This window comes from Acinetobacter sp. S54 (assembly GCF_016624945.1).
In the GTDB taxonomy this organism is placed as follows: domain Bacteria; phylum Pseudomonadota; class Gammaproteobacteria; order Pseudomonadales; family Moraxellaceae; genus Acinetobacter.
Window position 1 is genome coordinate 1 of record NZ_JACVUI010000008.1, and the last position, 56,233, is coordinate 56,233.

63 protein-coding genes and 2 pseudogenes (1 of these 65 cut by a window edge) are annotated in these 56,233 nt (G+C 40.7%); 50 read left to right on the forward strand and 15 right to left on the reverse strand.

Annotated features, from left to right (window positions below):
- From IAE20_RS11730 to IAE20_RS16895, 5 genes and pseudogenes are all read left to right on the forward strand, one after another.
- Positions 1-408, forward strand: a pseudogene (locus tag IAE20_RS11730) (type VI secretion system tip protein VgrG); the annotation flags it as partial.
- Positions 408-2,063 carry a glycoside hydrolase family 19 protein gene (locus IAE20_RS11735; RefSeq protein ID WP_200482391.1) on the forward strand — a complete coding sequence of 552 codons (1,656 nt, stop codon included), beginning with the start codon at positions 408-410 and terminating at the stop codon, positions 2,061-2,063. The pseudogene IAE20_RS11730 and the gene IAE20_RS11735, both read left to right, overlap by 1 nt.
- Complete coding sequence (locus IAE20_RS11740) at positions 2,060-2,764, forward strand: hypothetical protein (protein WP_200482390.1); 705 nt, start codon at positions 2,060-2,062, stop codon at positions 2,762-2,764. The genes IAE20_RS11735 and IAE20_RS11740 overlap by 4 nt, the downstream gene beginning before the upstream one ends.
- Positions 2,765-2,894: 130 nt before the next feature.
- Positions 2,895-3,407: a hypothetical protein gene (locus IAE20_RS11745; protein ID WP_200482389.1), complete on the forward strand. Its 513-nt coding sequence runs from the start codon at positions 2,895-2,897 to the stop codon at positions 3,405-3,407.
- Between the two features lie 571 nt (positions 3,408-3,978).
- Entirely contained in the window at positions 3,979-4,158 is a 180-nt protein-coding gene (locus IAE20_RS16895; protein ID WP_320159397.1) for a hypothetical protein, read from the forward strand.
- Positions 4,159-4,726: 568 nt separating this feature from the next.
- On the opposite strand, the gene IAE20_RS11755 is transcribed toward IAE20_RS16895, so the two are convergent.
- Positions 4,727-6,550 (reverse strand): acyl-CoA dehydrogenase C-terminal domain-containing protein, encoded by a 1,824-nt coding sequence (locus IAE20_RS11755; RefSeq protein ID WP_200482388.1) that lies wholly within the window; start codon positions 6,548-6,550, stop codon positions 4,727-4,729.
- A gap of 239 nt (positions 6,551-6,789) precedes the next feature.
- Here IAE20_RS11755 and IAE20_RS11760 point away from each other — a divergent pair, with 239 nt between their 5' ends.
- Entirely contained in the window at positions 6,790-9,099 is a 2,310-nt protein-coding gene (locus tag IAE20_RS11760) for a hypothetical protein (protein ID WP_200482387.1), read from the forward strand.
- A gap of 49 nt (positions 9,100-9,148) precedes the next feature.
- On the opposite strand, the gene aroE is transcribed toward IAE20_RS11760, so the two are convergent.
- Positions 9,149-9,937 carry a shikimate dehydrogenase gene (aroE, locus tag IAE20_RS11765; protein WP_200482386.1) on the reverse strand — a complete coding sequence of 263 codons (789 nt, stop codon included), beginning with the start codon at positions 9,935-9,937 and terminating at the stop codon, positions 9,149-9,151.
- 247 nt (positions 9,938-10,184) lie between these two features.
- Here aroE and IAE20_RS11770 point away from each other — a divergent pair, with 247 nt between their 5' ends.
- Positions 10,185-11,624, forward strand: coding sequence for an OmpA family protein (locus tag IAE20_RS11770; RefSeq protein WP_200482385.1), 1,440 nt, complete (start codon positions 10,185-10,187; stop codon positions 11,622-11,624).
- A gap of 141 nt (positions 11,625-11,765) precedes the next feature.
- On the opposite strand, the gene IAE20_RS11775 is transcribed toward IAE20_RS11770, so the two are convergent.
- The 3 genes from IAE20_RS11775 to ribA form a co-directional block, all read right to left on the reverse strand.
- Complete coding sequence (locus IAE20_RS11775; RefSeq protein WP_200461243.1) at positions 11,766-11,972, reverse strand: hypothetical protein; 207 nt, start codon at positions 11,970-11,972, stop codon at positions 11,766-11,768.
- 196 nt (positions 11,973-12,168) lie between these two features.
- Positions 12,169-13,107 carry an oxygen-dependent coproporphyrinogen oxidase gene (gene hemF / locus IAE20_RS11780; protein ID WP_200482397.1) on the reverse strand — a complete coding sequence of 313 codons (939 nt, stop codon included), beginning with the start codon at positions 13,105-13,107 and terminating at the stop codon, positions 12,169-12,171.
- Positions 13,108-13,236: 129 nt separating this feature from the next.
- A complete protein-coding gene (gene ribA / locus IAE20_RS11785; RefSeq protein ID WP_200482384.1) occupies positions 13,237-13,839 on the reverse strand; it encodes a GTP cyclohydrolase II in 603 nt (200 codons plus the stop codon).
- 310 nt (positions 13,840-14,149) lie between these two features.
- Between ribA and dxs the strand changes: the two genes are divergently transcribed.
- From dxs to IAE20_RS11830, 9 genes are all read left to right on the forward strand, one after another.
- Positions 14,150-16,063 (forward strand): 1-deoxy-D-xylulose-5-phosphate synthase, encoded by a 1,914-nt coding sequence (gene dxs, locus IAE20_RS11790; RefSeq protein ID WP_200482396.1) that lies wholly within the window; start codon positions 14,150-14,152, stop codon positions 16,061-16,063.
- Positions 16,064-16,181: 118 nt separating this feature from the next.
- Entirely contained in the window at positions 16,182-17,012 is an 831-nt protein-coding gene (locus tag IAE20_RS11795) for an inositol monophosphatase family protein (protein WP_200482383.1), read from the forward strand.
- 69 nt (positions 17,013-17,081) lie between these two features.
- Positions 17,082-17,501, forward strand: coding sequence for a hypothetical protein (locus IAE20_RS11800; RefSeq protein ID WP_227611008.1), 420 nt, complete (start codon positions 17,082-17,084; stop codon positions 17,499-17,501).
- 380 nt (positions 17,502-17,881) lie between these two features.
- On the forward strand, positions 17,882-19,696 hold the full coding sequence (locus IAE20_RS11805) for a DEAD/DEAH box helicase (protein ID WP_200482382.1): 1,815 nt from the start codon (positions 17,882-17,884) through the stop codon (positions 19,694-19,696).
- 401 nt (positions 19,697-20,097) lie between these two features.
- Entirely contained in the window at positions 20,098-20,916 is an 819-nt protein-coding gene (locus IAE20_RS11810) for an ABC transporter ATP-binding protein (RefSeq protein WP_200461239.1), read from the forward strand.
- Complete coding sequence (gene mlaE / locus IAE20_RS11815) at positions 20,913-21,692, forward strand: lipid asymmetry maintenance ABC transporter permease subunit MlaE (protein ID WP_200461238.1); 780 nt, start codon at positions 20,913-20,915, stop codon at positions 21,690-21,692. Before IAE20_RS11810 ends, mlaE begins: the two co-directional genes overlap by 4 nt.
- Complete coding sequence (locus IAE20_RS11820; protein WP_200461237.1) at positions 21,692-22,375, forward strand: outer membrane lipid asymmetry maintenance protein MlaD; 684 nt, start codon at positions 21,692-21,694, stop codon at positions 22,373-22,375. The genes mlaE and IAE20_RS11820 overlap by 1 nt, the downstream gene beginning before the upstream one ends.
- Before the next feature lie 19 nt (positions 22,376-22,394).
- Complete coding sequence (locus IAE20_RS11825; protein ID WP_200461236.1) at positions 22,395-23,027, forward strand: phospholipid-binding protein MlaC; 633 nt, start codon at positions 22,395-22,397, stop codon at positions 23,025-23,027.
- A 13-nt stretch (positions 23,028-23,040) separates the two neighbouring features.
- Complete coding sequence (locus IAE20_RS11830; RefSeq protein WP_200461235.1) at positions 23,041-23,334, forward strand: lipid asymmetry maintenance protein MlaB; 294 nt, start codon at positions 23,041-23,043, stop codon at positions 23,332-23,334.
- A gap of 51 nt (positions 23,335-23,385) precedes the next feature.
- Here the strand turns inward: IAE20_RS11830 and IAE20_RS11835 are convergent, their stop codons facing one another.
- On the reverse strand, positions 23,386-24,399 hold the full coding sequence (locus IAE20_RS11835; RefSeq protein WP_200461234.1) for a CorA family divalent cation transporter: 1,014 nt from the start codon (positions 24,397-24,399) through the stop codon (positions 23,386-23,388).
- Positions 24,400-24,556: 157 nt separating this feature from the next.
- On the opposite strand from IAE20_RS11835, the gene IAE20_RS11840 reads away from it, so the two are divergent.
- Entirely contained in the window at positions 24,557-25,141 is a 585-nt protein-coding gene (locus IAE20_RS11840) for a TIGR00730 family Rossman fold protein (RefSeq protein ID WP_200482381.1), read from the forward strand.
- Positions 25,142-25,156: 15 nt separating this feature from the next.
- Positions 25,157-25,552, forward strand: coding sequence for an NUDIX hydrolase (locus IAE20_RS11845; RefSeq protein WP_200461232.1), 396 nt, complete (start codon positions 25,157-25,159; stop codon positions 25,550-25,552).
- On the opposite strand, the gene IAE20_RS11850 is transcribed toward IAE20_RS11845, so the two are convergent.
- The gene (locus IAE20_RS11850; protein ID WP_200482380.1) at positions 25,518-26,198 is read right to left on the reverse strand and encodes a ComF family protein; all 681 of its coding nucleotides are present in this window, start codon (positions 26,196-26,198) and stop codon (positions 25,518-25,520) included. The genes IAE20_RS11845 and IAE20_RS11850 overlap by 35 nt on opposite strands.
- Positions 26,185-28,230 carry an ATP-dependent DNA helicase RecG gene (recG, locus tag IAE20_RS11855; protein WP_200482379.1) on the reverse strand — a complete coding sequence of 682 codons (2,046 nt, stop codon included), beginning with the start codon at positions 28,228-28,230 and terminating at the stop codon, positions 26,185-26,187. The genes IAE20_RS11850 and recG overlap by 14 nt, the downstream gene beginning before the upstream one ends.
- 37 nt (positions 28,231-28,267) lie before the next feature.
- On the opposite strand from recG, the gene IAE20_RS11860 reads away from it, so the two are divergent.
- Complete coding sequence (locus IAE20_RS11860; RefSeq protein ID WP_200482378.1) at positions 28,268-29,101, forward strand: NAD-dependent epimerase/dehydratase family protein; 834 nt, start codon at positions 28,268-28,270, stop codon at positions 29,099-29,101.
- A gap of 75 nt (positions 29,102-29,176) precedes the next feature.
- On the forward strand, positions 29,177-30,163 hold the full coding sequence (locus IAE20_RS11865) for a putative solute-binding protein (protein WP_200461228.1): 987 nt from the start codon (positions 29,177-29,179) through the stop codon (positions 30,161-30,163).
- A gap of 45 nt (positions 30,164-30,208) precedes the next feature.
- On the opposite strand, the gene plsB is transcribed toward IAE20_RS11865, so the two are convergent.
- Positions 30,209-32,776 carry a glycerol-3-phosphate 1-O-acyltransferase PlsB gene (gene plsB / locus IAE20_RS11870; protein ID WP_200482377.1) on the reverse strand — a complete coding sequence of 856 codons (2,568 nt, stop codon included), beginning with the start codon at positions 32,774-32,776 and terminating at the stop codon, positions 30,209-30,211.
- A gap of 283 nt (positions 32,777-33,059) precedes the next feature.
- Here plsB and IAE20_RS11875 point away from each other — a divergent pair, with 283 nt between their 5' ends.
- Both IAE20_RS11875 and IAE20_RS11880 read left to right on the forward strand, forming a co-directional pair.
- On the forward strand, positions 33,060-33,932 hold the full coding sequence (locus IAE20_RS11875; protein ID WP_200461226.1) for an acyl-CoA thioesterase: 873 nt from the start codon (positions 33,060-33,062) through the stop codon (positions 33,930-33,932).
- A gap of 114 nt (positions 33,933-34,046) precedes the next feature.
- Positions 34,047-35,309 (forward strand): dicarboxylate/amino acid:cation symporter, encoded by a 1,263-nt coding sequence (locus IAE20_RS11880; protein WP_200461225.1) that lies wholly within the window; start codon positions 34,047-34,049, stop codon positions 35,307-35,309.
- Between the two features lie 71 nt (positions 35,310-35,380).
- Here the strand turns inward: IAE20_RS11880 and IAE20_RS11885 are convergent, their stop codons facing one another.
- The 6 genes from IAE20_RS11885 to IAE20_RS11910 form a co-directional block, all read right to left on the reverse strand.
- Positions 35,381-36,325 (reverse strand): metal-dependent hydrolase, encoded by a 945-nt coding sequence (locus tag IAE20_RS11885; protein ID WP_200461224.1) that lies wholly within the window; start codon positions 36,323-36,325, stop codon positions 35,381-35,383.
- Between the two features lie 133 nt (positions 36,326-36,458).
- Positions 36,459-37,259, reverse strand: a complete 801-nt coding sequence (gene yihA, locus IAE20_RS11890) for a ribosome biogenesis GTP-binding protein YihA/YsxC (protein ID WP_200482376.1) — start codon at positions 37,257-37,259, stop codon at positions 36,459-36,461.
- 90 nt (positions 37,260-37,349) lie between these two features.
- Positions 37,350-37,793: an RrF2 family transcriptional regulator gene (locus IAE20_RS11895; protein WP_200461222.1), complete on the reverse strand. Its 444-nt coding sequence runs from the start codon at positions 37,791-37,793 to the stop codon at positions 37,350-37,352.
- A gap of 77 nt (positions 37,794-37,870) precedes the next feature.
- Positions 37,871-39,082: an NO-inducible flavohemoprotein gene (gene hmpA / locus IAE20_RS11900; RefSeq protein WP_200482375.1), complete on the reverse strand. Its 1,212-nt coding sequence runs from the start codon at positions 39,080-39,082 to the stop codon at positions 37,871-37,873.
- A 211-nt stretch (positions 39,083-39,293) separates the two neighbouring features.
- Entirely contained in the window at positions 39,294-40,844 is a 1,551-nt protein-coding gene (locus tag IAE20_RS11905) for a helicase HerA-like domain-containing protein (RefSeq protein WP_200482374.1), read from the reverse strand.
- A gap of 21 nt (positions 40,845-40,865) precedes the next feature.
- Positions 40,866-42,059, reverse strand: a complete 1,194-nt coding sequence (locus tag IAE20_RS11910) for a PLP-dependent transferase (RefSeq protein ID WP_200482373.1) — start codon at positions 42,057-42,059, stop codon at positions 40,866-40,868.
- Positions 42,060-42,228: 169 nt separating this feature from the next.
- Between IAE20_RS11910 and IAE20_RS11915 the strand changes: the two genes are divergently transcribed.
- The 28 genes and pseudogenes from IAE20_RS11915 to IAE20_RS12050 form a co-directional block, all read left to right on the forward strand.
- Positions 42,229-42,960, forward strand: a complete 732-nt coding sequence (locus tag IAE20_RS11915; protein WP_200461218.1) for a type 1 glutamine amidotransferase — start codon at positions 42,229-42,231, stop codon at positions 42,958-42,960.
- Positions 42,961-43,221: 261 nt separating this feature from the next.
- Positions 43,222-43,533 carry a 30S ribosomal protein S10 gene (gene rpsJ, locus IAE20_RS11920; protein ID WP_004725677.1) on the forward strand — a complete coding sequence of 104 codons (312 nt, stop codon included), beginning with the start codon at positions 43,222-43,224 and terminating at the stop codon, positions 43,531-43,533.
- 59 nt (positions 43,534-43,592) lie between these two features.
- Complete coding sequence (rplC, locus tag IAE20_RS11925) at positions 43,593-44,231, forward strand: 50S ribosomal protein L3 (protein ID WP_200461217.1); 639 nt, start codon at positions 43,593-43,595, stop codon at positions 44,229-44,231.
- An 11-nt stretch (positions 44,232-44,242) separates the two neighbouring features.
- Complete coding sequence (gene rplD, locus IAE20_RS11930) at positions 44,243-44,845, forward strand: 50S ribosomal protein L4 (protein WP_004985328.1); 603 nt, start codon at positions 44,243-44,245, stop codon at positions 44,843-44,845.
- The gene (rplW, locus tag IAE20_RS11935) at positions 44,842-45,162 is read left to right on the forward strand and encodes a 50S ribosomal protein L23 (RefSeq protein ID WP_200461216.1); all 321 of its coding nucleotides are present in this window, start codon (positions 44,842-44,844) and stop codon (positions 45,160-45,162) included. The genes rplD and rplW overlap by 4 nt, the downstream gene beginning before the upstream one ends.
- A gap of 11 nt (positions 45,163-45,173) precedes the next feature.
- Entirely contained in the window at positions 45,174-45,998 is an 825-nt protein-coding gene (rplB, locus tag IAE20_RS11940; protein WP_200461215.1) for a 50S ribosomal protein L2, read from the forward strand.
- Positions 45,999-46,011: 13 nt separating this feature from the next.
- The gene (gene rpsS / locus IAE20_RS11945) at positions 46,012-46,287 is read left to right on the forward strand and encodes a 30S ribosomal protein S19 (protein WP_004985338.1); all 276 of its coding nucleotides are present in this window, start codon (positions 46,012-46,014) and stop codon (positions 46,285-46,287) included.
- 11 nt (positions 46,288-46,298) lie between these two features.
- A complete protein-coding gene (rplV, locus tag IAE20_RS11950; RefSeq protein ID WP_004754247.1) occupies positions 46,299-46,628 on the forward strand; it encodes a 50S ribosomal protein L22 in 330 nt (109 codons plus the stop codon).
- Position 46,629: 1 nt separating this feature from the next.
- Positions 46,630-47,449, forward strand: a pseudogene (rpsC, locus tag IAE20_RS11955) (30S ribosomal protein S3).
- Positions 47,389-47,802, forward strand: a complete 414-nt coding sequence (gene rplP / locus IAE20_RS11960) for a 50S ribosomal protein L16 (RefSeq protein ID WP_004985344.1) — start codon at positions 47,389-47,391, stop codon at positions 47,800-47,802. Before rpsC ends, rplP begins: the two are co-directional and overlap by 61 nt.
- Positions 47,802-47,999 carry a 50S ribosomal protein L29 gene (rpmC, locus tag IAE20_RS11965; RefSeq protein WP_000849927.1) on the forward strand — a complete coding sequence of 66 codons (198 nt, stop codon included), beginning with the start codon at positions 47,802-47,804 and terminating at the stop codon, positions 47,997-47,999. Before rplP ends, rpmC begins: the two co-directional genes overlap by 1 nt.
- Entirely contained in the window at positions 47,996-48,253 is a 258-nt protein-coding gene (rpsQ, locus tag IAE20_RS11970; protein WP_004924117.1) for a 30S ribosomal protein S17, read from the forward strand. The genes rpmC and rpsQ overlap by 4 nt, the downstream gene beginning before the upstream one ends.
- Positions 48,254-48,343: 90 nt before the next feature.
- Entirely contained in the window at positions 48,344-48,712 is a 369-nt protein-coding gene (gene rplN / locus IAE20_RS11975; protein ID WP_004924120.1) for a 50S ribosomal protein L14, read from the forward strand.
- A 9-nt stretch (positions 48,713-48,721) separates the two neighbouring features.
- Complete coding sequence (gene rplX / locus IAE20_RS11980) at positions 48,722-49,042, forward strand: 50S ribosomal protein L24 (RefSeq protein WP_200482372.1); 321 nt, start codon at positions 48,722-48,724, stop codon at positions 49,040-49,042.
- Positions 49,043-49,057: 15 nt separating this feature from the next.
- On the forward strand, positions 49,058-49,594 hold the full coding sequence (gene rplE / locus IAE20_RS11985) for a 50S ribosomal protein L5 (protein WP_200461213.1): 537 nt from the start codon (positions 49,058-49,060) through the stop codon (positions 49,592-49,594).
- Positions 49,595-49,603: 9 nt separating this feature from the next.
- Entirely contained in the window at positions 49,604-49,909 is a 306-nt protein-coding gene (gene rpsN / locus IAE20_RS11990) for a 30S ribosomal protein S14 (RefSeq protein WP_004985353.1), read from the forward strand.
- 11 nt (positions 49,910-49,920) lie between these two features.
- On the forward strand, positions 49,921-50,316 hold the full coding sequence (rpsH, locus tag IAE20_RS11995; protein ID WP_120370459.1) for a 30S ribosomal protein S8: 396 nt from the start codon (positions 49,921-49,923) through the stop codon (positions 50,314-50,316).
- A 13-nt stretch (positions 50,317-50,329) separates the two neighbouring features.
- A complete protein-coding gene (gene rplF / locus IAE20_RS12000) occupies positions 50,330-50,863 on the forward strand; it encodes a 50S ribosomal protein L6 (protein ID WP_200461212.1) in 534 nt (177 codons plus the stop codon).
- Between the two features lie 14 nt (positions 50,864-50,877).
- Positions 50,878-51,228 carry a 50S ribosomal protein L18 gene (rplR, locus tag IAE20_RS12005; RefSeq protein WP_002049741.1) on the forward strand — a complete coding sequence of 117 codons (351 nt, stop codon included), beginning with the start codon at positions 50,878-50,880 and terminating at the stop codon, positions 51,226-51,228.
- 2 nt (positions 51,229-51,230) lie between these two features.
- On the forward strand, positions 51,231-51,728 hold the full coding sequence (gene rpsE / locus IAE20_RS12010; protein ID WP_004657688.1) for a 30S ribosomal protein S5: 498 nt from the start codon (positions 51,231-51,233) through the stop codon (positions 51,726-51,728).
- Between the two features lie 6 nt (positions 51,729-51,734).
- Positions 51,735-51,911: a 50S ribosomal protein L30 gene (rpmD, locus tag IAE20_RS12015; RefSeq protein WP_200461211.1), complete on the forward strand. Its 177-nt coding sequence runs from the start codon at positions 51,735-51,737 to the stop codon at positions 51,909-51,911.
- 3 nt (positions 51,912-51,914) lie between these two features.
- Positions 51,915-52,355, forward strand: a complete 441-nt coding sequence (gene rplO, locus IAE20_RS12020) for a 50S ribosomal protein L15 (RefSeq protein WP_200461210.1) — start codon at positions 51,915-51,917, stop codon at positions 52,353-52,355.
- A gap of 45 nt (positions 52,356-52,400) precedes the next feature.
- On the forward strand, positions 52,401-53,720 hold the full coding sequence (gene secY, locus IAE20_RS12025) for a preprotein translocase subunit SecY (protein ID WP_171406783.1): 1,320 nt from the start codon (positions 52,401-52,403) through the stop codon (positions 53,718-53,720).
- A 20-nt stretch (positions 53,721-53,740) separates the two neighbouring features.
- A complete protein-coding gene (gene rpmJ, locus IAE20_RS12030) occupies positions 53,741-53,857 on the forward strand; it encodes a 50S ribosomal protein L36 (RefSeq protein ID WP_000867907.1) in 117 nt (38 codons plus the stop codon).
- A 108-nt stretch (positions 53,858-53,965) separates the two neighbouring features.
- The gene (gene rpsM / locus IAE20_RS12035) at positions 53,966-54,322 is read left to right on the forward strand and encodes a 30S ribosomal protein S13 (RefSeq protein WP_200461209.1); all 357 of its coding nucleotides are present in this window, start codon (positions 53,966-53,968) and stop codon (positions 54,320-54,322) included.
- Positions 54,323-54,341: 19 nt separating this feature from the next.
- Positions 54,342-54,728, forward strand: a complete 387-nt coding sequence (rpsK, locus tag IAE20_RS12040) for a 30S ribosomal protein S11 (protein WP_001040166.1) — start codon at positions 54,342-54,344, stop codon at positions 54,726-54,728.
- Positions 54,729-54,740: 12 nt separating this feature from the next.
- Positions 54,741-55,364, forward strand: a complete 624-nt coding sequence (gene rpsD, locus IAE20_RS12045) for a 30S ribosomal protein S4 (protein ID WP_200461208.1) — start codon at positions 54,741-54,743, stop codon at positions 55,362-55,364.
- Positions 55,365-55,382: 18 nt separating this feature from the next.
- Positions 55,383-56,233, forward strand: partial view of a DNA-directed RNA polymerase subunit alpha gene (locus IAE20_RS12050; protein WP_004924164.1) — the 5' portion only. Its footprint extends 157 nt past the window's final position; only the first 851 of its 1,008 coding nucleotides appear in the window; it begins with the start codon at positions 55,383-55,385; its stop codon lies off the right edge, out of view.

Consider the following 56,233-nt stretch of genomic DNA (forward strand, 5'->3'; position numbering starts at 1 on the left):
ACAGGTGGCTACTTCAAGGTAAAGAGTGGGCAGAGTGTGTTTGAGAGTGGGGAAAATGTTGTTATGCCGAAATATAGTTTGCCTACTGCAAAGACACTTTATAGCCATAAAGTTAACTATAATTGGAATATAAGATCAGAAGGAACAAAAGAAATTTTTATTTTAGATAAGAAAAATAACAATCTTATAAAAACAAAAGCAGACCAGCTTGATATCGATAATAATTTAAGTTCTATGCGATTTTATACTTCACAGGAAACAGACTTTACAGCATTAGCATTTAACTCGGATTATATTCATTTAAAGCAGGAAATATCTGATCCAGAAAATACGGATGAACTACTGGAAGAAGTCCTTAACGATGAAGATGAAAGTGATGATGTTTATACCGAAGGGGATTTTCATTGATGAGTAATCTGGTGACTATTACAACTAAATTTTATGATAAATCTGAACGTTATATCATTAATCTTGAAGTCCAGTCCAGATATAAAAATTCATCAAAAGCCAATATGCAGAAAACCAATGATCAGGGAGTATTTGTATTTCAAGCCTCTGCAAATCGCACTATTGAGATTTTAGCTAGACCTCCTAAACAAAAAGATTTTACTGTATTTAAGACCATCAATTCTTCCGCTTTTTCATCACTAACTCATCCAGTTAGCGTTCAATTACCTAAAACAATTGATGAATATAGACAGGTCAGCCAATCTACGCCCGCCAAAGGAATCGTAAGTACAGTTTTTAAGATTGTAGACAGTAATGGAAAGGTTATGAAGAACTTTCCTGTTCAGTCGCGACCTAAGGGCAAACGAAATTCACCTGATAAATATACGAATAACGATGGCATTGTTGAAGTTTTATCATCTCCCAATCGTGATATAGAAGTTCTTGTGTTGACTTCTAATGATGAATTTCAACTTAAATTTTCGGATAATTCAGGTAATGGAACAGAACAACCGATCACAATCAAGTTAGATGAATCTTATGAGAGATTTAAAAGTATCACTACAATTAAAATTTTAGATCGAGATGGACGTGACTACATTGTCGAAAAGACAAATGTGGAGGTTCTTAATCTGAATACAAAGGAGAAAAACATCCATAGTACATCAGATGGAAAAATCCGTATAACTGGTATCGTTGGACAGAGTTATCAGCTTACTGTATATAAACCTGATGGCAAGCCGTTGAAGCCCCAATCGTATATGGCAACAAGAATAAAAAACAAACCTGTTGAGTTACATTTAGATGTCGATATAACGAAGGGTAGTACGAAGCAGGATGATCCAGAAATTAGTAAAGTAATTCAGGAAAATATTACGTGTAAAACTTGCGGAAAATCATTACAAATAGATATTAATTTCATAAAAAGTATAACATCGAAAGCAAAATTTGATTTTCAAAATGCATTGTTAAAATTACCTAATTTTATGAAAAAATATGATGTAAATACTTGTAGAGATTTAATAAATATATTGGCACAAGCGGAAGCAGAGACACAGGATTTTACAAAATTAAAAGAAGTACTTAATTATACTAAAAAGACTTTTAAAAAACCTGAAAATATTTATTCAATATCACCTACAACAATTAATCTTGGTTTTGTAAGACGTGGAATGAGTAAATACTCTCATCAGCAAAAACTTGAATATATTTGGAATAATCTTACAGATAATGATGCTGCATACGGTTTTCATTTATATGGCAATGAAAAATATCCTAATAGAGATTATAGAGGACGTGGGTTATTGCATTTGACACATTTTTCAGAATATGAAGAATGTTCAAAGGCAACAGGACTAGATATTGTAAATAGCCCAGATCTTTTGGAAAAAAATTACTATGCAGCTATTGAAACGGGTGTCTGGTTCTGGCGCAATAAGAAAAATGGTAGTATTCCTATTCTGACTGCCAAGGAAACTGTAAAGGTTGATTCGGATGCGATAACTACATCGATAACACGTTTGGTTAATGGTGGTATAATGAAATTAGATCAAAGAAAATTGTCTAAAAAGTTAATAGCTAAAAAATTTATTTCACAATATGGTGAGTGTAAATGAAATTATATATAAAAAGAATTTTAATTTTAATATCTCTTTTCTTTTTATTTTATAATGTATATGCAGAAGATAGTTTTAGATTAAATAATTTACAGTGTGTTGACGCAAAAAAAAATAATGGGAAATTGGATGTATATCTTGGTGATTGTAAAAATAAATTTAAGAAAATAGATTCCATTGAAGTGCCTAATGATTATGCTAAAGTAGAATATGTTTTTTACGCTAAGAATATTTTGTACATAGCATTTTCATATAATGAAAGCTATAGAGATGTAAATGATAATTTTAATTATGCAGACAAGTATTTCTTGATTAATGCTTACAATTGTGTTAAGGGTGATATGTGTAGGTATAATAGTCGACTGTCAAGTTACTTTGGTAATGGGGGGGACATTTTAGATTTGAATACCAATGAAATAGTATATAAATATCCATACACTAAACAAAGTGATTTAGAGAGAGAATTAACTTCAAAAATATTTAATGATTGGTTTAGTGGGAATTTGAATTATGGCATGGTAATAAGAAAAACTTTTATAAATGAGAGTAATAACTTCTCTCCAATTCATAAAATTTATCTGGTGAAGGGGGATAAATTCCAAGTTACAGAAGTTAGTGCACGATGGCTAAATGTTAAATATAAAAATAATAAAACAGTTAAGGGATGGATTTCTTGTGATGATACAGACATTTGTCAATAATTTATTTAATCAATAGTGATTGTATATTTAAAATATTCTGGTTGGTTGAAAAATATATTATTCCTATTTTTAGTAAATATATAATTTAAAGGCGAAATTTTGATTTTTAAATAATAAGGTTATTACTAGAATGAAAAAATTATTAATTATTTTTTTATTAATGTACTCTGGTATTTTAATTGCAGATGATAAGTGTGAGAAAAAAGAAACAATAATTTTGAGTGTTTTTAAGAAGAATGACTATAAGTTTTATAATTATACATGTGAGTCTGGCAATGGTAAATATTTAAAAAGTTATATAGAGAATTCAAAAAAGATAAAATTTTTGAGTGAATATTCTGATTTTGCGGCTAAGGAAGAGCCTCAGCTTTTGGCAGTTAGTGTCTATAAATCAAAGAAAAACAGACATCCTTTATTGATAACTCTTAATTCTGTATATTATTGCTGTAGTCCACAAATGGAAGGGGCTATTTACAAAATTAATTTTTATCAAATTAATTCAAAAAATCAGGTTTCATTGAAAAATATAACTAATATATTTGGTGAAAATTCAGAAGGTTTTGAAGGGATGGCCGAGGGAAAATTTTATTATAATTACAAAAATATTGCTTCAATAAAAAAATGGCTGGATAAAAACTATTAAAATAGATAGTTAAATCATAATTTTAGTAATTAACCCGAATCCTGCTGAGGATAATACTTCCATAATCTATGTATGAAATATTTCGATTCAAAAAGCTTTCTGATTCATAATTTAAGCATTTACATATCAAAAATCTGAATTTATGGGAATTACTGCTGCAGATTTAAAATCTAAGGTTAAAGACTTAAGTTTAGTAAAAGTGCATATGATGACAATACATACTACTTGCAACACCAATTTGATAATAATAATGGTGTTAAATTTTATATTGTTGAGAATAAGGTTGCCGAGGTTACATATGGGACACTTGATAAATTGAAATATCAAGAGGGATGTTCATGAAGGAACCTTTTCTTAAATATTATTTTTTTTAAATGAGCATTATTAATAAAACTTTTTCATTATCATTATGCTTGATATTGCTGGTATGTAGTCCCTTTCCAAAACCAAATCAGCAGGAGAAAAACAAAATTATTGTTGTTCAGTAAACCGATACTTTGCCATTAATTGCAAAATTTACAGGGAATAAAGTTGATGAAATTAAAAAGTTAACAGTATTACTAGTGATAGATTGAGCCATAATCAAAAGTTTAGAGTTTATGATCGTCAAGTCGCACCAACAGCAGCAAAGAAAAAAGAAGAGAAAAAGCCTGCAACACCATTGAAAGTCACCTCAGATGCTTCTAAAAACAAAGAAAAAACACCTGTAGTTAAGGTGGAATCTCCTACACCTGTCAGTGCAAATAGTTAATTGTCACAAGCATGTGGTGGAGAAAACATTATAAAAGGACTCTAGCTCGGATAACTGAATTACATGCTGTGTATCAACCATATGTTATTAAGTTAATAAGTAATGAAGAAGCAAAGGATATATTACAGAATGATTTTAAAATATATCTAAAAGAAATGAGCAAAAAAACTCTAAATAATTGTTAATAAATTATTTATTGGTTCTTAGAGTAAAAATGTTCTGGAAAAATTCGATAAGTATAAAAATGCCTCAAAGTGTTTTAAATAACCTGAATCGCGGATAAGAAATTGACTTGAAAAAAGAGGACTAGAGCCGTCAGTTGAGTTACTACACAAAACTCACAGCATCAGTAATTTCGTCTAACAAAAAATTTTAAATTTTTTCATATGCATAACTGTAGAAATTTTTGATTTTTGCAAAAAGTCTATTGTTTGATTGACTATGTTTCTTATGTTCTTAATTCAAACTCCGCCTCACACCCGCCATTGTCTAGGACCTATTAAACCGCAGTTTCAATAAAAAACGCAGTCTAAACTGCGTTTTTTAATCTCGAATTTCAAAAGATTAATTAATAATCAAAACTAAAATGTTCAGAATCAAGCGAAGTTAAAGTACGAGATGGCGTCACCATTGACTCAGCATGGCCTTGCGTGCGTGGTAATAAACGATCGAAGTAGAAATCAGCAACTTTGATTTTAGCTTTGTAGAACTCTGGTGTTTCTTTGCCGTCACCTGCTTCTAATCTCTCAGATGCAATTACTGCTTGTTGTGCCCAGAAATACGCCATCATTACGTAACCTGAGAACATCAAGTAATCAACCGATGCAGAAGAAACAATATCACGGTCTTTACGTGCAGCAAGCATAATACGCACAGTCAATGTATTCCATTGAGCGCAAAGCTTAGTCAAATCCCACGCAAAACGGCGCAAGTATTTGTTACGGGCATGACGGCCACAGAACTTAAGAATTTCAGCCGTATAATCACGAACCACTTTGCCTTTAGATGATAACAATACTTTACGACCAATCAGATCCAATGCCTGTACACCCGTGGTCCCTTCATAAAGGGTAGAAATACGTGCATCACGTGCGATTTGTTCCATACCCCATTCGCGAATATAACCATGGCCACCGTACACTTGCATACCGTGATTGGCTGCTTCTAGACCTAGTTCGGTCAGGAAACCTTTTAAAATTGGGGTAAAGAAACCAAGTTTATCATCATAATCTTCAAATTTAGCCTGATCCCCAGTGATTAAGGCATCCGTCATTTTATCTGCAAGCTGTGCAGCATGATAAATCATCGAACGGCCACCTTCTGCAATCGCTTTTTGGGTAAGCAACATACGACGCACATCTGCATGATGAATAATCGCATCAGCAACTTTATCTGGATCTTTTTTACCAGAAAGTGCGCGCATAGACATACGATCTTTGGCATAAGGTAAAGCACCTTGAAATGACAATTCAGCATGAGCAATACCCTGAACCGCTGTCCCAATACGTGCTGTATTCATAAAGGTAAACATGGCATGCAAACCTTTATTAATCTCTCCAATGAGATAACCTGTTGCGCCATCAAAATTAAGAACTGCTGTGGCAGAAGCTTTAATTCCCATTTTGTGTTCGATTGAACCACAGACCACACCATTACGTTCTCCAACTCCACCATTTTCAGTTGGAATGAACTTAGGCACAATAAACAATGAAATACCACGAGTACCTGCAGGGGCATCAGGAAGACGAGCCAACACAATATGGATGATATTGTCAGTTAAGTCGTGTTCACCCGCAGAGATAAAGATTTTGGTGCCTGAAATTTTATAAGTACCATCGGCTTGTGGTTCTGCCTTGGTTTTAACTTGGCCTAAATCTGTACCACACTGTGGTTCAGTCAGGCACATGGTACCAGACCACGTTCCTTCAACCAGTTTAGGCATATAGGTGGCTTTTTGCTCATCTGTACCAAACTGCATGATGGTATTCATGCAACCCATACTTAAACCTGGATACATGGTGAACGACCAGTTCGCAGTTCCCATCATTTCAGATTTAATCAGGTTCAGTGACATTGGCAAGCCTTGACCACCAAATTCCTCTGGATAAGACAAACCTTGCCAACCGCCTTGTACAAACTGATCGTAGGCTTCTTTAAAACCTTTTGGTGTTTTAACTTCACCATTGTCAAAATGGCAACCTTCTTCATCGCCAGACTGGTTTAATGGAGAAAGTACGTTTTCACAATAATCGGCTGCACCTTCTAAAATCATATCTACTGTATCTGCATCGGCATTTTCACCGTTCGATAAAGTTTTATAGTGTGAAGCATAATCAAATACTTCATTCATTAAGAACCGAATGTCACGGAGCGGGGCTTTATACGCTGGCATAGTTTTTAATCCTAAATTTAAAAATAGTTCTGGATTATCTGTATCGATGATAGGGATTATTCCTACTCATCTTTAAAAATACATTGATACTCGGTTATGAAAAAAATGTCAGAAAAGCGAATTTTGTAGATTTAGCCTAGAGCAAAGTAATCATTTTCTGCTACAGTTCAGGCACATTGTTTTGAACTGAAAACAATCATATTAAACTCTCAACTATAACTATATTAAAGGTGTAAAGCGTGAAGGTACGTTTAAAATATTTAACTTATTGTTTATTTGGTTTAAGTGTTTCAGGGTGTACACAGCATGTCATTAAAACCAATTCGGCGACTCAGGACAGTAGTAATCGTGTCATTTCTGGTTTAAATGCGCTTTATGAAACTCCCAGCTATGATTATCATGGCCAATTCAAAGTGGCGATTCAGCCTGATGAGTCAACAAAGGACAAGTCACTTGATCAAAAACTAGATGCACAAGTGCAACAAAAAGTTGAACGTTCTTTGAGTGAACAAGGAATTCGTCTTTCTCAAAAAGAAAAACAACAATTGTATCGTGCGATTGCCCAGCAGACAGATCATGTAAATGATGATGAACGTTTGGGAAGAGTCGAAAAAATGATGGATATGGGTATTAATATCCTGAATGATGTTCAGTTTAGTTATGATGGATCGGTACATTATCGTGAGCGAATGGGCTCTTTGAATTTAACAGCGCGTTATGAAAAACCTACGCTGCTGGTTCAGGCCAAATTGCCGATGATTGTGGATTTTAAAGACTATAAATTTTATACCAATTATTTTGCATTTATGCCGTATCTGGTCAATCGAGAGAATCAGAATAATCTTGCCTACATTGACTTTTCCAAGTATCAGAACTTTTTTAAACAGGTTGATATGAAAAAGTTCGTGGAATATTTCAAAGCCTCGGGTGCGGTGCCTTATATGTTGGCTCGACCTGAACAATTCCAGAAATTGCCGTTAAATTCGAAAGATCAAGCTGCTGGTGTTGTCGAGAAAATACGCGTAAATAGCACTCTAGAAGAATTTATGTTACAAGCTGATCTTTATAATAAGGTCAATGCACAATATCTAACGCGATTGGTGTTAGGACTTAACGAAGACTCTTTAGAACAATGGGCAGAGAAAAAAGGAGAGCAACTGGCACAAAAAACTCCAGTAACAACAGCTAAGTTATCGCCTGAGCTAGAAGCTTATGATGCTAGTCAGAAATTATATGCATCAGTTACCGAAAAATGGGGTGTTACTGAGTCCGTATCCACTGTTGAAGAAGATCAGTCTGATGAAGGAATTGATCAGAATAATGACGAAATAACATCAGTACATGAAGACCAGAAGATAGTACAGAATGAGGAATCCGCATTATTAACTGAACAGCAATGTAGCGACTTGCAAAGCTCACATCAATCTGTGGTATATGGAGATATCAACTATTGTCAGGACTATTATGGTGTTGATGTTTTCTCTGAACCCAAAGCGAGTGAAAAGAATCAGCAGGCTCGACAGAAAAAATTAGAAACGATATTCGCTACTTACGATCAAAATAAATGGATTGATGAGTATGCATTTAAAACCCTTTGGCTTAAACATCAGTCCGAAATTGATCAAACATTGCCGCCACTCACAGCGCGGACACCTTTTATTATGGATATGGGGCTGGATGCACAAGGTCGTCTGGTTAGCGCGGATTACGATCTGAATCTTTTACTGCCGCAAACAAATCGTCGTGTTCATTTTAATATGGATATGCAGATCACGAATTATGGCAAAGGCACACCCATTAGTCGCCAGCAGTTAAAACAGGCAAAACCATTGAGTGAAGTAAGTAAAGGATCTTTTCTGGAAAAAGTGGTTGGAGGTCTCACTCAGTCATTGGGCAATGACCCATCCTCTGCACTTAATGCGCCTTCCTCACTCTCATTTAACCAGCAACTTGAACAATTGGCGGCACAGGTTTATGACCAGACTCATTCTTATGAGAAAACATTTAGTGCAGTATTCACGACTCGATTTAGTGCAGATTATCCGGAATATGTCAGACATTATTCAGCTCAGGATCTAAAAGAAATTGCGAATGTTTATGCTTATTGGTATTCCGATGAAGATGTTTATGATCCACAAGGTCAAGCCCTGCGCGAAATTCAGGCGTTACAGAAAAAACATCATTTAGAGTTAGATGAGCAATTTGATAATGAGTTGGGCTCTGCTGTAGATGAAATCGTGATTCAGTCAATGAAAAAGTCTGGGGAACGCCAGAATTGGCAGCAACTCAAGAAAAGATATAAACAGCCCCAACAGTTGTTTGCAGTGCAATACCAGTCTCTTTTTGAAAAACAGGAAGATGTAGATTCATCACGTCGCCCGCTGCTTGCTCAGACCTCTAAAATTTTAGGACAATTTTTTGTAGATGCGCATCAGCAAAAATTGACCGAAAAATCTTTACAGGGATTGGCAAAAAACCATTTGGAATTTATCGATTATAAGTTGTTCGAGCAAGTCTATCGTCAAATGTTGTCTGAATTAGGGCAGTAATTTTCAATTAAGAAGCTACAGTAAAAACAGACGGTAGCTTCTTTTTTATTTATAGAAATTCTTTGAGTTCGGGTTTAACGCCATGCCAGATGGCAAAAGATTCTACAGCCTGCCCGACCAGCATACCAAAACCTTCAGCAGTCGGTACACCACGTGCTTGAGCTTGCTTAATAAATGTAGATGGTTTGCCATACGCCATTTCATAAGCATGATGAAATTTTAATTCTGGTGGTAAAATTAGAGCCTCACCACTTAAGCTGGCAGACGTTGCATTAATCACCAAATCAAACTCACCTGACAACGTTGCTAACTCTATCATACTGAGTTCAGCTTCTGGTACAGCGCCTTTTAAATCATCGATCAGTTGTTCTGCACGTGCTAAGGTACGGTTTGCAATAGTGATCTGTCTGGCACCCGCTTTGACCAGTGGATAAATCACGCCTCGTGTTGCACCCCCAGCGCCAAGTATCAAAATACGGGTGTCTTTTAGTGACCAATTGAGTGCAAGAATAGCATCGACTAGACCTTGCCCATCTGTATTGTCGCCATATAGCTGACCATTTTTTTGCCATAATGTGTTGACTGCTTTAGCAATTTTTGCCCGTTCCGTTAGAACGTCACACATCGCATACGCTTGTTCTTTGAAGGGGACGGTGACATTCATACCTGAGCCGCCTTGTGCAAAAAACTCTGTCACACTTCCTTCAAAGCCATCCAGTGGCGCAAGACGTTTTTGATAATTCAGGGTAATTCCTAATTTTTCAGCAAAAGCATAATGTAATTCTGGAGAACGGGATTGCTCAATTGGATTGCCAATTACCGCAAATTTTCCTGTCATTGCGAAGATCCATTACTATCAAAAATGGCATCACTATACGCTAAAAACTGCTGCAAAATAAATCACGTATTCAAGGCTTTTTTGAGATTGGACTTCTAGATGAGTTTGTATCTTTATGATGTTTTTGTGTTTCACCTAATTGCCTAATCTTTATCATATGATCAAAATGTAAACGCAAATTAGTAATTCTTCTTATAAATAACTGATTTAAGTTTAAGTCGTGGCACAACAAAAATGGAGAACAATAATGACATCAAATTTCAACCCGCTAGAATTACTGGCGGAGAGAGTGACACCACTTGTCGTCGATCAGACCCAACTCGAGATCGATATAGATAAAAAATCCTCATTACTCAAACAGTTCTATCCTATTATTTTATCCTTATTTCATAAGTTTCCTGATCGATTAAATGGCATATTACACGGTAGTCAGGCACCCTTGCAGGAGTTGTTAGGAAACCATCAAGGTGTATTGAATGAGATCTTGGACGCATTTTCAAAACATCATAGTTTACAGCCTGCGACGATCGAATCTCTTTTTAATCATGCGATTCCACTCAGTGCTAGAGCATTAAAAGAAGAAGTTGGCGAGGGAAATATTGTCTCTTATATCGGCTCTTATTTACCTCAAATTGCGAGTCAGCTTCCTGCTTGGGCAGCCCCAATTTTATCGGGTTTAGGATTGGGTAGTTTATTCCACACGGCGGCGCCTACAGCTCAGCCATTAAAAACACCTCCAGCAGATACGGGCGGCGGTTTTAAAAAGTTTTTGCCTTGGTTGGCTTTAATTATTTTGGCATTGCTCCTATTGTTTTTTTGGCGTTCTTGTCAGAAACAGACGCCTGAGACCCATACAGTTGCAGAATCTGCGGCGACTTCGGAAGCTGTAAGTCCAGCTGCCACAGCTCCTGCATCTTTAAGCCTTACCTCTGGTACAGGCAATCAGGTGTTGGGTTGTCAGTCAAATGTTGGAGATAGTGGACTTGCTTCTTTATTACAGGCTGGTATCGCTAAAGTCTTTGGTGCAAGTGCGAACTGTAATATTGCAACGGATTCTACTTATGCAACACAGTTGCCTGCTCAGGAAAAACTGGACACGATTTTAAATCTGGTGAAAGGAGTGCCAAATGCCAGTATTGAGTGGGTAGGTGATCAACTTACTGTGAATGCACCAGATGCAACCGCCTTAAAAGATTTGATTGATAAAATTAAAGCGGCTGCGCCTGAGTTAAATGTGGTTTCTGCAGCACCTTTAAATGTTGAGCAATCTGTCAATAATAGTATTAATGCGAGTACGCAGGCTTTGTCAGGATTGAATGAATCATCAAACCCTGAACAAATTTTACGTGCCTTAAATATGCAGATTATAAATTTTGCCAGTGGTTCTGCTGCTATTCCCGATGCCAATAAAGCGGTGTTGGATCATGCTGCGGGATTATTACAAAAAGTACCGAATCTTTCATTAAATGTTGAAGGTTACACTGACTCAACTGGCAATGCTGAAGCCAATAAAGTACTTTCACAAAAACGAGCACAAGCTGTGGTCGATTATTTGACTGGAAAAGGTGTAAATGGCTCTAGCTTAAAAGCAGTAGGCTATGGTTCTGAAAACCCAGTTGCAGATAATGAAACTGAACAGGGCAAATTTCGTAATCGCCGGATTGAGTTTAAATTGGCTGGCTCTTAATTTAAAACGTAGTTGAAGTTTGATAAAGTCGTTTGAATAAGGCGGCTTTTTTTAATAGAGAATTGTAATAAAGAAAGAATAATATCTGGAAAAATGAAAGGTAGAGCTGACTTAAGGAGCAACAATTTCATTTACATACAATTAAGGATTACAAATCGATTCAATTTCTTCAATAAAGAAAATAACAGCAGCTAAAAATAGACCAATCGCAGCAAGCACAGTCACGGAGATAGAGATACTATCTGTATAAATGTTCTCATATTCAATAGTAATGCCTGAAGAAACTACGAGTGTAGCAATCAAGCTATATAAAACCAACATACGGTGGTTTTCTATAATATTAAGCATAATCTGACCTTTACATCTTTTGTAGATTAGATCAAAACAATATTAAATCAATATGACAACAGTTGCTGCTTCACTGTGTGAGTATCTTTTTTCAATTTTGTAATGACATGAGCTTTCATGTAGAAGCAGCATAACGCATAATGCAGAACATACAAGAGACGATTTAATAATAAATAGTCTCATTTGCAAGTGAATATTACAGTTCTTTTAACCAATCATGCGGTTTTAGATAATAATCAGTAAGTTGCTTCTCTATCGAGTCTTCATCCCACTCTGGACGATAAGACCACGCCGCAAGATTAGGCAGACTGACCAGAATTGATTCAATCCGGCCACCCGTTTGTAGGCCAAATAAAGTGCCACGATCATATACGAGGTTGTATTCGACATAGCGGCCACGTCGATATAACTGAAACTCACGTTGTGCCTCTGTATAAGGCTGTTCGCGATGTTTTTCAAAAATTGGGATGATGGCTTCGAGATAACCATTTGCGACTGCTTTTATATAATTAAAACAGGTTTCAAACTCCCATTGGTTGAGATCATCAAAAAATAAACCGCCCACACCACGCTGTTCATCGCGATGCTTCAAATAAAAATAATCATCACACCATTTTTTATGTTCTGCATAGACGTGTTCCCCAAAAGGTTGACATAAATCAAAAGCTGTTTGATGCCAATGTTTAATGTCTTCGTCATCTGGATAAAATGGGGTCAAATCAAAACCACCTCCAAACCACCAGATCGGTTCCTGACCTTCGGGTTCTGCGACAAATAAACGAACATTTGCATGTGAAGTAGGAATATTAGGGTTTTTGGGGTGGATGACCAGTGACACACCTAATGCCTGCGCTTTCGCTCCCGCAATATTTGGATGACGTTGCGTAGCAGAGGCGGGGAGTTGGCGGATATCAATGTGTGAAAACATGACTCCACCTTTCTCAATGATTTCCCCATTTTGCAGAACACGAGAACGTCCTCCTCCACCTTCTGGTCGTTTCCAGTCATCAATCATAAATTGTGCAGCACCACCGCCTTTGTGCTCTTGTTGCTCTAAAGCGGCACAAATGCGTACTTGTAGATCGAGTAAAAATTCACGTACTCGTTGGATATCAGTCGAAGTTGGATGCTGCATCATGAGCCTCAAAATAATCTTATTTTCTTTAAATTAAGCATAAAGAAATAACCAGGATAAGTAAAAAAAGGATTTTATTAAGCGTTTTAATAAAATCCTTTTTGATTCAAATGTAATTATGGCGTGAGATTAGAAATCATCTTTTTTATAGAGGTGATCCATCCGTTCACGTTTAGTTTTTAAATAATGTTCATTAAACGGGTTACGACCAACGGTCAGTGGAACGCGCTCAACCACATTAATTCCTAAATCAGTTAAGGCTTTTAATTTGAGTGGATTATTCGTGACCAGTTTAACTTCTCTGACTTGTAAATGGTCCAGCATAATCGTGCACATATCATAATGACGTGCATCGGCTGGAAGATTTAATAAAAGATTTGCATCTACGGTGTCGTGCCCCTGATCCTGCAAGGCATAGGCACGAATTTTATTGGTCAACCCAATGCCGCGACCTTCCTGACGCAAATATAAAATGACGCCTTTACCTGTATCATTGATCAACTGCTGGGTGGCCTGCAACTGCGGGCCGCAATCGCACTTCAATGAACCAAACGCATCACCTGTCAGACATTCTGAATGAATACGAACCAATACGGGTTCGTTGGGCGTAGTTTCTAAACCTTTAGATAATGCGACATGTTCTTCACCCGTTTCAGGATCTTGAAACACAGAAATATTGAAGTCACCAAACTTGGTCGGGAGTTTTGAAGTTGCGACAAATTCGATAGCCACTAATTACATATCTCATCAGGAAAACGGCTAAAGTATAGCGTACTGGTTATATATTGGTAGAATTGAACTGCTGAATTTATGCATAATAATTTCTTTTTTGTATAATGCACACGATAATAGTTGATAAACAGTAAGATTATTCTGGATAATCTAGCCAACCACGCCGCAGGGAAAATCCTCCATGCGACCTTGTTAGACATGTGGCTGATTGAAGGTGACTTTAATTCGATACGATTATGATGTCATTCATCAGATCGAATCCCATTTACCCAGCTTAGGATTTGCCAGGCTTAAGAAGGCTTTGCCACATATGTTGTATACCGAAATACCAACTCAACGCCCTGTTACGCCATTGTTAGATGAGATTGATCATCCACAGCAATTACGTCAGCTCGAGCAAGGCCAGTTGTCTCAAGTGGCTGATGAGTTGCGTCAGTTTATTTTATATGCAGCAGGACAAAGTGGTGGACACTTTGGCGCAAATTTAGGTGTGATTGAGCTTACTGTTGCGCTTCATTATAGTTTTAATACCCCACACGATCGTTTAATCTGGGATGTTGGTCATCAGGCCTATCCACATAAAGCATTGACTGGTCGACGTGAGCAATTGACTACCATTCGCGCGCAACATGGTTTGGCTGCATTTCCAGCGCGTGAAGAATCTGTATTTGATACGTTTGGTGTTGGGCATTCTTCGACTGCAATTTCGGCAGGTCTGGGCATGTCGCTTGCGCGACGTTATCAGCAAAATCCATGCGAAGTAGTCTGTATTGTAGGTGACGGTGCCATGACTGCAGGCATGGCATTTGAAGCCATGAATGATGCTGTGGCGCATGATGCAGATTTGATTGTCGTGTTAAATGATAATGATATGTCGATTTCCTGTAGTACGGGTGGATTTGCCAAGCATTTAGCAGCTATTTGGGAACATGGTCATTCAGTCAATATTAATGATGATGGCGATGCTTATGTGCAGCCTCATCCGCAATGGACTTATAACTCACGTTTGCACCAATCTGCTACTGATGCCGCAGATAATTTATTCAAAGCAATCGGTTTTGATTATTTTGGTCCTTTTGATGGCCACGATGTTGAGCAACTTGTCAGTGTTTTTAATGCGCTGAAAAAACGTAAAGGCCCCCGTCTGGTTCACGTTTATACAAAAAAAGGTAAAGGATTTGAGCCCGCTGAAGCTGATCCGATTACCTACCACGCGATTACTAAAATTTCGCCTGTTGCTACGACTCCAGTGGTAAAAACACCGCCCAAATATTCTGATGTATTTGGTCAATGGCTATGTGACGAAGCGGCACAGGATCCTCGCTTATTGGCCATTACCCCGGCGATGTGTGAAGGGTCAGGCATGGTGAAATTTGCCAAACAATACCCTGAACGTTTTTTTGACGTTGCTATTGCTGAACAACACGCAGTAACACTTGCTGCGGGGATGGCGTGTGAAGGCTTAAAACCAGTCGTGGCGATTTACTCGACTTTTTTGCAACGTGGTTATGATCAATTGATTCATGATGTCGCATTACAAAATCTGGATGTGACTTTTGGAATTGATCGTGCAGGTTTAGTCGGTGAAGATGGTCCCACCCATGCAGGTGCTTATGATTATGCTTATATGCGCACCGTGCCAAATATAGTGATCATGGCTCCAAAAGACGAAAACGAATGCCGTCAAATGCTGCATACCGCTTATTTATATGCAGGTCCTGCTGCAGTCCGTTATCCTCGTGGGAATGGTGTAGGGATCGAAATTCAGCAGACATTTACACCGCTAGAAATAGGTAAAGCTGAAATTGTGGTTGAATATCATGCTGAATATGAAGAACAAATCAGTATTTTAGCTTTCGGTAGTCGAGTAACTGTAGCCATGGAAGCAGCTGAACAACTAAGCAAAACGCATGATATTGCGGTGCGTGTGGTTAATATGCGCTTTGTAAAACCTCTCGATGAGCAAGTAATTCGTGATTTGGCTGTGAATACTAGTTTATTCGTGACAGTTGAAGAACATGCTGTTATGGCCGGTGCGGGTAGTGCGGTAAATGAGTTTTTAGCCAAAGCACAAATTCTTAAACCAACCCTTAATTTAGGCTTACCAGATAGTTTCATGGCTCAAGCGACTCATGCACAAATGTTGCATAGCTGTGGGCTAGATGCTGAAGGAATCCAAAAATCAATAGAAAAGGTGTGGTTAAACCTTATACAAACAGCTTAAAGCGATCAGCTAAAAAAATCCTAACATTTTTTACCCAAAAGCGCGCTAATTTGATAGAATCTGCGCGCTTTTATGCATTATTCTTTGTCAAAGTTTTCAAATTTGTAGTGGGTGTTCAATGGAACCTATGGTGGTCATGGCTGCGCGCGCAGCTCAAACAGTTGGTCAAGAGCTTTTAAAAGCACATCAGAATCGTCATAAGCTCGATCTACAAGTTGAAGAAAAAGGCATTGACGGTCCAGTGACGCGTGTTGATCGTTATTTAGAACAACTCACTATTGATACTTTGCGTAAAAGTTATAAAAATCACAGCTTTCTGGGCGAAGAATTTGGCCTGCAAGAAGGTAAAGGTCATGATGCAGACTGGTGCTGGGTGATTGATCCGTTAGATGGTACACAAAACTTTATCAATGGTTTTCCGCATTTCTGTATTTCGATTGCTGTACAGCATAAGGGTATAACCCAGCATGGTGTGATCTATGATCCAGTCCGTGACGAATTGTTCTCGGCTAGTCGTGGTCGCGGTGCGGTCATGAATCAGCGCCGTATCCGTGTTAACGTCCGTGACAGTTTAGATAATGCTTTTTTAGCGGTGGGTCATCCATATCGTGCCAAGCGCAATGGTGAAATTATCTCTTATGCGGAGCAACATTTCTCTTCGTTATTAGCGGTGACTCAGGCAGGCGCACATATTCGTCGTGCAGGTTCTGCTGCATTAGATTTAGCTTATGTTGCGGCAGGTCGTTTTGATGGCTTCTTTGAAGTAGGCCTAAAGCCGTGGGATATCGCAGCGGGCGAGCTAATTGTGAAAGAAGCAGGCGGTATTGTTGTAGATGCACGTGGTGGCAGTGATTCGATGGAGAATGGTCAGGTTTTGGCTTCTTCATTGAAAATGTTAAAACCTTTAATGCAAACCGTAGTACCTGCATGGGGCGACATGGCGAAGTAAGTCTTATCTCCCATAAAAAGCTCTCTAATATCGAGAGCTTTTTTTTGACTATAGAAAATAGAATAAAAAATGATTATTGACCGATTTGGTTATGACTCTTATGCCCAAGAAAATATAGAGTGTTATTCTAGAATAATCGATAGCGCATCACGAGATTTCACAACAATTATTGTTTGTTCTTCAGGCTTTATGACTTATCGTGAAGATATTCATTCAGATTATGTAAAAATCAAAAAACAGATATTTGAGCATCCTCTTACTTTTGTATTGTTGCCTTCTCTTTGTCTTGAACGTTGTGTACAAGAAATACTGAAAAGGCAAATGGGCAGATCTTATTTAAAAATACAGTTAGAGAAAGAACAATATAAAATCACTAAGAGATTTTATATTTATTCACAATTACCTTGTAAAATGATTCTGACGAATGTAGAACCGTTGTGTGTTTTAAATAATATTAAAAATGAAATATATCAATATATTAAATTTTAATTATTAAGATTTCTAGTCTAGAAATACAATGAAATGTTTTGGTTTTATGTAAAAAAAATCAAAAACCTATTAAAAAGGGTGACTTTTAAAAACTTTCTGTTATACTCTCGCCACGCACTTAAATTTCCGTTCATTACCTGAACATTCTGTTCTATTCATTGTATGCGCACGCTGTCCATAGAGAGGACCATTTCTTGCGCCCAAATCGCTCAGCGATTCTTCAGGTTCCGGCCGTAATCATGCGTGCGTATAGTCTACATCGTCGTTATTCGGATTGCTGCTGAATACCAAATAATTCAGCCTAAGATGCCGTGCCGCCTTTTGTCGATGTCCATATTTGTATTTATTAAAATGGAGCACCCATTAGGGTGAAACTCTCTATGAGCAAAACTTTTGCCGATTTCTCTCTACATGAATCTTTACAACAAGCATTACAGGATCTTGGTTTTACTAGCCCAACACCTGTTCAAGAACAAGCGATTCCTGCAGCTTTAGAAGGTAAAGACCTTTTAGTTTCAAGCCAGACTGGTTCTGGTAAAACAGCAGCATTCTTATTGCCAACATTGCATTCACTTGCAGGCCAAGACACGTTCCTTCCATTTAAAGAACGTATGCGTGCAGTGACTCAACCGAATATTTTAGTCATTTCACCAACGCGTGAATTGGCTCAGCAAGTCAGCCAAGACGCAATTGCATTTGTACGCCATATGAAGGGTGTGCGTATTGCCGCAATTATGGGTGGTATGCCATTTGCAAAACAGATCCAACAATTAAAAGGTGCGCAAGTTGTTGTTGCAACACCGGGTCGTTTGCTGGATTTGGTCAATCGTCGTCAAATCAAATTAGATAAAGTTGATGCTTTAATCGTTGATGAAGCGGATCGTATGCTTGATCTTGGTTTCTCTGAAGATCTTGAAGCAATCAGTGAGTTGGCTGCAAATCGTAAACAAACCTTGATGTTCTCTGCAACATTTGCAGACCGTATTATTCGTCTTGCAGAATGCATGATGCAGGATCCACAGCGTATTGCTATCGAAACTGGTCACTCAACCAATACTGATATCACCCAGACTTTACACTGGACGGATGGCTTTGAGCACAAGAAAAAATTGCTGACTCATTGGTTAAGTGATGAAAGCATGGATCAAGCGGTTGTTTTCGCAAGCACACAAGAAGACACAGATATGCTAGCTGAAGAGCTTGCAGAAGCGGGTCATTCAGTTGTTGCGTTACATGGCGCGATGCCACAAACCGTGCGTAACCGCCGTTTACGTAGTATTCGTGAAGGTAAAGCTAAAATTCTGGTTGCAACTGACGTTGCGGCACGTGGTTTAGACGTACCCACCATTTCTCATGTGATTAACTTTGGTTTACCAATGAAGCATGAAGATTATGTACACCGTATTGGTCGTACTGGTCGTGCGGGACGTACTGGTCAAGCGATTACTTTGGCAACTTATCGCGAACGCGGTAAAATCCGTGCCCTTGAAGATTATTTAGAAGCACGTTTAAGCGTTTCTGAAATTGAAGGTCTTGAGCCATCTCCACCTCCTGCACGTTCAGGTCGTGATGGCGGTGGTCGTGGTCGCAGTGGAAATGGCCGTAGCGGTCGTGATGGCGCTGGTCGCGGTTTCGGTGGCGGACGTCGCTTTGAAGGCGAAAGCAACTTCAAACGCCGTGAAGGTGGTCGTGATGATCGTCCACGTCGTAGCTTTGATGATAAACCACGTGGTGAACGTCCAGCATTTGGTGGTGAAGACCGTCCACGTCGCGAGTTTAATTCAGATCGTCCACGTCGCGAAGGTGGCTTTGAAGATCGTCCAAAACGTAGCTTTGGTGGCGAAGACCGTCCACGTCGCGAGTTCAATTCGGATCGTCCACGTCGTGAAGGTGGCTTTAATGATAAACCTCGTTTCGATGCCAATGATGACAACCGTGGTAACCGTGTAGATTATAAACCACGTCGCGAAGGTAGCTTCGGTGATCGTCCAAAACGTGATTTCGGTGATCGTCCAGCACGTCGTGAAGGTGGTTTTGGTGATCGTCCACAACGTTCTTTTAGTGAAGACCGTCCAAAACGTACTTTTGGTGGCGAAGATCGTCCAAAGCGTACTTTTGGTGGTGAAGACCGCCCACGTCGCGGTGTAAATGAAGAAAGTTTTGGTCGTGATCGTACACGCAAAAATGACCGTTAAGATTTAATTTTCTTAAAACATCTAAAAGTCGATACGTTCACGTATCGACTTTTTCTTGTAATAAAACTGTCAAAAAATATATAATGTGATAACTGTGTCATATTTTTATTGTAAAAATGAAAGAAAAAAAAGAGATTAATGTAAAGTTCTTATTGAAATGGCGTTATTTTAATTTACGCCAATTGGGGGCTGCTCTAGTTATTGGTAATGCCCTATATTTTTCTTATAGCACTTACTTTCATCATGATATTTCTCCTAAAACTCTCGCAATGCAACATTACCCAAGCGACAATATTGAACTGATCAAGTAATTGGTCGTTTCATTGTTAAATAACAAGAATTTCGCAAAGGTTCAGTGCTATATTATGCGAGCTTAAAAATATGCAGGAACATATACTGCTATGAATAATCCTATACTTTCGACTGCTCAGGCACTGATAGAAGTGAAAAATCTGGGTTTCAATCGAGGGGAACGTATTATCTATGACAATGTTGATTTAACCATTCGACGTGGTCAAATTACAGGCATCATGGGCCCATCTGGGACTGGAAAAACCACATTATTACGGTTGATTGGTGGGCAGTTGACTCCCGATCGTGGTGAAGTCTTGTTAGATGGTAAAGATATTGCCAGCATGTCTCGTCAAGAATTATTTGCTGCGCGTGCTCGTATGGGTATGCTATTTCAAAGCGGTGCGTTGTTTACTGATATGTCTGTGTATGAAAACGTCGCATTTCCAATCCGCGCGCATACTGATTTACCTGAACATTTAATCGCAGAATTGGTTGGACTTAAATTAGAGTCTGTTGGTTTGCGCGGTACGGAACATTTAATGCCAAGTGAATTATCAGGTGGTATGAACCGTCGTGTCGCATTGGCACGTGCCATTGCGCTTGATCCTGATTTAATTATGTATGATGAACCTTTTGCAGGTCAGGATCCGATTGTAAAAGGGGTGTTGACCCGTTTGATTCGATCACTGCGTGAAGCATTGGATTTAACGACGATTATTGTCTCTCATGATGTTGCTGAAACACTGGAAATTTCAGATTATATTTATGTGATTGCAGAAGGCAAAATTCAGGGTGAAGGTACACCAGAGCAATTACAGACCTCAGCGTCCCCATTTGTAAAACAATTTTTAACAGGCTCTGCTGAAGGGCCCGTTGAGTATCAATTTAGTCATCAAGCATATTTGAATAACGAGGTACATCCATGAATGCGATTGCCTGGTTAGGTCGACTCGTCATTGAGCGGATGCGTGGAATTGGTGAGGCAACGGTCATGTTGCTGCGAATTATCTTTTCTCTTCCCTCGGCAGGCGGTTTTGGTCGATTTATTTATCAAATGCACCGTGTCGGTGTTATGTCCCTCCTGATTATTGCAGTATCAGGATTGTTTATCGGGGCAGTTCTTGGCTTGCAAATGTATAACATTCTCGTAACCTTTGGTAGTGAAGCAATGTTAGGGACAGCCATTGCATTAACCTTGTTGCGTGAGCTGGCGCCAGTGGTTGCTGCTTTGTTATTTGCAGGACGTGCCGGTTCTGCGCTGACTGCTGAAATTGGTTTAATGAAAGCCACAGAACAACTTTCAAGTATGGAAATGATTGGGGTTGATCCGTTAAAACGTGTGGTGTCTCCAAGACTTTGGGCTGGTATAGTCAGTTTGCCAATGCTTTCGATTATTTTTGCGGCGATTGGTATTTTTGGCGGTAAAGTCGTCGGTGTTGATTTTCTGGGTGCTGATGAAGGCTCATTCTGGAGTGGCATGCAAAGTTCGATTCAGTTTATGCATGACATTTTTAATGGGACAGTGATTAAAAGTATAGTCTTTGCACTTATATGTACATGGATTGCGGTTTATCAAGGGTATGCCTGTGAACCGACTTCAGAAGGTATTGCGACATCAACCACTCGTACAGTGGTGTATTCATCGCTGTGTGTTTTAGGTTTTGATTTTGTGTTGACTGCGGTCATGTTCGGAGGTGTTTAATGAAATCACGTACTAGTGAGCTGGCCGTAGGGATTTTTGTAATTATCTTTGGCGTGGCTTTGTTTTTTTTGGCCATGAAAGTGAGTGGTTTGGTCGGCACCAATTTAAATGACAGTTATCACATGACTGCTCGTTTTGATAATGTTAATGGCCTGAAATCACGGGCTAAAGTCACCATGAGTGGTGTTACAGTTGGGCGGGTTGAATCAATTACCCTTGATCCTGTTACTCGTTTGGCGACGGTCAATTTTGATCTGGATGGCAAGTTAACTTCATTCAATGCGGAACAATTAAAAACCGTTCAGCAAAATGCATTAGATGAATTACGTTATAGTTCTGATTATACGCAGGCAAATGCTGCGCAACAAAAAGAAATGGAACAGAAACTGATTGCCAACATGAAATCCATCACTAATATCGATGAAGATGCTTATATAATGATAGCAACCAATGGTCTATTAGGTGAAAAATATCTCAAAATTGTACCAGGTGGTGGATTAAACTATTTAAAACGTGGCGAAACCATTACCAATACTCAAGGTACAATGGATCTTGAGGATCTGATTAGCAAGTTTATTACTGGTGGTGCCAATAAATCATCATCAGGTAGCTCGGCAGAAGACTCGGCATCCCAGCCGCAGGCAGCTACATCTGACAGTGCCGAACCTTCTTTTGTTGAGTAATTTTTTAGGAGCGATTCTTGTGAAGACGTTGTTCAAACAAACCCTTACAGCCAGTGTATTATCAACTCTTCTTGCGGGTACTGCATTTGCTGCGCCAGCAGAAGCACCACCGGCATTTATTAAGCGTGTTGCTGATAACTTTATTTCACGTTTACAAGCGGATCATGCAAGATTGCAAAATAATCCTGACGCTGTAAAGGCCATTGTACGTCAGAATCTTGATCCATATATCGATTCACAGGCATTTACTCGCATTGTGATGGGAACTTATGCGACTAATCAGAACAGTACAGCGGCACAACGTGCGCAGTTTGAAAAGAACTTCCGTGAAACCCTGATTGAAAACTATGGTACGGCATTTGCTAAATACAGCAACCAAAGCTATACCATGCGTCCTTATAAAGAAACAGGCAGTCGTAACCCTGTAGTCACGATTGACTTCAATAATAAGGGCGATAAGATCCCAGTTTCATTCCAGCTTACCGATGCTGGTAGCCAGTGGAAAATCCGTAACATCAATGTTTCTGGGATTGATCTGGGCTTACAATTCCGCAATCAGTTTGCTTCAACTGTACAGCGTAATGGAGGTAATCTGGACAAAGCGATTGCCAACTTTAAACCAGATGCTGATGCTGCTGTAAACAAGAAATAAGTGAAGGTTCACCGTGATTGAAATGGTCGATCAGCAATTGGTGCTGTCAGGAAAGATTGATTTTGAAAATGCGCAGACTATTTATCAAAATGGTTTGCGACTGATTCAACAACATCAACAATTTCCTTTGGTGATAAATTTAAGCCAATTGCAGCATGGTAGTACGTTGGCATTGGCAGTTTTGGTGCAATGGTTAAGAAAAACACCCAATGCCCAAGGTTTACACTTTCAGGATGTCCCTGAAAAAATGTTGAAGATTATCCAGTCCTGTCATTTACAGGATGATTTGACACTACTTCACAGCTAGTCAAAGTCTAATAAAAAAGCACCGAATTCGGTGCTTTTTATATACAACACTTTAAACCCATTTCTTCCAACGGAAATAGATCATCGGTCCCACAAATGAGACGATAATAATCACTGCAACAGTCAAGAAGCTCATGGTGCCATGTGCAAAGGGCAATTCTTGTGTGTTCATCCCATAAATACTAGCAACTAGCATGGGAGGTGCGAGCATACTGGGCAAAATAGAGAATCGACGAATCGTATCATTCTGCTCAGTGTTAATAAACCCAGAGGTAGTATCTAGCAAGAAACGCACTTTTTGGAACAAGAACGCATCATGTTCTACCAATGAGCGAACATCTTCACTCAATTCTCGAATATCAGCATCATAAATATGACTGCCTAACGCACGTGGGCGAGATAAAAAAGTCAGGACACGACGTAAATCGATCAAGCAAAGTTGAGCTTTACCTAGTACGTCTTCTTGTTGTGCCAGACGGGTAATCATGTCGTCCAAATCTAAAATCTTTTCACGGTGATGATTATTTAGTACTTCTGTGGAATATTTTTCCAGATCCTTGTGGATATCTTCGAGGATATCCGCAAGCTCATCTAGCTTAGCTTCGAGTAAGCCCAGTAAGATCCAAGTCGGATCTCTATAATCCATGTCATAATCATTACGCCGAGCGCGTGCACGAAACGCTCTAAAAGCGACTAGTTTTTCACCACGTAGTGTAAATAAACGCTCTTTATGCAAAATAAAGGCAACTGTTTGGACCGTTGCCAAAATGTGGCTGGTATCCTCGTCATCGCCATCCACCTGATAGTTTTTATTTTTCGTTAAAAAATAGGTACTGATATGCAAAATTCCATCATCATCGCGGTAAAATCGAGCAGAGGATGAAATATCTTCAAGCGATTTGAGCGTAGGCAAATTTCGGTCATACGCATCGATGACCCATTGCTGCTCTTCCTGAGAGGGTGCAATCAGATCGATCCAGACCAGATCCTGATGCAGATCAAAATCACCATTAATGGTTGCATCTTCAAGGCTACCGCGCTCTGTGGCGTAAAAGGCTTCAAGCATAACGTCTTTTCTCCCTTGCGCAGTATAGGTAAATTTGATGGGTGTATTTTAGACAAGGATTCACTTAAAAACACTCATTGTTATCGTTTTTTCTGAAAAAATCTCGCTTAAGCTTATATTGTAAGCATGACAGCTTAAAAACATGGTTAAAAGTTATATGAATTCAATCTGTATTTTTTGTGGTTCAGCGGTTGGTACCGATCCTTTATTTTTACAAGCAGCTCAAGTAACAGGAGAAACCATCGCCCAGCAGGGAAAAACACTCGTGTATGGTGGTGGACGTTCAGGACTAATGGGCGTGGTTGCAGACAGTGCCCTACAGGCGGGTGGACGTGTGATCGGTGTAATACCAACCGCTTTGGTTGATCGTGAGCTGGCCCATCCACATTTGACCGAATTACATATCGTTCAAAATATGCATGAGCGTAAAACCAAAATGGCAGAGCTATCCGATGGTTTTATTGCATTACCGGGTGGTGCAGGTACATTAGAAGAGATTTTTGAACAATGGACTTGGTCACAGTTGGGTATTCATCAAAAACCCTGTGCATTTTTAAATGTTCAAGGTTTTTATGATGATTTACTTAAAATGATTCAGAGCACAGCAGATAAGGGTTTTACCCAATCACGTTTTGTAGAAAAATTAATAGCATCAGATCAAGTTGATGTGATTCTAAGTGCTTTTGAACATTATCAACCTGCTACGCCAAAATGGGGTGCACAGGCAGAAGTTCGCCCTTAATATTGAGGCATAGATGTGAAAAAAATTACCGTTGCTGCAGCCATTATTTTAAATGATGCCCATGAGCTACTAGTTGTGCGTAAGAAAAATACTCAAGTTTTTATGCAAGTGGGTGGCAAGCTAGAACAGGATGAACCGCCTGAACAAGCGATTGAACGAGAAATAAAGGAAGAAATTGGCTGTGATATTCAGATTAATCAATTTGTAGGTCGGTTTGAAACTGCAACTGCCAATGAGCCTGATCATCAACTGGTTAGCTATGTTTACTTGGCAAAGTTAAAGCAAACACCGCAGATTGCTGCTGAAATTGCCGAAATGAAATGGGTCACTCTGGATGATACAGTCACCGCACTTGCGCCTTTAACACGTGAAGTGGTTATGCCATGGTGTCGAGATTATTTGCAAATTTAGCGGTTTTATCTGTTGCAGCCGCAATGCAACACGCATGAATCTGTTGGCAGCCTAATTGTTGTAAAGCCTGATGTAAGGCATAAATTGAGCTGCCAGTCGTGACGACATCATCAATGATTAAAACTTTTCGATAGCGAATTTTGGGTTTTTCCAATACCACAAACTGTTGCTCAATTCCTTGAATGCGTTCCAGCCGATTTAGTCCTTTTTGAGAATGTTGCTCAAGACGATGGATAGGCTGCCAAATAGGAATATTTAGCTTTTTTGCAAGTTGTTGTGCCAAGAGTAAAGACTGGTTATAACCCCGTTCAATTAAACGTGCGTCCGAAATAGGCATAGGGACGATAGCTTGAACTTTAGGGTGTTTAATCTGGGCAAGTAATTGATCAAGTAATGGTTGATGATGTAGTTTTTGTTCGTACTTAAATTGCTGCAAAATACGATCGAGTGGGTAATGATAATAACATGCCGCCATGATTTGTAATTCATGGCGATTAATCGGTTGCTTAAGCCAAGGAAGTTGCTGCCAGCAACTTTTACATAGAACATAATGCTTTAAACGTGGACTGGATTCACACAGACGGCAGGGTAAAAGTTTTTGTCCAATTTGTTGCATAGAGGCTTTAAGATAGTCAAACATAGGCATAGCGCGGAGCCTCTGGTAACCAGCGTTTAAGTAATGCATCGGCTTGTTTTGGATAGTTTTTTAAAACTTGTTCAGCGACATAATGTGCCTGTGTCAGTAAATGATCATCCCGTTCAAGACGAGCCACCCGAAACCCCATATCACCTGTTTGTTTAGTTCCTAAAAGCTCCCCAGGACCCCGAATTTCCAGATCTTTTTCCGCGATAACGAAACCGTCATTACTTTCTCTTAAAATGGACAAACGTTCGTGTCCATTTTGCGATAAAGGTGTTTTATATAATAAGGCACAAAAGCTGGCAGTTGCACCTCGTCCAACACGACCACGTAATTGATGAAGCTGAGAGAGTCCCAATCGTTCTGCATTTTCAATCACCATAATTGAAGCATTTGGTACATCGACCCCGACTTCAATGACTGTGGTGGCAATCAATAATTGCAGTTGATTGGCTTTAAATGCCTGCATGACGCTTTGTTTCTCATCTGCTTTCATTTTGCCATGCACCAAACCGATATTCAGTTCAGGAAAACGCTCTTTCATTTCTTGATAAGTAGCTTCAGCAGCTTGTGCATCCAGTGTTTCAGATTGTTCTACCAACGTACATACCCAATAGGCCTGTTTACCTTCACCACAATTGCTTGCGATGCGATTTAAAACCTGTTCGCGTCGATCCAGTGGAATAGTCACGGTTTGAATAGGAGTACGTCCCGGAGGGAGTTCATCGATAATAGAGGTATCCAGATCGCCATAGGCACTCATCGCCAATGTACGGGGAATGGGAGTGGCAGTCATGACCAACTGATGCGGAGTGAGCTGATCATTTCCTTTATTTCGAAGTGCCAAACGTTGATCGACACCAAATCGATGCTGTTCATCAATGATAACAAGACCTAATTTAGCAAATTCGATATTATCCTGAAACAAAGCATGGGTTCCTACGACCAACTGTGCCTGTCCACTTTTAATGCTGTGCTCTGCCTGCGTACGAACTTTACCTTTTTGTTTTCCAGAGAGCCATGCAACTTGGATTCCTAAAGGTTCAAACCAGCGTTTAAAGTTTAAATAATGTTGTTCGGCCAGAATTTCGGTAGGCGCCATCAGTGCAACTTGCCAGTGCGCCTCCAGTGTATGACAAGCTGCCACCGCCGCCACTAAGGTCTTGCCTGCTCCAACATCGCCTTGTACTAAACGTAGCATGGGCTTGGGTTGTTTAAGGTCGGCGATGATTTCTTTAGAAACCCGTTTTTGTGCTTGGGTCATTTCAAAAGGAAGTTCTGCCAATAAAGCTTTAGCAAGCGTCTTGCTTGGACTAAAACTGGGAGAGGCAATTTGTCGAATATAGGCGCGTCGTGTCAGTAAACTAACCTGATGTGCGACCAGTTCTTCAAAAATTAAGCGTTGTTGCGCTGGGTGTGAACCCTGAGCCAGTTGCTGCATATTGGCGTCAACTGGAGGTTCATGAATATAGTGCAAGGCCTGTTTGAGTGCATAACCATTGGTGTATTGTTCAGGCAATAATTCAGGTAAATGATCACTGTATTGTTTAAGTGCCTGTTTGACATATTCACGTAGCTTAGACTGAGTTAAACCTTCCGTACTTGGGTAAATAGCGGTGAGCTGAGTTTTGGGTAAAGCAGTATGTTCTGTTACCAGTTGTATTTCAGGGTGATAAAGTTCTAAGCCCCTTGCGCCGACACGCACTTCACCAAAGATTCTTAAACGATGACCTGCTTTTAATTTGTCAGTCAGATTTTTATAGATATGATAAAAACGTAAAGTAACTTTGCCATAATCATCCTGAATTAAAGCAGCCATAGATTTGCGCTTACCCGGCGGAAAATCAATGGATTTAACTTCACCTTCGAGCAAATAGCTGCGACCTACCATCAGTTGGTTCATAGGAATGACCGTGCTACGATCTTCATAATCACGTGGCAGATGAAAAAGTAGATCATCCGTGGTGAAAATATTGAGTTTTTCCAGAAGTGCTGCGGCAGCATTGCCTACACCCTGTAACTGCTGGATTGAAGTCATATCCCTCCACGTCAAGACCGCTATATCAGGATCATGTATGCATATTTTATTTATCGGCTATGGTAAAACATCTCAACGAGTTGCCCAATATTTATTTGAACAAGACTCGATTAAACAGCGACATAAAATTACCACAATTAGCCGTAGTACGAAAACAGATGTATATGGTAATCACTTGATTCAGGATGTACATCATCTTGATTTAAATCAGCTTACAGCGGTTGATCTGGTATATGTAGCTTTGTCTCCTTCGCAAAGTAGTGTAGAGGCTTATCGTCACACGTATCTGGATTCAGTTGAACCAATTGTCCGGGCATTAAAGTCACATCCTGTTCAGAGAATTGTGGTGGTTTCATCTACACGAGTTTATGGTGAACATCGGGGTGAACGTGTAGACGATGCCTCGCCCGTTCAGCCCATCGATGAGCAGGGACAAATTTTACGTGACATGGAATTAAAATGGCAGACGGCCTATCCTGAGCAGACCGTGATTATTCGTCCTGCTGGTATTTACGGTCAATCTATTACACGAATGGTCAAAATGGCGCAAACTACCCGTAGTTATGCAAATATTCATTATAGTAATCGGATTCATATAAATGATCTGGCACGTTTTCTAGCTGTTCTAGCGACATTACAATACGTTGATTCATCGTATATCGTGACCAATAATCAGCCTTTACCTTTGCATGAAATCATCCAATGGTTTCAGCAACAATTACATTTACCTTTAGTGCAACTGAGTAGCCGATATATCTCTGGAAAGCGTTTGTACCCGACACGTATGCTGCAAACTGGTTTTACATTAAAACATCCAGTTTGCTTTAATGACTATACAATTTGTTTGCAACAACATAGCCAAAACTCATAATTTAATTAAACTAAAAAGTGTGGGCCAATATATAAAGATATTCAATTAAAATTGATAAATAGAAGATTGGGGAACATGTTTAAAAACATCTTTAAGAGTCTGTTCCTGTTTGCAATGATGCAGCATGTCATGGCCGCAGAAGTGACATGGTGTGTTTATGACCCAATAGGAACACAAGGTGATATTACACGACGTTTAAAAGACCTGACGCTCTATATGCAACGTGAGCAGGTTAATGTGCAATTAAAAATTTATAAGCGCGAAACAGATGCAATTGTACAATTTGATCAGAAGAAATGTTCAGGTCTGGTCGCCACCAATTTTAATACCCGAAATTATAATCAATTTATGGGAAGTACAGCAGGTGTGGGATTCATTACAAATAATAAGACTGCACAGCATTTTATTGAGCTGTTGAATCGGCCTGCATTACGTTCAGCGATGCAACAAGGTGAATATGAGGTAGTGGGTTTCATTCCATTGGGAATGGCTTATATGATGCTTAAGACCCCAACCATTTATAAAGTGACAGATCTCAAAAATAAACGTATTGGTGTCTTACCCGAACTTGCACCACAAAGTACGTTGGTGCGTAGTGTTCGTGCTGAACCTGTTGTCGTGAATTTTAATAATGCAATTGATGCTTTTAAAAATAATCAGGTTGATATTTTACCTGTGCCTATCTACGGTTTATTGCCTTATAACCTTAAAAAAGAATTTGGTGAATCGACACGGGTTATTAATTTTCCAGTGGTGTACGCGGGCTTAAATATTGTGATCCGTTCGGCCGACTATCCGACTGGTTTTGGGGTGACGATGCGTAACTGGTTTTCTGCTCAAGCAAGTGTACTAGTAGGGCAGGTGGTGCGTTGGGAAAATCGATTGCCTGCATATTACTGGATGGATGTTTCTCCTGCCGAGAAACAAGCCTATGAGGTCGTGATTGCGAAGGTGAGAAATCAATATTCCCAGAATTTCTTTTATGACCCGCGTTTTGTTAAACTTATTAAAAAGTTACGCTGTAAAGATGAACCGCAATATTTTGAATGTCATCTCTGGTGAAAAAAATGGCAACCAAAGTTGCCATTTTTTATATCTCTTTAGCGTTTAAGCTTTTTTGCGTTTTAAACGACGTTTTGCTTGCTGTGAGGCAACCGCGTCTAATGCCGTTTTAAGTTCTTCATCATTAAAGGTGGTGATATGTTGTAACATTTGTAAAGTTGCTTCATCTAGCACCAATTTCGCACCTTCAGCCATATTGCTAAAGTTGCGTTCAAATTCAATTGCACCTTGCTCATTGGTACAAATGTAACCTTGTTGGGTTAATACTTTAATAAAGCTTTGGAATAAAGATTTATCAAAGAACTCAGGCGAATTAAACTCATACAGGACGGATAGACGCTGTCCGAGCAAATGGCTTAAATCCTCAACTTGTCTGACTGAAATGTTACCCGAACCACGTTGGGCAATTAATGCCAGTGTCATGTAGTAACGTTCCAGACTTTGTTTGACTGGCGCAGCCAAAATCACTAATTGATTATGATCTTCTGAATTTGGCGCAGGACTGACCAAATCACCTTCACTATCTTGCTCAATCAATTTGGCATTAACTAAAGCATCAGCATATTGACTAATCTGTTGTTCAAGTTGCTCAGGTTTCCATTTTAGGAATAACTCTGCCTGTAAAAATGGATAGAGGGTTTTGATCACATTTGTCAGATTTCTCTGGCTGATTTTGCCATTATGCTCAACCAATGCGGCAATCAAAGAAGGCAAAACAAATGCATGTAGAATATTATTGCGGAAGTAAGTCAGTAACACGGCCTGATTATCTTCAATTGCAATAATATCACCTAGCACATGTTGTACGCGTTTAATCAGTTTAAGTTTCAAACCATAAGCGATGATTTCTTTACCCGATAATGGCGTGACTTGGGTTCGTTCGTCATATGGAAGAGTTGTGACGAGGTCACGATAAGCATCCAATTGCTTGATGCATAGCTCTTCATCCAACGTGTGTTTTGGGGTTGCCAGTAAGATCAAAGATAATAATGAAACTGGATTAATCACCACGGCACGGTTGATATTTTCTAAAATGGCATGTGCTGAACTATTGATAGCATCTGAAACCTGAGGCGGAATCGGATCATCATTTTTTTCAATTTTAATTTGATCTGCATCATGAGCTTTAAGCAAATCATCCAGAAAAACAGGTTCGCCAAAATTGACATGAACTTTGCCAAAGATACGCTCAATTTTGCGTAAAGTTTTGACTATCCCGAAGATTGATTCTGCTTCTTTGGGTTTACCCTGCATTTCACCGACATAGGTTGAACCTTCCATCAAACGCTCATAGCCGATATAGGTTGGAACAAAAACAATCGGTTTGGCACGACCGCGTAAATGACTGTGCACAGTCATGGCAAGCATACCTGTTTTAGGCGGAAGTAAACGGCCTGTGCGCGAACGTCCCCCTTCAATAAAGTATTCAAGAGGAGTATTGCGAGACAAAATGCTGTACAAATATTCCTTAAATACTGAAGTATAAAGACCATTGCCACGGAAAGAGCGACGAATAAAGAATGCTCCGCCACCGCGAAGTAACTGACCTACAAACGGCAGATTTAAATTATCCCCGGCAGCAATATACGGCACCATCAAACCACGACGATAAATAACATAAGACAGGAGCAAATAATCGATATGACTACGGTGACAAGGCGTATAAATAATTTCATAGTCCTTGGCTAGTTCACGTACCGTACTAAAATTATGAACGTCTACGCCGTCATAAAGTTGCGTCCAGAGACGGGTCAATGCCATATCTGCAAAACGTACCGCTGAATAAGAATAATCCGATACGATTTCATTGAGGTAGCCAATCGCGCGACGTTCGGCTTCGAGCATGCTGACTTTACCGCGAATACTTTCACGACGAATCGCATCTTGTACATCACGCGATTTAATTAATGACTCCATGACGTTACGTCGATCGGATAAATCTGGACCGAGTACCACTTCACGCTGACTGTCTAGAAAATCATTGAGTGTGCTGACAATGTAAGTTGCAGGTGACAAATTTGGATAATGTGTCGTTGCATAATTGACCAACTGACGTAACGACTGCGGTTCATGAAACTCAACATAGGTTTGACGACCATGCAGACCAATATTCATCAACTGTTTAACTTTACCAGGTGTAGCCCATGTGTCTGTAAACAGCAATTTAAACCACGAATCTTCTTTATCAGGAGAACGTCCCCATAGTACAGTGACAGGAACCAACTCAATATCATAGTCTGGATGTTTATCTAAAAACTCGATAAAACGCAGCAAACGAGGAGGAAAAGCATGCGGTGGAGGGTTCAGTAAATTTTTTTCGTCGTGGTGCTGTAAAAATAAAACCGAAGCTTTTTCTTTATAATCTTCTATCGCTAGCGGATCTAACGCTGGCTTTAGATTTAAACGGCGTGTTTCTCCATCAATCACCAACGCATTGCTACGAGAATAATTCTGTAATACATAGCAGACGACTTTTTTTGATGCAGGCTGTTCTGCGATCTGGATATCAGTGGGTTCCGAAGGGACTTCCCCAAGAACATGTGGGGTTACCACGAGGTCAAGCAATTTACTCGACAGCCGCCGATACATCTGACCGAAGCCACTCTTGGCCATAAGAACTCCTACTCAAACAACAATGCTCCCACCAAAAGGACAGGAACTGCTTTAGTGAAATGATGTGAAAAACAATGGGCTATTTTCTGATAAATTACATGGACTGCGCTAGTGTTTATCGTTAAAAAACGTATTTTTAATACGAATAGCAATTCTAAAGTGTGACATGCTAGTCAACTAATCTTTAGGGTTACACTCTGAATTTATGGAAAAATATAGTATATCTGTTTTATAGTTTACAGTTGTATTGTTTTTAAACTAGCGACATTTTCAAAGGTATCTCATGAATGCATTAACCCAGGAACTTGTCGAGCTTTTATCACTTGAAAAGCTTGAAGATCATTTATACCGTGGCGCGAGTCGTAATCTGGTCGGCAAGCGGGTGTTCGGTGGACAGGTTCTGGGACAGGCGCTACGCGCTGCTTCTTATACGACAGATCGTCCGGCACATTCGATGCATGCCTACTTTTTATATGGTGGCGATATCAATGCACCTATTATTTATGAAGTTGACCCTTTGCGTGATGGACGTAGCTTTGCCAGTCGACAAGTTCGTGCCATTCAACATGGACGTACGATTTTCTCGGCTATGGTGTCTTTTGCTTATCCAGAAGAAGGTTTAAATTATCAGCCTGAAGAACCAGAGTATCCTGCTCCAGAAGATTTAAAATCAGAAGATGAGCTGAAGGAAGGTTTGGTTAGTTTTATTCCTGAAAATGTACGTGCAAGTTTTATGCGTGAACGGCATATTGAAATTCGTCCTATTGATCCAGTCAATCCTTTTCAGCCGCAACCGCAGGCGCCAAGAAACGCACATTATTTGCGTACGCATGATCGTATACCCGCAGAACTGGATGATGTGGCATTGCATCAGGCGATCGTAGCATTCTATTCTGACTTTACTTTAATGACCACTTCCTTAAAACCACATGGTTTAAGTTATCTCTCTCCAAGTCTGCAATGTGCCAGTATTGATCATGCAATTTATTTTCATCGTCCTGTACGTGCAGATGAATGGATGCTTTACGATATGGATGCGACGGTTACCTCAAATTCTCGCGGTCTAAATTTTGGACGCATGTGGCAAAACGGACAGCTAGTCTGTAGTACCGTTCAGGAGGGTCTTATACGGCTTCGCGAAATTGAAACGCAATAGGTCAATTTGACTCAAATAAAGCCGCCACCATGCGGCTTTATTATTTCTAAATCACAAGATATGCTAAAAAATATTCGATTCTATTGAGCGTGCATGTCATAGTAATTCCAAAGAATGAGTCAAATTTCAGATAATATGAGCTTAAACACACAAATTTTAATTGCAGCTATTTTAGGGGTGGCTTTTGGGTTTTTGTTAAACCTCTATCCTGACACTGCTTTTTTTCATCAAAGTATCTATGGACTTGGCATTATCAGTAGCATTTTTATTGGACTCCTGAAAATGCTATTGGTGCCGCTTATCTTTTCTTCAATTGTGGTGGGTGTTTCCAACTTGCAGGCCAGTGGTCAGTTTGGGCGTGTCTGGAAAATTACCGCCTTATGTTGCTTAACCACCACGACACTTGCCTTAATTTTAGGGATCGGTTGCGCGCATTTATTTGGTGTAGGCAAGGGCATGGATATCGCCATTTTTAGTGACGCTATGAGTAATCATCAAGCCCCAGATACTTTGTCACCCTCGACTTTTTTTACAAATTTTATCCAAAACACCCTAATTAACCCCTTTAAAGCCTTTAGTGATGGGAATGTCTTGGCAGTGGTAGTCTTTGCTTTATTCATTGGGGCTGCACTCATTAAAGGGGGAGATCGCTTTCAGTCAGTAAGAGTTCTCAGTCTACAGTTTTTTGACATTATGATGATGTTGGTGGGGTGGGTGATGAAACTGGCACCGTTGGGGATTTTGGCTTTACTGGCAAAGCTAATTGCAACGGAAGACATTAAAATACTAAATAGTCTGGCTGAATTTGCTTTGGTCGTCACGGGTACGACTATTTTTCATGGTGTTGTCGTTTTGCCTTTGTTATTGTGGATTTTTGGGAAAATGAATCCCATTACCTTTTTTAAAGGGACACGTTTAGCGCTTATTACGGCTTTTGCTACCAGTTCCAGCTCAGCCACCATGCCATTAAGCATGAAATGTGCACAAGAGAATCTAAAAGTTCGACCGCAGACAGTGGGCTTCGTCATTCCTCTTGGTACGCAATTGAATATGGATGGCACTGCCTTGTATGAAGCAGCCGCAGCGCTATTTGTTGCGAATCTGGTAGGCATGGATTTAACCCTTACGCAGCAATTGATCGTGTGCTTGACAGCCATGATTGCGTCGCTGGGAGCGCCAGGAATTCCAAGTGCGGGAATGGTGACGATGATTATGGTTTTACAATCGGTTGGACTTCCTGCTGAAGCGATTGCAATTTTACTGCCGATTGATCGTATTTTGGATACCGTACGTACCGTGGTAAATGTGCAAGGGGATATGATGATTAGTGTAGTCGTGGATCGTTATGCCAAAGGCGATAACGAGGAAACCTCATGAGCGTTATAAAACCTAAGCCTTAAAAAATAAAAAAGCAGAAATTATTTTCTGCTTTTTTATTATTCCACGGTTTAAGCGGCAGCCAGAACAGCACGTTTTGCTGCAGGTGAATGATCCAGATAGCGAACAGCATCTTCGGTATTACCTTCTTTCACCGGATCATACCAAGGCATAAGATAATCAATTTGCTGAGCCACGAGCCAGATTGGATTGGGGAGAAGCTGGTTGTCTTTACGCCCTTGTTTATACCATTCGAGCCAGATCCATGGGCGAAATAAACTTGGTTTATGTTCTGCAAAACGAGGATCTTGTTTCATAATATGGGCTGCACCATCTACCCATAAGCCGAGTACCCCGACAATAACAGCCACACTTAAGTAATAACGGGCAATATAACCACCCCCTAAATGACGATATAGATCAAAAGCAACCGTGCGGTGTTCTATTTCCTCAGCACCATGCCATTTGACCAAGTCGACCATTTCTGGATCTGCCCCTAGTTCCTGCCATTTTTGATTATATAGTGCATATTTCCCCAACACGCAGGTCATATGTTCAACCGTAGCAATTACTCCTAAACGGAATAAATCCCATTGATGTTCTAGTACCTTGGGAACTTCAATATCCAGTGGTTTATCTGCCAGTAATTTTGTAAATAAAAAATTCATGATCTCCAGATTACGCTGAATATCGATATTACGTGCTGACAAATATTCTTTATTGGCGGAAGTATGCGCGTTGGCATGCATCGCTTCCTGACGAATAAAGGCCTGTACATCTTGTTTTAGCTTTTCATCACTAATTTGCGGTAAGACTTTATTATAAAGACGGCAGAACCAAAATTCGCCGGCAGGTAAAATGTTATTAATTTCATTAATAAAATAACTGGCAAAAGGATGTTCTGGAATCCAGTCAACGGGAGTTTCTTTCCAGTCGAATTTTACCTTACGCGGTTGAATGCGATAGTGAATGGAAGAGCCGGGTAATTTACGCTTAAAAAATGAAACAATACTCATATCCTTACCTTTATTTGTTCTTGTCGAACTTTTGCTGGTTTTTCCTGAGTATAAAAAATGCCCCTGTATTTTGCTTTGCAATACGGGACATTCAGTTATCATTAGGTGATGATATGATAGAAAAAGATGTGATTTATTCTTCTTTTAGCGTTACATCTTGCTCATCGAGATCATTGTCATTGGCTTCTGGAATCTGGCTCAAATCAAATTCAGGTGTATGATCCAGCGTATAATTTAGACGTCCCGCCATTACGCTGGCTAATTCTTCAAGTCCCTGTTTATTCAATGATGAAAACAGTTGAATGGAAAAATTCAGCTTCATTTTTTTTAAGGTCTGCTTTACATCAAGCAGGGCTTTATTAGCTGGACCGCGGTTCATTTTATCGGCTTTGGTCAGCAAAATATGCACAAACAATTTACGTGAATGAGCCCATTCCAGCATCATGGTATCGAAATGCTGTAAGGGATGACGAATATCCATCAATAATACCAAACCTTGTAGGCTTTGGCGGTAAATGAGATAATTTTCTAACTCTTTTTGCCACACACGTTTCATGTCTTCTGGGACCGCCGCATACCCATAGCCTGGTAAATCGACCAATCGCTGATCAGGATTACCTAAGCTAAAGAAGTTAATCATTTGGGTGCGCCCTGGCTTTTTGGAAGCGCGAGCTAATTGTTTCTGGTTGGTTAACGTATTAATAGCGCTAGATTTACCCGCATTGGAGCGTCCAGCAAAAGCTATTTCATAACCAGTATCTTCTACACAGAGTGCAAGTTTAGGAGCACTCATTAAAAATTCAGCTTTGCGTAGCCAATTGAGTGCCTTTACTGAATATTCAGTAATAGCCGGATCCGCCTTTTTCTCATAACTAATTTTTTGTTTAGGTGCGAGTTTGGCTTTGGTATCTTTGGATTTCGCATAGCTATGCATAGAGATTAACTTTTACAATCACAATATATTTAAAATGCATTATAAAGGATGAGAGCAATTCACGCGAATTTTAAGGCAATTTGGCGCAAATTATGAATGAATGGCAACAAATGCGATAGGTGAGTTGATAGAAGCGGTAGGGGGTGCAGCCAAAACATCAGCCAAAGTATATTGATCTAATGTTTGATAAAAACTTTCCAGTGCCTGATCTAGTATACCTTTGAGACCACAGTGAGTCCGTAATACACATGGGGGAGTATTGCATTCGACAATCTGATGATCACCTTGCAATATTCGCACAATTTTACCCAGCGTTAGTTCTAAGGCCTGCGGATTGAGACGGATTCCACCTCCTTTACCGCGTGTAGTTAGAATCCACTCTTGTTTGCCCATAAAATGTACAATTTTAACAAGGTGGTTCTGAGAAACATGCAAATCCTGTGCGATTTCTGCAATCGTATACGGCATTTCACTAGGGCGTGAAATGTACATTAATATACGCAAGGCATAATCGGTAAATTTATTGAGCTGCATGAGTTTACTTAATCTATTGCTTTAAATAGAAAAGGCTAGTCTATCACAGGCTAGCCTTAGACAAAATGCCGAACCAATTAGCTGAGTTTGACCCCACCCGTACCAAATGCTTCGGTATGAATATTCTGTGCAGGAATACCACGTTCCACAAGGGCCTTATGCTGTTCAGCCATAAATGGCATTGGGCCACATAAATAGTAATCGGCATTTACAGGCAGTAATGCAGCATCCATAGAAGCAAGATCCAGACGACCAGCGATATCGTAATCCTGACCAAGTACATCAGCTTCATGCGGGAATTCATAAGCCGTAAAGGTATTTAAGCGTGGATATTTTGCTTTTAGTTCTTGGATATGCTTTTTCATGGCATGCACCTGACTGCTGCGACACGCATGAATGAAATTTACGGGCTGTGGCATATCCAGCGTTACTAATTGATTAAGCATTGCAATCATTGGGGTCACACCCACGCCGCCACTAATAAAGATATTGCGTTTGCTGCTGTCGATTAAATAGAAATTACCAGTCGGAGCAGACACCTCAATTTCTGAACCTTCAGGCAAACGATGTAATGTGCTTGAGACCCAACCACCGGCCAAGTCACCTTTTTCATCTTCACGTTTAACGGAAATACGCAGATAGTCGGTTTGTGGGCTAGTCGACAATGTATATTGACGTGGCTGTTTCAAACCAAGCTCATCAACAAAAACACGGACTGAAATATATTGACCAGCTTCGTATTTTGGTAATTCACCTTTATCTACAGGAGCAAGGTAAAAAGAGGTAATTTCTTCACTTTCCACCACTTTTTTGGCAATTTTAAAATTACGCCAGCCTAACCAGCTTCCTTGAGTGTGTTGGTGTTGAGCATAAATCGCTTTTTCTGTACTGATAAAAAGGTCGGCCAATTGCCCGTAAGCTGCGGCCCATGCCGCGATTAATGGGTCTTCCATCGAAATACTTAAGACTTCACTAATGGAATGCAACAGATTTTCTCCTACGATTCCATAATCAGGCGATTGAATGTTTAAGCTCACATGTTTATGTGCAATCAATTCGACTACAGGTAATAGTACTGATGGATCTTCAATATTTTCAGCGTAAGCCAGAACTGCACCAGCCAGAGCTTGAGCCTGAGCACCGCTACGCTGATGGCCCATATTAAAAGTTTCTTTTAATTCAGGATGATTACCCAACATTCGATTATAAAAATAACCTGTCAATGCAACACCGTTTTCGCGTAATACAGGTACAGTTGCTTTTACGAGATCAATTTGTTGTGGAGTCATGGCTAGACCTTTTATCTGGCTTTTATAAGATGTATTTAAAATACATCTTATAAGGTGTATTTGCAATATATCTTTTAATGAAATGCTTAATTTTATTAAGGGATTAATTAGATCGTATTTTCACACTTGATTGGTTTTTTACAAAGAGCGTATTAAGCACTGATTTTATATCCCGCTATATGCCATAAAATCAGTGCTTTGATAAATTTATTTATCTTTTCCCAAATAAAGAGCCCAGTAAGCCACGCACGAGTTTCTGTCCTGTTGGGCCGCCTAGCGTTCGTGCTGCACTTTTAGCGAAAGTACCAAGCACATCTTGAGTCAGCTTTTCTCGGTCACGTTGAGATTTTTCGTCAGCTTTTTGCTGTTCTCGTGCTAAACGTTCTTGTTCTTTGGCTTGCTGTTTGGCAACTGCCTCTTGTTGTTTGGTTTGTTGATCTGCTTCCGCTTGTGCTTGCTGTTGCTGCGCGCTTTCATTTACCTTACGTTGTAACATTTCATAAGCACTGTCACGATCTACTATGTGTTCATATACTCCAGCCACGATACTGTTTGCCATGAGGGCTTTGCGTTCCTCTGGCATTAAGGGAGTAAATGAAGAGTAAGGTGGCATCACCCAGCCACGTTCCACAATCTGTGGTGTCCCTTGTTCATCTAGAAAACTAATTAAAGCTTCCCCTACAGCCAGTTCAGTAATGGCTTGATCAACTTTAAATTCTGGATTTGCCCTAAATGTATCTGCAGCTGTTTTGACGGCTTTTTGATCTTTGGGAGTGAAAGCACGTAATGCGTGTTGTACGCGATTACCCAATTGACCCAGTACGGTTTCCGGTAAATCCAGTGGGTTTTGAGTAATAAAATAAATTCCCACACCTTTGGAACGAATTAAGCGTACCACTTGTTCAATTTTCTGTTGTAAAGCAGGACTGGCATTATCAAATAACAAATGCGCTTCATCAAAGAAGAATACCAGTTTTGGTTTATCCAGATCACCAACTTCAGGCAGTTGTTCAAATAACTCGGATAGCATCCACAGCAAAAAGGTAGCGTACAGTTTTGGGGTATTCATGAGTTTATCTGCGGCGAGCAGATTAATATAACCCTGACCATTGCTATCGGTCTGGATAAAATCCAGAATATTTAAGCTTGGTTCACCAAAAAATTGTTCACCGCCTTGATCGCCTAACGCCAACAAATTACGTTGAATTGCGCCTAAGCTGGCAGGGGATAAATTACCATAATCTGCTTTGAGTTCACTGGCATTGTCACTGACATAACTCAGCATGGCTTTTAAATCTTTAAAATCAACTAATAATAAACCTTGATCATCGGCAATACGAAATACCGCAGAAAGTACGCCTTCCTGAGTGTCATTTAAGTTCAACATTTGTGCCAGTAACAATGGCCCAATTTCAGACACCGTGGTGCGAATAGGATGGCCTTGCTCACCAAATAAATCCCAAAAAATCGTAGGAGATGCTGCAAAAGCAATGCTATCTATGCCTAGAGATTTTATACGCTCATCAAATTTGGGGCTATTGCTACCTGCTTTGGCAATGCTGGACACATCGCCTTTGGCATCTGCTAAAAATACAGGGACACCAATACGGGAAAAGCTTTCTGCCATAACTTTTAATGTAACTGTTTTCCCCGTTCCCGTTGCTCCCGCAATCAATCCATGACGGTTGGCAAATTCAGAATGTAAAATAATATCCTGATTGATATCGGTAGTTTTTTTGGCAATGACAATCGGTGTACCCATATTTTTTTCCTATTCTTATCACTATTCAAGTTGTTGGAGTGCGTTTTGAATATCTTCTATTAAATCTTGAACGGATTCCAGCCCTACGCAGAAGCGAACCAGTAAACCCTGTTGTAAATGTGTATTGGCCAAGACACGCATATGCTTTAAATCGTAGAGCATGACCAGACTCACAGGGCCACCCCAGCTAAAACCAAGCTTAAATAAATTTAGAGCATCACAGAAGCGACGAATTGCACTCATTTCATATTTAGGATCAAAAATAACACTGACTAATCCCGCACTCTGTCCATCTAGACATGTCTCCTTCCAATAGGTATGTCCGGGACTATCAGGGTTCATTGGATGCAAAACTTGTACAAATGCAGGTTGTTGCTTTAGCCATTGCAGTAAAATTTGTGCATTTTCAGCCTGTTGTTGATAACGTAGCCGGATATGTGGCAGGCTACGTATAATCTGGGCGGTATCATCTCCAGATACGCAAATACCTTGGGTGGCATGCATTTTAAAGAGTTGGTGATGCAATTCTCGATTTCGAGTTATTACGCTGCCCATTAATATATCGCCGCCGCCACTTGGGTATTTAGTCAAGGCATGTACAGTGATGTCTACAGCTAATTGTTCATCTGAAAACTCAAATGCATTAAATGCCAGCCCTGCGCCCCATGTATTATCGAGTGCAGTCAATACGTAGGCTTGTTGGGCTTTTTTCACAAGATTTTTAAGATCAGGAAATTCTAAAGTAACTGAGCCTGCTGCTTCGAGCCAGATCAGTTTGGTTTTTGTACAAGGTGTAAATGAATCTGCGTCGATCGGATTGTAGACTTTTACTACAATCCCATAACGGAATTGTAGATTTTTTAAATGTTCCATGTTTGGCCCGTAAATATTGTCGGGAATCCAAACTTCATCGCCTTGACTTAAAAAAGTCGAATTGACCAGATTAATAGCAGATAAACCACTTGGTGCAAGTAAGCAATACTCTCCGCCTTCAAGCTGCGCTAGTTGATCTCCCAGAGTATAAGTAGTGGGAGTACCATGTGTGCCGTAGCTATAATCATAGACATCTGTCCAATGTCGATCAAAAAGGTGCGCAGTTGATTGAAAAATGATGGTCGATGCACGAAACAGGGGAGGTTGAATAGTATGAATATATTGAGCTGCCTTTCTTGGGGCGTGGATTAAACGAGTTTGTGAACTTTTTTTTGCTGTCATGGTGTTTTCATTTGTTTGCTTTGAGTCTAGATTAAAAAAAATAAATCTTTTCTGCTAGTTTTAAGCTCATATTTGTGAGTATTTCTTTACAGGCGCTTATGTCGTTTAAAGTTGGCTTCATTTTTGCTATGACTTAACTAATACCAACAACAATATAGGTTCTAAGTGCATGAAGCCGCATTTAAAAGTGCATTATTTTCAGCATATTGCTGGTGAAGGGTTCGGAAGTTGTTATGATTTTTTGAAAACACATCAGGCAAAAATTACTGCAACTGAGTTTTTTGCATTACCGCTTGATTTACCCCTTGAAATCGAGGCATTACCTCGTATTGAGGATGTTGATTTGCTCATCATTATGGGGGGTGCAATGAGTGTTAATGACGAAGCCAACTTTCCGTGGCTGAAAATTGAAAAACGCTGGATTCGCCGTTATCTGGCTGCTGGCAAGCCTGCGATAGGGTTGTGTTTGGGTGGTCAACTTATCGCCAATGCATTAGGTGCAGCAGTCAGCCGTAACCCTTTTCAGGAATTGGGCTGGACAACTGTACATCGTGTACCACAATTTTCAGCACAATGTTTTCCCTTGCCGCCGTCTTTTAATGTAATGCAATGGCATAGTGAAACTTTTGAAATTCCGAAAGGAGCTATTCATCTGGCTGAAAATGCGGTGTGCCGTAATCAAATGTATCAGATTGGTCAGAATGTTCTGGGTTTTCAGTTTCATCCAGAAATCACACCTAAAACGCTGGAGCTGTTTTTAGAAAATGATGATGAAGTTGTCACATTCCAAGGAGAATATGTTCAGTCACCGTATCAACTTAAGAAATCAAGTAAGTCAAATTTTATAGAAGGAAACCAATTACTCAATCAGGCCATTGAATATGTAATGAAAGCATCATAATCAGATGAAGATAAACAATATCAAGAATAAAACATCGCTATTTTACGATTAAGTAACAAATAGAATTGCATAAGAGTTAGACAGTCGCTATAATGGGCGACCCTCAAATTGTGAGGTCATTTACTGCAAAGAAAGTAGTAAATGCATGACAGTCGCGGCATCGATCGTGACCTTAGTGATTTTCACTGCCTTTGACACTTACCAATAGGTGAGGTGCGTCAAGGGTGATTCTTTATATATTTTGGCTTGGAGTTTACTGGTATGTCTAACCAGAGAATCCGTATCCGTCTTAAGTCTTTTGATCATCGTCTGATTGATCAATCTTCTCAAGAGATCGTAGAAACCGCTAAGCGTACTGGCGCACAAGTGTGTGGTCCAATCCCGATGCCTACTCGCATCGAACGCTTCAACGTTCTTACTTCACCGCACGTGAACAAAGATGCGCGTGATCAGTACGAAATCCGCACCTACAAACGTTTGATCGATATCGTTCAACCAACAGATAAAACTGTTGATGCATTGATGAAATTGGATCTTGCAGCTGGTGTTGATGTTCAGATCGCATTGGGTTAAGGCTTTCGGGTTAATTAGTGCCTGGCATTAATTAAGCTGCTTTTTTAGAGGTTACACACATGGCTATTGGTTTAGTCGGCCGCAAGTGCGGTATGACCCGTATCTTTACAGATGCCGGCGTCTCTGTGCCTGTTACAGTGATTGAGGTTGATCCTAACCGTATCACTCAAATTAAAACGCTTGAAACTGATGGTTATCAAGCTGTTCAAGTTACTACTGGCGAACGTCGTGAATCTCGCGTAACCAATGCACAGAAAGGTCACTTTGCGAAAGCGGGTGTTGCTGCTGGTCGTTTGGTTAAAGAGTTTCGCGTTACTGAAGCTGAGCTTGAAGGTCGTGAAGTTGGCGGTAATATTGGTGTTGATTTGTTCACAGTTGGTCAAGTTGTTGACGTAACTGGTCAATCAAAAGGTAAAGGTTTCCAAGGCGGTGTTAAGCGTTGGAACTTCCGTACCCAAGATGCTACTCACGGTAACTCAGTTTCTCACCGTGTTTTAGGTTCTACAGGTCAAAACCAAACTCCTGGACGCGTGTTCAAAGGCAAGAAAATGGCCGGTCACCTAGGTGATGAGCGCGTAACAGTACAAGGTCTTGAAATTGTATCTATCGACGCAGAACGTTCTGTTCTTGTTGTTAAAGGTGCGATTCCTGGTGCTACTGGTGGCGACGTAATCGTTCGTCCTACGATCAAGGCCTGAGGGGAAATAACGTGAATTTAAAAACTGTTTCCGGCTCTGCTGTTGAGTTGTCTGAAGTTGCTTTTGGACGTGAATTTAATGAAGCGCTTGTACATCAGGTGGTTACAGCTTATTTAGCTGGTGGTCGTCAAGGTACTCGTGCTCAAAAGTCACGTGCTGAAGTGTCTGGTGGTGGTAAAAAACCATTCCGTCAAAAAGGTACTGGTCGCGCTCGTGCTGGTTCTATTCGTAGCCCAATCTGGGTTGGCGGTGGTAAAACATTTGCTGCTCGTCCACAAGACTGGTCTCAAAAAGTTAACCGCAAAATGTACCGCGGTGCAATGCAATGTATCCTAGCTGAACTTGTTCGTCAGGATCGTCTTGTATTGGTTGAAGAGTTCGCTGTTGCAGCTCCTAAAACTAAAGAATTGCTTGCAAAACTTAACGACTTGAATGCAGCTCGTGCACTTATCGTGACTGATGCTGTAGATGAGAACTTATATCTTGCTGCACGTAACCTTCCACATGTTGATGTGGTTGATGCTGCTGCAATCGATCCTGTTAGCTTGATCGCGTTTGATAAAGTTGTCATGTCTGTAGCTGCTGCTAAGAAAATTGAGGTAGAACTCGGATGAACAACGAACGTATCTATCAAGTCCTAAGAGGACCGGTCTTCTCAGAAAAGGCACAAGTTTTAGGTGATACTGCTGGTGTTCAAGTATTTAAAGTTGATTTAAATGCAACAAAACTTGAAATCAAAAAAGCAGTAGAACAACTATTTGGTGTAGAAGTTGTTAAAGTTAACACAACTATTACTAAAGGTAAGACTAAGCGCTTTGGTAAAACATTAGGACGTCGTTCTGATGTTAAAAAAGCATACGTCACCCTGAAAGCTGGCCAAGATGTTGAAATGGCTGACTTGGGCGATACCGCTGAAAGCGCAGCGGAATAAGGACGAAAATTATGCCGATTCAAAAATGTAAGCCAACGTCTCCAGGACGTCGCTTTGTAGAGAAAGTGGTTCATGACCATCTTCACAAAGGCGCGCCTTATGCACCGTTGGTTGAAGCTAAAAAACGTACTGGTGGTCGTAATAACAACGGTCACATTACAACTCGTCACGTTGGTGGTGGACATAAGCAAAACTACCGTATCGTTGACTTTAAACGTAACAAAGATGGTGTTCCTGCAACTGTAGAACGCATTGAATACGATCCTAACCGTACAGCGCATATTGCTTTGTTAAAGTATGCTGATGGTGAGCGTCGTTATATCATCGCGCCTAAGGGTTTGCGTGCGGGTGATAAAGTTCAGTCTGGTAACGATGCTCCAATTCGTCCAGGTAACTGCTTGCCACTTCGTAATATGCCTATCGGTTCTACACTACACAATATTGAACTAAAAATCGGTAAAGGTGCTCAAATTGCACGTTCTGCTGGTACTTCAGTTCAGTTGTTGGGTCGTGATGGTTCTTATGCGATCATTCGTCTGCGTTCAGGCGAAATGCGTAAAGTACACGTTGAATGCCGTGCTGTAATTGGTGAAGTTTCTAACCAAGAAAGCAACCTTCGTTCATTGGGTAAAGCTGGTGCAGCGCGCTGGCGTGGTGTTCGTCCTACCGTTCGTGGTATGGCGATGAACCCAGTTGACCATCCACACGGTGGTGGTGAAGGGCGTAACAAAGGTATCCAACCTGTAAGCCCATGGGGTCAAAAAGCGAAAGGGTACAAGACTCGTACCAATAAGCGTACGACTAAGATGATTATTCGCGATCGTCGCGTCAAGTAAAGGAATCTGACTAATGCCTCGTTCATTAAAAAAAGGTCCATTCGTCGACGCGCATTTGTTCGCTAAGGTTGAAGCTGCTGTTGCTGCTAACAACCGTAAGCCGATCAAAACTTGGTCTCGTCGCTCAATGATCCTTCCGGATTTTGTTGGTTTAACAATTTCTGTTCACAATGGTCGTAACCATGTTCCAGTAATCATTACTGAGCATATGGTTGGTCATAAACTCGGTGAATTCGCGCCAACTCGTACCTATCGTGGTCACGGTGTTGATAAGAAATCTAAACGTTAATGGGTGTCATGATGGAAGTAACTGCTAAATTACGCGGTGCCGCTATCTCGGCACAAAAAGCACGTTTGGTTGCAGACCTAATCCGTGGCAAATCTGTTGCTCACGCGCTTAATATCTTGAACTTCAGCAATAAAAAAGCTGCAGTTTTGGTAAAAAAAGCTTTGGAATCTGCAATTGCAAATGCTGAACACAATAACAGTTTAGATGTGGACGACCTTAAAGTTTCTACGATTTACGTTGATGAAGGCATTAGCCTTAAACGTATTATGCCACGTGCCAAAGGCCGTGCAGATCGTATTACTAAGCGTACTTGTCACATCACCGTTAAGGTAGGGGTTTGATATGGGTCAGAAGGTTCATCCAATCGGTATCCGCCTAGGTGTTGTGAAACGTCATAACGCTAACTGGTATGCGAGTCCGAAACAATACGCTGAATATTTGCTTAAAGATCTTCAAGTTCGTGAGTTTTTAACTAAAAAACTTAAAAGCGCGATGGTGAGCAATATTCTTATCGAACGTCCGACAGGTGCTGCTAAAGTAACAATTAGTACTGCTCGTCCTGGTATCGTTATCGGTAAAAAAGGCGAAGACATTGAAAAATTACAGCGCGAACTTACCAATATTATGGGTGTTCCTGCGCAAGTAAGTATCAACGAAATCGATCGCCCAGACTTGGATGCGCGTCTAGTTGCTGAAGCAATTGCTTCTCAATTGGAAAAACGTGTCATGTTCCGTCGTGCTATGAAGCGTGCGGTTCAAAACACGATGCGTGCTGGTGCTAAAGGTATCAAAGTTGAAGTTTCAGGCCGTTTAGGTGGTGCAGAGATTGCACGTACTGAGTGGTATCGTGAAGGTCGTGTACCTTTGCATACGCTTCGTGCGGACATCGATTATGCTACTATGCGTGCAGAAACAACTTACGGTACGATTGGTGTTAAAGTCTGGATTTTCCGTGGTGAGATTTTGGGTGGCATGAAACAAGTCATGAATCCTGCTCCTGCTGAAGATCGTCCAGCTAAACGCGGTCGTGGTCGTGGTGAGGGTCAAGAACAGCGTCGTGGACGTCGTAATGACCGTGCTGCTGACAAGGGAGAATAATCCATGTTGCAACCTAAACGTACCAAATTCCGTAAAATGCACAAAGGCCGTAACACTGGTCTAGCGCATCGTGGTAGTACAGTATCATTTGGTTCGATTGCGATTAAAGCGACTGAACGTGGTCGTATGACTGCGCGTCAGATTGAAGCTGCGCGTCGTACTATTAGCCGTCGTATTAAGCGTGGTGGTAAAATCTTCATCCGCGTATTCCCGGACAAACCAATTACCGAAAAACCATTAGAAGTTCGTATGGGTAACGGTAAAGGTAATGTGGAATACTGGGTTTGTGAGATCAAACCAGGTAAGATCCTGTACGAAATTGAAGGTGTGAACGATGAGTTGGCAACTGAAGCGTTTAAGCTTGCTGCTGCTAAACTTCCGTTTAAAACCACTATCGTGACTCGGACGGTAATGTAATGAAAACTAAAGATCTACGTGAAAAATCGGTAGAAGAGTTGAAAGCGTTGCTTGATGAGCAACAGCTTAACCAATTCCGTCTTCGTATGGCGAAAGCGACTGGTCAATTGGGTAAATCGCACGAAGTGCAAATTGCTCGTAAAACTATCGCTCGTATCAAGACACTCCTTACCGAAAAACAGGGGAACGGACAATGAGTGAAAAAACAGTCCGCACGTTAACCGGCAAAGTCGTAAGCGACAAAATGGATAAGTCTATTGTTGTTCTTATTGAACGCCGCGTTCAACACCCGTTGTATGGCAAATCAATCCGCCGTTCAACTAAATTACACGCTCACGATGAAAACAACGTTGCTAAACTTGGCGACCTAGTGACCATCAAAGAAAGCCGCCCAATTTCTAAAACTAAAGCTTGGACTTTAGTGGAAGTAGTTGAAGTAGCTGCTGAGTAATTACGTTCTTGTTGCATCATCGGTCAATTTCGAGTACTCTTTGAGCCTTTCGAAATTGCGACCGGTGTTGCTCGGTTTTGGAGTAGGGCAATGATTCAAACCGAAAGTATGCTCGACGTAGCAGACAATAGTGGTGCACGCCGCGTACAATGTATTAAAGTACTAGGTGGTTCACATCGTCGTTATGCTTCTGTTGGCGACATTATTAAAGTTACTGTTAAAGAAGCAATTCCACGTGGCCGTGTTAAAAAAGGCGACGTAATGAATGCTGTTGTGGTACGTACTAAGTTTGGTATTCGTCGTCCAGACGGTTCAGTGATCCGTTTTGATGACAATGCAGCTGTATTGTTAAACAACAATAAAGCTCCGATTGCCACTCGTATTTTCGGACCAGTGACTCGTGAACTTCGTACTGAACAGTTCATGAAAATCATTTCATTGGCTCCTGAAGTTCTATAAGAGGCAATCATGGCTAAGATTAAAAAAGGCGATCAGGTTATCGTGATCGCAGGTAAAGAAAAAGGCAAACAGGGTAGTGTTCTGTCTGTTTCTGAAGACCGTGTTAAGGTTGAAGGCCTTAACCTAGTGAAGAAGCATCAAAAGCCGAATCGTGTAACTGGCGCTGAAGGCGGTATTGTTACTCAAGAAGCTTCGCTTCATATCTCAAACGTGGCAATTTTAAATGCTACAACCCAAAAGGCTGATCGTGTTGGTTACCAGATTGACGAAAATGGCGTGAAAACTCGCGTTTATAAGTCAAACGGTGAATCAGTGGCGACAGCGAAGTAATAGGTTGATACGGCAATGGCCAGACTTAAAACACGTTACAATGAAGAACTTAAAGCTAAGTTACAACAGGACCTTAGCATTAAGAATGTAATGGAGATTCCTCGCATTACAAAAATCACCCTAAACATGGGTGTAGGCGCAGCCGCAACTGATAAGAAATTATTGGATGGTGCTGTTGCTGATATGACTTTAATTGCTGGTCAAAAACCAGTAGTTACGCTTGCACGTAAATCAATCGCAGGTTTCAAAATCCGTGATGGTTGGCCAATTGGTTGTAAAGTAACCTTGCGTGGCGAACAAATGTACGAATTCTTGGACCGTTTGATCTCAATCGCAATTCCTCGTATCCGTGACTTCCGTGGTTTTTCTTCAAAATCATTTGATGGTCGTGGTAACTACTCGATGGGTTTAAAAGAGCAAATCGTTTTCCCTGAAATCGATTTTGACAAGATTGATCGTATTCGTGGTATGGATATTACTATCACTACTACTGCTCGCACCGATGACGAAGGCCGTGCGCTTATGCGTGCATTCGGCTTCCCGTTCAAATAAGAGGTCGATATGGCTAAGAAAAGTATGATTAATCGCGAGTTGAAACGCGAACAAACTGTTGCTAAATACGCTGCAAAACGCGCTGAATTAAAAGCGATTATTGCAAACGTAAATGCAAGCGATGAAGAGCGTTTCCAAGCGACATTAAAGTTACAGGCATTGCCACGTAACGCATCTCCAGTACGTCTTCGTAACCGTTGTGGTTTAACAGGTCGTCCTCATGGTTACTTCCGTAAGTTCGGTTTAAGCCGTAACAAATTACGTGACACAGTAATGCAGGGTGATGTGCCTGGCGTTGTTAAGGCAAGCTGGTAAGGAGCAACTAAATGAGTATGCAAGATACCGTTGCCGACATGCTAACACGTGTTCGTAACGCACAAATGGCAAAGAAACAATCTGTTTCTATGCCGTCTTCTAAGTTGAAAGTTGCGATTGCCAACGTTCTTCAACAAGAAGGTTATATTTCAAACGTAGAAGTCGCTCAAGAAGAAGCAAAAGCTACTTTGACGATTACGTTAAAATATTTTGAAGGCAAACCAGTTATTGAAACTGTGAAACGTGTAAGCCGTCCAGGCCTGCGCCAATATCGCGGTAAAGATAAACTTCCGAGCGTTAAGCAAGGTTTAGGTATTGCAATTGTTTCTACAAGCAAAGGCATCATGACTGATCGCGCTGCACGTGCTGCGGGCGTTGGTGGTGAAGTTATTGCTTTTGTTTCTTAATAGGTGATTCCTCATGTCTCGTGTGGCTAAAGCCCCAGTAACTGTCCCTAACGGTGTAACAGTTACTCAGAACGGCCGGCAGGTCGAAGTGAAAGGCACTAAAGGTACATTGTCTTTCAACCTGCATGCGCTGGTCGAGCTAAAACAGGAAGAAGGTAAACTTCAACTAGCTCCAACTAAAGAGTCGAAAGACGCTTGGATGCAAGCTGGTACTGCTCGCGCTGTGCTTAACAACCTTGTAAAAGGTGTAAGCGAAGGCTTCGAACGTAAGTTGCAACTTATTGGTGTTGGTTATAAAGCTGCGGTTAAAGGTACAATTGTGAACCTTAACCTTGGTTTTTCTCACCCAATCGATTACAACCTTCCTGAAGGCGTAACTGCTGAAACTCCAACTGCGACTGAAATTATTTTGAAGTCAGCAGACAAGCAGTTACTTGGTCAAGTTGCTTCTGAAATCCGTGGTTATCGTCCACCAGAGCCTTATAAAGGTAAAGGTGTTCGTTATTCGGACGAAGTTGTTCTTCGTAAAGAAGCTAAGAAGAAATAAGGCGCGAGATTCTTATGAACGAAAAGAAACAATCCCGTTTGCGTCGTGCGAAAAGCACACGCTTGCACATTCGTGCATTGGGTGCGACTCGCTTGTGTGTAAACCGCACTCCGCGTCACATCTATGCTCAAGTAATTTCCGCAGATGGTGGCAAAGTATTAGCGCAAGCTTCTACTTTGGATGCATCTTTACGTAGCGGTACAACTGGTAACGTAGACGCAGCTACTAAAGTAGGTGCTTTAATCGCAGAACGTGCAAAAGCTGCTGGTGTAACTAAAGTTGCATTTGACCGTTCTGGTTTTAAATATCATGGTCGTATCAAAGCCTTGGCTGATGCTGCTCGTGAAAACGGCTTGGAGTTCTAATCATGGCTAAAGTTGAACAAAACGAAGGTCTTGTTGAAAAGCTGGTTGCCGTTGACCGTGTAGCCAAAGTTGTTAAGGGTGGTCGTATCTTCTCTTTCACAGCATTGACTGTTGTGGGTGATGGTAATGGTCGTGTGGGTTTTGGTCGTGGTAAAGCACGTGAAGTTCCAGCTGCTATTTCTAAAGCACTTGAGGCTGCGCGTCGCAACATGATTACTGTAGACCTTGCTGGTACTACTTTACAACATCCTGTGAATGCTCGTCATGGTGCAAGTCGTGTATACATGCAACCTGCTTCTGAAGGTACTGGCGTAATTGCTGGTGGTGCTATGCGTGCCGTTTTAGAAGCTGCTGGTGTACATAACGTACTTGCTAAATGTTATGGTTCTACGAATGCGGCGAACGTTGTAAACGCAACTTTTAAAGGTTTGCGTGATATGACTTCTCCTGAGAAAGTTGCTGCAAAACGTGGTCTTTCAGTAGAACAAATTCAAGGGTAATCAATCATGAAAACGATTAAAGTTACCCAGACTAAATCTGCTTCGCATCGTTTGAAAAATCACAAACTTTGCCTTCAAGGTTTAGGTCTGCGTCGTATCGGTCATACTGTAGAAGTGCAAGATACGCCTTCTAACCGTGGTATGATCAACAAAGTCTACTATATGGTTACTGTAGAGGAATAAGCCATGACTCTGCGTTTAAATGAACTTTCACCTGCTGAAGGTGCAAAGCGTGAACATCGTCGCTTGGGTCGTGGTATCGGTTCTGGTGTCGGTAAAACTGGTGGCCGTGGTGTTAAAGGTCAAAAATCACGTAAAAGTGGTGGCGTTCGCCCAGGCTTTGAAGGTGGTCAAACAGCAATTTATCGTCGTTTGCCTAAATTCGGTTTCACTAGCCAAATCGCATTGAAAACTGCGGAAGTACGCTTGTCTGAACTTGCTAAAGTTGAAGGTGATATTGTTTCACTAGAAACTTTGAAAGCTGCGAACGTTGTTCGTCGTGATCAGGTTCGTGCACGTGTTGTTCTTTCTGGTGAAGTAACTCGCGCGTTTACAGTGCAAGGTGTTGCTTTGACTAAAGGCGCTAAAGCTGCGATTGAAGCAGCTGGCGGTAAAGTCGAGGAGTAATACCGAGTGGCTATGTCTCCTAGTTCTTCAGGTCATGTGAACATGATGAAAGGACAACCATTTCATGTGAAATATCGTGAAATTATTCGCCGATTAATGTTCTTGGTTGGTGCATTGTTGGTCTTTCGACTAGGAGCGCATATTCCGTTGCCGGGTATTGATAATGTAGCGCTAGCCCGTTTTTTTAAAGCCAATGAAGGAACCTTCTTGGGTTTATTTAATATGTTCTCTGGCGGTGCATTAGAACGTATGTCAATTCTGGCTTTGGGTATTATGCCGTACATTTCTGCATCGATTATCGTGCAGTTGATGTCAACGGTTGTTCCTTCGCTAGAAGCTTTGAAGAAAGAAGGCGAGCAGGGCAAACGTAAAATCAATCAATATACACGTTATGGCACCTTGTTCCTTGCTTTAGTGCAGGGTGTAGGGATGTGTGCAGGCTTGATTAGTCAGGGTATTACTTTGACTTCAGGCTTGGCATTTTATGTTCCAGCGGTGGCTTCATTGGTCGCTGGGACTATGTTTTTGATGTGGCTGGGAGAACAAATTACTGAACGTGGTATCGGTAATGGAATCTCTATGATTATTTTTGCAGGAATTGTCGCTGGATTGCCAAATCAGGTTATTCAGGGGTTTACTTCTGTACAAAATGGTCAGGGCAGCTTAATTGGAATGGCTGTATTCGCTTTATTATCACTTGCGGTACTTGCTGCGATTGTTTTTATTGAGAAAGCACAGCGTCGAATTCCAGTTAACTATGCACAAAAACAACAAGGCCGTCGTGTATTTACTGCACAGCAAACACATTTGCCATTAAAAATTAATATGGCAGGTGTAATTCCAGCAATTTTTGCTAGCTCACTGTTATTATTTCCAGCGAGTTTAGGCCAATGGCTGGGAAGCGCTGATCCAAATGCAGGAATTGTAAAACGTGCACTGCAAGATTTGGCACTCGTGCTATCGCCTGGACAGCCGTTGTATCTCATGCTTTTTGGTACGTTAATTATCTTTTTCTGTTATTTCTATACGGCACTGGTGTTTAGCCCAAAAGAAGTATCAGAGAACTTAAAACGTAGCGGTGCATATGTACCTGGTATACGCCCAGGTGAGCAAACGGCTCGTTATTTGGATCATATTCTTAATCGTTTGACTTTTATCGGCGCGATTTATATTACTGTTGTGTGTTTAATGCCAATGATTCTGCAAAGTTCATTTGGAATTCCATTTCACCTCGGTGGTACATCGTTGTTAATTGTTGTCGTTGTTGTGATGGACTTTATGGCGCAGCTTCAAGCTCACCTAACTTCACATCAATATGACAATCAAACGTTAATGAGAAAAACGACTGCTCATCCTAAGGGATAAGCGCACTTAGAGGTTTCATCATGAAAGTACAAGCTTCTGTAAAGAAAATTTGTGGTAGCTGTAAAGTTATCCGTCGTAATGGGGTTATTCGCGTGATTTGCAGCGCAGAACCTCGTCATAAGCAGCGTCAAGGTTAATCTGATCAAGACCTGTTGATTTCAGTAGGCGAATTAGGTTAATATCCGCCCCTCAAAGTTTTTTTGTGGGGCGGTTGATTTATCTACTGCCTTTTTGGAGAAAAGTGAATGGCTCGTATTGCCGGTGTAAACATTCCGGATAACAAGCATGCTGTTATCTCTCTCACTTATATTTTTGGTATTGGTCGCCACACATCTAAGAATATCTTAGCTGCTGTAGGTATTGCACCGACAACAAAAATCCGTGAGTTGGATGATGCTCAGCTTGATGCGATTCGTGCAGAAATTGCCAAGGTTCCGACCGAAGGTGATTTACGTCGCGAAATTTCCATGAACATTAAACGTTTAATGGATTTAGGCTGCTACCGCGGTCTTCGTCATCGTCGCAGCTTGCCTGTCCGTGGACAACGCACCAAAACTAACGCACGTACCCGTAAAGGTCCGCGCAAACCGATTAAAAAGTAAGATTTCTGGAAGCTAAAAGATGGCTAAAGATACTCGCACACGCAAGAAGGTCACCCGTACCGTCTCTGAAGGTGTTGCACACATTCACGCGTCTTTTAATAACACCATTGTTACGATTACCGATCGTCAAGGTAATGCATTGGCTTGGGCCACCTCAGGTGGACAAGGCTTCCGTGGTTCACGTAAATCAACTCCGTTTGCTGCTCAGGTAGCTGCTGAAGTTGCTGGTAAAGCAGCTTTGGATTACGGTTTGAAAAATCTGGACGTCCTTGTAAAAGGTCCTGGTCCTGGTCGTGAGTCTGCGGTTCGTGCATTAGGCGCAGTGGGTTATAAGATCAACAGCATTACCGATGTGACTCCAATCCCTCACAACGGTTGCCGTCCACCTAAAAAACGTCGCGTGTAAGGAGAAACATTCATGGCTCGTTATATTGGTCCAAAATGCAAACTCTCTCGCCGCGAAGGGACAGACCTGCAACTTAAATCTGGCGTTAAACCGTTTGACGTCAAAACTAAAAAACATGCTAAAGCGCCTGGTCAACATGGCCAAGCTCGTGGAAAGCAATCTGAGTATTCACTACAATTACGTGAAAAACAAAAAGTACGTCGTATGTACGGTGTGTTAGAGCGTCAATTTAGTAATTACTATAAAGAAGCTGCTCGTGTAAAGGGTGCAACAGGTGAGAACTTGTTGAAATTGCTTGAAAGCCGCCTTGATAACGTAGTTTATCGCATGGGTTTTGGTTCTACACGTGCAGAAGCTCGTCAGCTTGTATCTCACCGTTCTATTACTTTAAATGGCCGTCGTGTTAATATTGCGTCTATTCAAGTAAAAGCTGGTGATGTGATTGCAGTGCATGAAGGTGCTAAACAACAATTACGTATCAAAAACGCAATTGAATTAGCTTCTCAACGTGGTATTCCTGCTTGGATGGAAGTTGACCATTCTAAGTTTGAAGGTACGTTCAAAGCTGCACCAGATCGTTCTGATCTACCTGCTGAAATCAACGAAAGCTTGATTGTAGAATTGTATTCTAAATAATCCTTGAGGTAGCAATAAATGACGCGTACTGCAAACGAGTTTCTAACTCCGCAAGCGATCAAGGTCGAAGCGGTGAGCGGGACCTCGGCAAAAGTGATTCTGGAACCTTTAGAGCGTGGTTTTGGCCATACTCTAGGTAATGCTTTACGTCGCATTCTATTGTCTTCTTTGCCTGGCGCTGCTGTGGTTGAAGTGGAAATAGAAGGCGTCGAGCACGAGTACAGTACTTTAGAAGGCTTGCAGCAGGACATCGTCGAGCTCTTGCTGAACCTAAAAGGATTGTCTATTAAGCTGTTCGATCAAAATGAAGCATATTTGACATTGGAAAAACAGGGTCCTGGCGATATTACTGCTGCGGATCTTCGTTTACCTCATAATGTTGAAGTGGTCAACCCAGAGCATTTGATCGGCACATTGAGTGCTTCAGGTTCAATTAAAATGCGCCTGAAAGTTTCTCAAGGTCGTGGTTATGAAACATCTGACTCACGTTTCCCGGAAGGTGAAACGCGTCCTGTAGGTCGTCTACAGTTGGATGCATCTTATAGCCCGATTAAACGTGTTTCTTACACCGTTGAAAATGCGCGTGTAGAACAACGTACTGACCTTGATAAACTGGTCATTGATCTTGAAACCAACGGTACTGTCGACCCTGAAGAAGCGATTCGCAAAGCGGCAACAATCTTGCAACAACAAATTGCAATTTTTGTTGATCTTCAGAAAGATCAAGCACCTGTGGCTCAGGAACCTCGTGAAGAAGTTGACCCAATCTTGCTTCGTCCAGTAGATGATCTTGAGCTTACTGTTCGTTCTGCTAACTGTTTGAAAGCAGAAAATATTTACTACATTGGTGATCTTGTTCAACGTACTGA

Bases quoted from the DNA above. Each gene is read 5' to 3' on its own strand.
- rpsJ (WP_004725677.1), top strand. From the start codon at position 43,222: ATGTCTAACCAGAGAATCCGTATCCGTCTTAAGTCTTTTGATCATCGT.
- rpsD (WP_200461208.1), top strand. From the start codon at position 54,741: ATGGCTCGTTATATTGGTCCAAAATGCAAACTCTCTCGCCGCGAAGGG.
- secY (WP_171406783.1), top strand. From the start codon at position 52,401: ATGAAAGGACAACCATTTCATGTGAAATATCGTGAAATTATTCGCCGA.
- IAE20_RS11735 (WP_200482391.1), top strand. From the start codon at position 408: ATGAGTAATCTGGTGACTATTACAACTAAATTTTATGATAAATCTGAA.
- hemF (WP_200482397.1), bottom strand. From the start codon at position 13,107: ATGCAGCATCCAACTTCGACTGATATCCAACGAGTACGTGAATTTTTA.
- IAE20_RS11875 (WP_200461226.1), top strand. From the start codon at position 33,060: ATGAATGCATTAACCCAGGAACTTGTCGAGCTTTTATCACTTGAAAAG.
- rpsN (WP_004985353.1), top strand. From the start codon at position 49,604: ATGGCTAAGAAAAGTATGATTAATCGCGAGTTGAAACGCGAACAAACT.
- IAE20_RS11810 (WP_200461239.1), top strand. From the start codon at position 20,098: ATGAATAATCCTATACTTTCGACTGCTCAGGCACTGATAGAAGTGAAA.
- rpsM (WP_200461209.1), top strand. From the start codon at position 53,966: ATGGCTCGTATTGCCGGTGTAAACATTCCGGATAACAAGCATGCTGTT.
- IAE20_RS11775 (WP_200461243.1), bottom strand. From the start codon at position 11,972: ATGCTTAATATTATAGAAAACCACCGTATGTTGGTTTTATATAGCTTG.
- rpsH (WP_120370459.1), top strand. From the start codon at position 49,921: ATGAGTATGCAAGATACCGTTGCCGACATGCTAACACGTGTTCGTAAC.
- IAE20_RS11800 (WP_227611008.1), top strand. From the start codon at position 17,082: ATGATTATTGACCGATTTGGTTATGACTCTTATGCCCAAGAAAATATA.
- rplO (WP_200461210.1), top strand. From the start codon at position 51,915: ATGACTCTGCGTTTAAATGAACTTTCACCTGCTGAAGGTGCAAAGCGT.
- IAE20_RS11820 (WP_200461237.1), top strand. From the start codon at position 21,692: ATGAAATCACGTACTAGTGAGCTGGCCGTAGGGATTTTTGTAATTATC.
- IAE20_RS11755 (WP_200482388.1), bottom strand. From the start codon at position 6,550: ATGCCAGCGTATAAAGCCCCGCTCCGTGACATTCGGTTCTTAATGAAT.
- rpsK (WP_001040166.1), top strand. From the start codon at position 54,342: ATGGCTAAAGATACTCGCACACGCAAGAAGGTCACCCGTACCGTCTCT.
- IAE20_RS11880 (WP_200461225.1), top strand. From the start codon at position 34,047: ATGAGTCAAATTTCAGATAATATGAGCTTAAACACACAAATTTTAATT.
- IAE20_RS11860 (WP_200482378.1), top strand. From the start codon at position 28,268: ATGCATATTTTATTTATCGGCTATGGTAAAACATCTCAACGAGTTGCC.
- hmpA (WP_200482375.1), bottom strand. From the start codon at position 39,082: ATGACTCCACAACAAATTGATCTCGTAAAAGCAACTGTACCTGTATTA.
- IAE20_RS11905 (WP_200482374.1), bottom strand. From the start codon at position 40,844: ATGGGTACACCGATTGTCATTGCCAAAAAAACTACCGATATCAATCAG.
- aroE (WP_200482386.1), bottom strand. From the start codon at position 9,937: ATGACAGGAAAATTTGCGGTAATTGGCAATCCAATTGAGCAATCCCGT.
- IAE20_RS11850 (WP_200482380.1), bottom strand. From the start codon at position 26,198: ATGCCTATGTTTGACTATCTTAAAGCCTCTATGCAACAAATTGGACAA.
- rplC (WP_200461217.1), top strand. From the start codon at position 43,593: ATGGCTATTGGTTTAGTCGGCCGCAAGTGCGGTATGACCCGTATCTTT.
- rpsQ (WP_004924117.1), top strand. From the start codon at position 47,996: ATGAGTGAAAAAACAGTCCGCACGTTAACCGGCAAAGTCGTAAGCGAC.
- IAE20_RS11795 (WP_200482383.1), top strand. From the start codon at position 16,182: ATGGAACCTATGGTGGTCATGGCTGCGCGCGCAGCTCAAACAGTTGGT.
- IAE20_RS11770 (WP_200482385.1), top strand. From the start codon at position 10,185: ATGACATCAAATTTCAACCCGCTAGAATTACTGGCGGAGAGAGTGACA.
- rpsE (WP_004657688.1), top strand. From the start codon at position 51,231: ATGGCTAAAGTTGAACAAAACGAAGGTCTTGTTGAAAAGCTGGTTGCC.
- IAE20_RS11745 (WP_200482389.1), top strand. From the start codon at position 2,895: ATGAAAAAATTATTAATTATTTTTTTATTAATGTACTCTGGTATTTTA.
- dxs (WP_200482396.1), top strand. From the start codon at position 14,150: ATGTTGTATACCGAAATACCAACTCAACGCCCTGTTACGCCATTGTTA.
- rplF (WP_200461212.1), top strand. From the start codon at position 50,330: ATGTCTCGTGTGGCTAAAGCCCCAGTAACTGTCCCTAACGGTGTAACA.
- IAE20_RS11835 (WP_200461234.1), bottom strand. From the start codon at position 24,399: ATGCTTGAAGCCTTTTACGCCACAGAGCGCGGTAGCCTTGAAGATGCA.
- rpmC (WP_000849927.1), top strand. From the start codon at position 47,802: ATGAAAACTAAAGATCTACGTGAAAAATCGGTAGAAGAGTTGAAAGCG.
- mlaE (WP_200461238.1), top strand. From the start codon at position 20,913: ATGAATGCGATTGCCTGGTTAGGTCGACTCGTCATTGAGCGGATGCGT.
- IAE20_RS11740 (WP_200482390.1), top strand. From the start codon at position 2,060: ATGAAATTATATATAAAAAGAATTTTAATTTTAATATCTCTTTTCTTT.
- rplP (WP_004985344.1), top strand. From the start codon at position 47,389: ATGTTGCAACCTAAACGTACCAAATTCCGTAAAATGCACAAAGGCCGT.
- rpsS (WP_004985338.1), top strand. From the start codon at position 46,012: ATGCCTCGTTCATTAAAAAAAGGTCCATTCGTCGACGCGCATTTGTTC.
- IAE20_RS11895 (WP_200461222.1), bottom strand. From the start codon at position 37,793: ATGCAGCTCAATAAATTTACCGATTATGCCTTGCGTATATTAATGTAC.
- rplX (WP_200482372.1), top strand. From the start codon at position 48,722: ATGGCTAAGATTAAAAAAGGCGATCAGGTTATCGTGATCGCAGGTAAA.
- rplW (WP_200461216.1), top strand. From the start codon at position 44,842: ATGAACAACGAACGTATCTATCAAGTCCTAAGAGGACCGGTCTTCTCA.
- IAE20_RS11805 (WP_200482382.1), top strand. From the start codon at position 17,882: ATGAGCAAAACTTTTGCCGATTTCTCTCTACATGAATCTTTACAACAA.
- rplB (WP_200461215.1), top strand. From the start codon at position 45,174: ATGCCGATTCAAAAATGTAAGCCAACGTCTCCAGGACGTCGCTTTGTA.
- plsB (WP_200482377.1), bottom strand. From the start codon at position 32,776: ATGGCCAAGAGTGGCTTCGGTCAGATGTATCGGCGGCTGTCGAGTAAA.
- rplR (WP_002049741.1), top strand. From the start codon at position 50,878: ATGAACGAAAAGAAACAATCCCGTTTGCGTCGTGCGAAAAGCACACGC.
- rplN (WP_004924120.1), top strand. From the start codon at position 48,344: ATGATTCAAACCGAAAGTATGCTCGACGTAGCAGACAATAGTGGTGCA.
- IAE20_RS11885 (WP_200461224.1), bottom strand. From the start codon at position 36,325: ATGAGTATTGTTTCATTTTTTAAGCGTAAATTACCCGGCTCTTCCATT.
- IAE20_RS11840 (WP_200482381.1), top strand. From the start codon at position 24,557: ATGAATTCAATCTGTATTTTTTGTGGTTCAGCGGTTGGTACCGATCCT.
- rplE (WP_200461213.1), top strand. From the start codon at position 49,058: ATGGCCAGACTTAAAACACGTTACAATGAAGAACTTAAAGCTAAGTTA.
- IAE20_RS11865 (WP_200461228.1), top strand. From the start codon at position 29,177: ATGTTTAAAAACATCTTTAAGAGTCTGTTCCTGTTTGCAATGATGCAG.
- IAE20_RS11910 (WP_200482373.1), bottom strand. From the start codon at position 42,059: ATGACAGCAAAAAAAAGTTCACAAACTCGTTTAATCCACGCCCCAAGA.
- IAE20_RS11915 (WP_200461218.1), top strand. From the start codon at position 42,229: ATGAAGCCGCATTTAAAAGTGCATTATTTTCAGCATATTGCTGGTGAA.
- recG (WP_200482379.1), bottom strand. From the start codon at position 28,230: ATGACTTCAATCCAGCAGTTACAGGGTGTAGGCAATGCTGCCGCAGCA.
- yihA (WP_200482376.1), bottom strand. From the start codon at position 37,259: ATGCATAGCTATGCGAAATCCAAAGATACCAAAGCCAAACTCGCACCT.
- rplV (WP_004754247.1), top strand. From the start codon at position 46,299: ATGGAAGTAACTGCTAAATTACGCGGTGCCGCTATCTCGGCACAAAAA.
- rpmD (WP_200461211.1), top strand. From the start codon at position 51,735: ATGAAAACGATTAAAGTTACCCAGACTAAATCTGCTTCGCATCGTTTG.
- rpmJ (WP_000867907.1), top strand. From the start codon at position 53,741: ATGAAAGTACAAGCTTCTGTAAAGAAAATTTGTGGTAGCTGTAAAGTT.